We start from the raw sequence: 42,376 nt of genomic DNA on the forward strand, positions 1-42,376 counted from the left end.
CGTCCACCCCACCCGGGGTGGACGGGCCGCGGCCTGTCGGAGGGGCGGATGCCTCAGCTCAGCTGGGTGGGGACGGGGCGCCGGCCGTCGAGGGAGGAGACGCCGATCGGGGTGAGGGCCTCGGGGAAGAGCTGGACGTCGGCGATCTGGCCGGCGGCGTACTCGCCGTAGGCGCCCATGTAGAGGCGGCGGCCGAGCTGCAGCGGACCGGTCGCGTTCCAGACCGTGCCCGCGTACTCGGCGGTGCCCGCGAGCGAGCCGTCGACGTAGAGGCGCAGGTCGGCGGAGTCCGCGTCGTAGACGCCCACCAGGTGGTACCAGGTGTTGGTCTTCGGGGCGAGGGCGCCGGTGGTGGGCCCGTAGGCGCTGGTGAAGGCGCCGGCGGTGTCGTCGGCGTGGGCGTGGCCGAAGGCGAACGCGTGGGCGCCGCTGGAGTAGTAGAGCTGGAGGGCGTTGGCGCTGGTGCCGGACTGCGAGACGAAGGTGGAGTTGGCGGTGAGGCTGGTGAGCCGCACCCAGGCGGACACCGTGTAGCTGCGGCTGGTGTCCACCGCCGGACCGGCGGCCGCCGCGTACGCGGTGGAGCCGTTCAGGTTCAGGACGCCGCCGCGGGCCGGGTCGGTGCCGAGGGCGGCGCCGCCGTTGAGGGTGAGCGCACCGGTCGGGCGGATGCTGTCGGCGGTGCCGTCCAGCTTCCACCAGGCCGAGGGCTGGCGGACGTTGCCGATGCCGACCGGGTTCCCGAACTGGGCCAGGCCGCCGGCCGGTGCCGCGCCGGGGTACTCGGTCAGCCGGCCGGAACGGGAGCCGGCGTAGAGCGCCGGGTACCCGGTGCCCTGCACGTCACCCGGGGAGGCGACGGTCGGGGCGTCCCGGTCGCCGACGCCGAGCGGCAGCACCTTCTGCGCGGCGGGCAGCACGTTGCCGGTGGTGGCGGCCCACTTCTGGTCGGCGATGTTCATGCAGTCGTAGATGATCACCTGGGTGCGCGGGTTGCGGTTGCTCGCCGGGTCGGCCAGGCAGCGGCCGGACTGCGGGTTCTTCAGCGTGCCCGGGTACGGTCCGGGGGCCCACTGCTGGGCGCCGGTGTTGTTGCACTGGTAGAGCTGCACGAGGGTGTTGTTGGCGGTCTCGCCCTTCTGCACGTCCAGGCACTTGCCGAGCGCGTGGATGCTGCCGTCGGCGCCGAGCGCGAACTGCTGCGCGTCGGTGCCGTTGCAGGTGTACATCTGGGCCGCGGTGCCGTTGACGGTCTTGCCGCCGGCGATGTCCAGGCAGAGGTTCTTGTTGGCGGTGTCCAGCACGCCGGAGACCAGCGGGGCGTGGGTCGGCGCGGCGATCTTCGTGGTCGGCAGGCCGGCGTCGAAGGTCAGGGGGAAGCTGCTGACCGCGCCGGTGGCGTTGTCCCGGGCCCACAGGGTCGGCACGCCGCCCACGGTGCCGGGGGCGAGCAGCGTGGTGCCGGACCAGTCGCCGGTGCCGATCCGGACGCCGGCCCCGAGGTTGCAGCCGGCCTGGAACGTCCCCGGGTAGTACCAGAGTTCGCCCTTGTCGACGGTGACCAGGTCGGGGGCGTCGGCGAACTGGGCGAGCTTGCCTGGGGCGAGCAGCTGGGTGACGTTCTTCCAGGTTCCGTCCGAGCCCTTGGCCGGGCAGGAGGAGGAGTTGCGGATCGGGATCACGTTCTGGGTGAGCGTGAAGTGCCCGGTGACGCCGCCGGGGGTCACGGCGTCGTTCTGGTAGAGGTACAGCTCGTGGGTCGCCTTGGAGTAGGCGAACAGGTCGTCGACGTTGGTGCCGGTGGCGGTGCCCCGGTGGGCGACCAGGTAGTTGTCCCACCCCGTGCCGTCCGGGCTCTGGGCCTTGGCGGAGGCGCTGACGGGCGGTCCGGCCGGGTCGGCGTTGCCGCGGACCAGGACGAGGTCGCCGTCGGTGGTCGGGGCGAGCAGGTCGGGCACCGCGTCGCCGTCGGCGTCGCCGGCGGTCACCTTGGTGGCCGGGTTCCAGGGCGCGAAGAAGCTGTACTGGCCGACGGTGCCCTGGGTGTTGCCGGCGTTGTCGACGGCCCGGACGAACAGGGTGTGGGCGCCCCACTGGGCGGCGCTCAGCACGATCGGGACGTCGCCGGTGGCGCTGCCGCCGGTGGTGGGAACGGCGTTGACCGCCGCCGCGCCGTTGGCCGGGATGTTGGCGTCCAGCGAGTACTCGAAGCGGTCGATGCCGCTGCTGACGCAGCTGCCGCGGGTGCAGCCGGTGGGCGTCGGGTCGTTGGAGGTCACCGTGATCTTGATTCCGGTGTCACCGGCGTGGCCGGTGGGCGCCTTGTCGCCGCCGAGCGGCGGGAAGACCGGGGAGTCGGTGAAGGACGGGATGCTCGGCGCGCTCAGGTCGGTCTTGAAGTAGCAGTTGGCGGTCCAGCCGCTCGCCAGGGTGCCGTCCTCGGCCTTGACGTGCCACCCGTACTGGTGGCCGTCCGCGACCTTGAAGCCGATGTTGACCCGGGTGGTGCCGCCGTTGCTGACCCAGCTGCTGACCGGGGCGCCCTTGTCGGTCGAGCCGCCGTCGGCGGCCGCCGTCTTGGTGTCCCAGACCTCGTACCGGGCGCGCAGGTTGACCCCGCTCATGTCGGTGGTGAGGTGGGCGTTGAGGGTGATGTCGGAGGCGTCCCCGGCCAGGCCGGACTGGCCGATCCAGCCGTCGGCCGCGCCGGCGCAGCCGTTGCTCGCGGGGGCGCGGGTGGCCGGGGTGGTGCCCAGGTTGTCCGGCGTCTCCGGGGCGATGTCGAACACCGTGGTCAGGTAGGGGTTGTTGGCGAAGCGGACGAAGTCGTTGTTGCTCGTCGACTTGGACTCGTTGCCCCAGAGCCCGAAGGTCCAGCTGTCCTTGACCCCGGAGAGCTTCCTGATCTGGCCGGTCACGTCGAAGTTGACGTCGTGGTTGCCGCACTTCTGGCTGATGTTGGAGCTCTTGACCTGCTGGGTGCCGCCGATGTAGCCGTCGCCGGTGATGTCCGGCTGGTTGTTCCAGCTGGTGGAGCCGCTGATCGGGGTCACCGTCGCGAGCCGGACACCGGTCTCGTTGTCGCAGTCGAAGGAGGCGCCGTAGGTCGAGGTCAGGTGGACCACCGACTTGGAGATCACCATCTTCTTGTCGAGGCCGGCGATGTTCAGCTCGTAGTAGGCGCGGTTCAGGCCGAAGCAGTCCTGCCAGCGCTGGTAGCCGACGCCCTCGCCGTTGTCCTGCGCGTCGTCGTACGGGCTCTGGCTCGCGCAGCCCTCCTTGACGGTGACGAAGTGGCTCTTCTTGCTGGTGATCGGGCTGGTGTACGGGTCGATGTACAGCGGCCAGACGGTGTCGGCGCCGCGGAGCAGCCCGGCGTCGGGGACCAGCGTCAGGGTGTCGGCCGCATGGGTCACCGCGATCCGTTTGACCTGGGCGGAGCTGCCCGGTTCCTCGGGAGTCGACGCCGTGGCGGGGGCGCCGTCCGCGGGGCCCTCCGCCTGCGGTGCGGCTTGCGGGGCGGTCTTCGGCGCCGCCTTCGCGGCCGGGGCCGGGTCCGCGGCGGCCCCGGCCGGGGCGGTCGTCGCCGAGTCCCACATCAGCGGGGTCGGCGAACGGAAGACCGCGCTGCCGTCGGGCGCGGTGACCGCGACCCGGCCGTCCTGGTCGGTCGTCAGCGACAGGCCTCCGCCGACGGAGGTGGTCAGCTTGAGCGAGGCGAGCGCGGGGTTGGCGGCCGCGGCGGCGTCGCGCACGATCAGGACCTCGTGGAAACCGCCCTGGTCGGTGCTGGTGACCTTGAGGTCGACGCCCGGCAGGACGCCGTCGTAGCGCGCGGTGCTGCCGTTCACCACGGGAGCGGGGAGCGGGAACGGGAGGGTGTAGGAGAGCCGTCGCCCGTCCGGGTCGGTGAGGGTGGCCAGTGGCCCGTCGCCCCCGCCGGAGAGGGCCAGCCCGGAGGGGGTGGCCGCGGGGGAGAGGGTGCCGTCGCCGTTCCTGGTCAGCGTGGCGTCGACGTCCCTCCAGTGGCCGTCCTCGCGCACCCGGGCGGGCTGCAGGTGGGTGGTAGCGGTGAAGGTGCCGTCGGCGTTGGCGACGGTCCGCGAGGTCTCGGTGGTGAGGCTGTCGACGGTCACCGGCCGGCCGGTGCGCGCGGCCTCGGCCTTGGCGGCCGCCAGCGGCGAGTCGGCGGCCGGGCCCGTCGTCGTGCTCGCGGATCCGGCGGCCGGATCGTCCGCGAGCGCCGGTCCGGCACTGCCGAGCAGCAGGCCGGTGACGGCCGCCGACAGCGCCAGACGGCGTGTCAGTGTGCGCGCCGGATTTCTCCGGACGCGGAGGTGCTCCCCCATGGATCGCCCTTTCAGGGACCGGAGGCGGACGAACCCGGGCGCCGTTGTGTTCCTCGTCACAGAACGGACCCCCGTGGCCCCCCGCCACGTGTCGGAATTGCGGTCTTTACTCACCCCTGGCGCCGCCTGTGAAGACTCTTTGGGGTCTGTGTGACGGATGGGGACAGAGTGACTGCTGGGGAAGGGTATTGCTCTGACCCTGCCATGGCAATACGGTTCCGGTCGGCCGAACGTGCCGTCAGCTGGTGATTCGTCAGTTCACCGGCTCTCTGATGTGCTTTCAGGGGGAATACGCATGCGCGCAGGACCGCGCGGAATTCGAGGTGCCCGGAAACGGGCCTGGATGGAACGGGCGACCGTCGCGATAGCGACGGCCGCCGTCTTCTCGTTGGCGACCCCGCTCGCCGTCGCCGACGTCGTCGGCGGCTATCAGTACACGGACAAGCTCTGGGGCGCGGACCCGCTCCCCGACCAGGCGAAGGTCCCGGGCAGCCCGGTGAGCGGCCGGGGGGCGGTCGTCCCGGCCCCCGCGATCCCGCCCGGTGCCCGTGAGTTGGTCCCGCACGTGGTGAAGCCCGTGCAGTGGCCGGCGGCCGCGACCGCCACCGTCGACCTGGGGAACACCCCCGAGGTGCGCAGCCTGGCGGCGCCCGCCGGGAAGGCGAAGGCCGGCAGCCTGCCGGTCTCGGTCTCGCCCGCCGCCCCCGTGGCGCTCGGTGCCCGGGCCAAGTCCCTGGCGCCGTCGGTCGCCCCGCTCAGCGCCGTCTCCGCGGTCCGGGTGGACCTCGCCGACCGGGGCCGGGCCAAGCGGGCCGGCGTGGACGGCCTGCTGGTCGGCCTGGACCGGGCCGACGCCCGCGCGGAGAGCGGCAGCGTCGCGGTCTCCCTCGACTACGGCGGCATCGAGCAGGCGTACGGCGGTGGTTGGGCCTCCCGGCTGCAGCTGGTGGCGATGCCCGCGTGCGCGCTCACCACCCCGCAGCTCGCCGCCTGCCGCACCCGCACGCCGATCGAGGCGGTCAACGACCCGGTCGGCCGGAAGCTGAGCGGTACGGTCGTGCTCGCGGCGGCCGGTGGCATCGCCGGGGCGGCGAAGCCGGGCAGCGCCTTCGCCGCCCCGGCGGCGCTGGCGGCCGCCCGGTCCGGCGGGGTCGCGGTGGCCGCCGTGGCGAGCAGCGGCGGGTCCCAGGGCGACTACGGCGCGACGTCGCTGTCCGCCTCGGGTGCCTGGTCCGCGTCCGCCTCGGGCGCGTTCACGTACCGGTACCCGATCACCGCGCCCCCGTCCCTGGGTGGCGCGGCGCCGACCGTCGGACTCGCCTACGACTCGCAGTCGGTGGACGGCGAGACCTCCGCGCGCAACTCGCAGTCGTCCTGGGTCGGTGACGGCTGGTCCTACAGCCCCGGCTTCATCGAGCGCTCGTACAAGACCTGCAAGGACCAGGGGATCGAGGACTCGGGCGACTCCTGCTGGGCCGGCTGGAACGCCACGATCTCGCTCGGCACCCACAACGGCCAGCTGCTCCGGGACTCGGACGGGACGTACCACCTCCAGACCGACGACGGCACCAGGATCGAGCGGCTGACCGGAGCCACCAACGGCCTCTGGCAGGGCGAGTACTTCAAGGTCACCACGACCGACGGCACCGCCTACTACCTCGGCCTCAACCACGCTCCCGGCGGCAGCACGGACGACGCCACCGGCAGCGCCTGGGGCATCCCGGTCTACCACCCCAAGTCGGACGATCCCTGCCACAGTTCGGACAAGGGCGACGACTCGCAGTGCGACAAGCCGGTCGGCTACCGGTTCAACCTGGACTTCGTGGTCGACCCGCACGGCAACGTGCAGCGCTACGACTGGTCGACCGAGTCGAACTACTACAACATGGGCTTCGGCCAGATCCCGGACGAGGACAAGGACGACAAGGGCGGCACCCTCACCCAGTACACCCGGGGCGGCCACCTCACCCAGATCTCCTACGGCTACCAGCTGGCGGACGCCCGGGCGGGCCGCGAGCCGGCCGCCAAGGTGGTCTTCCGCACGGCGCAGCGCTGCACCACCTCGGACAGCGTCTGCAAGGACGGCAACCTCTCCTCGGACACCGCCGCCAACTGGCCGGACACCCCGTACGACCTGAACTGCCCCTCCGACTGGAAGACCAAGATCGGGGAGGAGGGCGACACCGACGGCGTCTGCCTGCAGAGCGGTCCCACCTTCTGGCAGACGTACCGGCTGAAGGGCATCGACACCAAGGTCCGGACCTCCTCGGGCTGGCAGGACGTCGACAGCTACGAGCTGAAGCAGGTCTTCTCGGACGCCGGCGGCACCTACGACCCGGTCACCGGCAAGACCCAGGACCCGAAGTCCAGCGGCTCGCTGCAGTCGGTGATGTGGCTCTCGGAGATCGTCCACACGGGCAAGGACACCTCCGCCGGGGGTGACGCCCCGATCTCCCTCGACCCGGTCACGTTCGTCGGCATCGAGACGGACAACCGGGTCGACGGCCTCACCCCGGCCGCCCCGCCGCTGTTCCACCCGCGGATCTCCAGCGTGCAGACCGAGACCGGCGAGTCCGTCGCGGTCACCTACCGGGCGCCGGAGTGCTCGCGCGAGAAGAACACCATGCCGGCCTCGGCCGACTCCAACACCATGGCCTGCTACCCGGTGTTCTGGAACACCCCGGGCGGTGTGGAGCCGATCGAGGACTGGTTCCACAAGACCCTGGTCTCCAAGGTCACCTCCAGCGACCGGACCAAGGCCGGCTCGCCCGCCAAGGTGACCGACTACAGCTACTCGGGCGGTGCCGCCTGGCACCGCGACGACTCCGAGCTGACCGACGACAAGCACCGGACGTGGAACGAGTTCCGCGGCTACCGGACCGTCACCACCACCACGGGCGCCGCCCCGGACCCGACCACCCAGAGCACCGTCTCCTACCTCCAGGGCATGGACGGCGACTACCGCAAGGACGGCACCCGGCGCAGCGCGAAGGTGACGAACTCGCTCGGCGAGGAGATCACCGACAGCGCCTGGCTGGCCGGCACCCCGTTCGAGAGCCAGGGCTTCACCAAGGCCGGCGGCACCGTCGTCACCAAGACGCTGACCGACGTGCCGGACTCGGTGGTCGTGGCGACCGCCGGGCGCACCGCGTGGACCTCGGAGGACCCGAAGCCGGACAAGCTCTCGACGCTGCCCGACCTGACGTCGCGCCGGGTGCGCTCCAGCGGCAGCCGTTCGCTCGGCCTGCTCAGTGACGACCGCACCTGGCGGACCTCCCGGAGCGGCACCACCTTCGACGACCTCGGCCGGATCTGGAAGGCCGACGAGCAGGGCGACCTGTCCGTGCCCTCCCAGCGGACCTGTACGGTCACGACCTACGCCGACGCGCCGTCGGCCAACCCGATGATGCTGGTCTACCCGAAGGAGACGCTCAGCCTCGCCGGCTCGTGCGACACGAAGCCGGGGCAGGGCACCACGCTCAGCCACAAGCGGGTCTACTACGACGGCGACGGGACGGTCACGAACCCCGGCACGCTGGGCCGGCTCGGCCAGCGCTCCGGTTCGCTCGGCCTGGTGACCGCCACCGAGTCGGTCACCGGCTACGACAAGGCCGGCAACCCGCAGTTCCAGGTGCTCGGCGCGATGGCGTACGACCGCTACGGGCGCGTCAGCGACAGCACCGACGCGGCCGGCCGGACCACCACGACCACGTACACGCCGGCCACCGGGCTCCTGCCGACCGCGGTGTCGACCGAGAACCCGCTGAAGTGGAAGGCGACCAGCACCGTCTCGCCGGGCCGCGGCTCGATCACCCACGCGGCCGACGTCAACGGCCGGGTCACCGACTCCGCCTACGACGCCCTCGGGCGCCGGGTGAAGGTGTGGATGCCGGGCCGGAACAAGGCGACCCAGTCGCCCGACCGGACCTTCGCGTACGAGGTCCACGGCGCCGGGGACAGCCCGGACCCGTCCACCGTCACGTCCAGGACGCTGCGCGAGGACGGCACCTACAGCACCGAGGTCACCTTCTACGACGGGACGCTGCAGGCGCGGCAGACCCAGACGACCACCGCGGACAACTCGGTGGGCCGGCTGGTCTCCTCGACCTTCTACGACTCCCACGGGTGGACCGTCTCCGCCATCGCGAGCTACTACGACGCGGCCAACGCGCCGGGCACCTCGATGTGGGCGGAGACCAACAAGACCGGCCCGGCGGTGACCCGGACGTCGTACGACGGCCAGGGCCGGCCGGTCACGGTCCAGCAGGTGTCCTTCGCGAGCACGCTCTGGCAGACCGCCACGACCTACCGGGGCGTGGACCGGGTGGACGTCACGCCGCCGCCCGGCGGCAAGGCGACCACGGCGTACACCGACGCGCTCGGCCGGCGGAGCTCGACCGTGGTGCGCGACACCACGCCGGACCGCAAGCTCACCGGCGGCAGCGTGATCGCCTCCGGGACCTCGGTGGTCTCCCGCAGCGTCCGCCTGGCCATGCAGGCCGACGGCAACCTGGTGCTGACCGCGCTGGTCGACGGGAAGTCCCTGTGGTCCTCCGGGACCGCCGGCCACCCCGGCGCGTACGCGAGCGTCCTCGCCGACGGCAGTCTCGTCGTGCTGGACACCACCGGGAAGACCACGCTCTGGACCAGCGCGAGCGGCGGGCACACCGGCGGCTACCTCAAGGTGCAGGGCGACGGCCGGGCCGTCATGTACGACGGCGCCAACACCCAGCTCTGGTCGGCCGGTACGGCGGGCACCGCGGCCGCGGACATCACCACCACCTTCGGCTACACCCCCCGCGGCCAGGTCGAGACGGTCAAGGACACGGTGGGCAACACCTGGTCCTACACCTACGACGTGCAGGGCCGGGTGGTGGCCCAGACCGACCCCGACAGCGGCAGCTCCAGCAGCACCTACGACCCGCTCGGCCGGGTGCTGACCGTCAAGGACGGCCGCGGCCAGGTGCTGTCGTACAGCTACGACGAACTCGGCCGCAAGACGGCGGAGTACACCGGTGACACGCCGGGCGACCCGGCGAAGGCGCTCGCCGAGTGGACGTACGACTCGCTCGGCAAGGGCATGCCGGTCTCGTCCACCCGCTACGTGGGCGGCAAGAGCGGCAGCGCCTACGTCAAGAAGGTCAACGGCTACAACGCGGTCGGCCAGCCGACCGGCACCACCACGGTGATCCCCGCGGTCGAGGGCAACCTCGCCGGGAGCTACAGCACGACGGCCTCCTACACCGAGACGGTCAGCCTGCTGGCGTCGACCACCTTCGGCACCGAGGCGGGCCTTCCCGCGGAGACGGTCGGCTACGGCTACAACCTCCAGGGCAAGCTGGTCGCGATGGGCACGCCCAGCCGGCCGTACATCGCCACCGTCGCCTACAGCCCGCAGGGCCAGGTCCTGCAGACCACCCTCGGGACACCGAGCAAGCAGCTGCGGACCGCGCAGACCTGGGACCAGGCCACCGGCCGGCTGGCCACCAACCGGGTCACGCTGCAGAGCAACACGGCCAACCCGATCTCGGCGACCACCTACGGGTACAACGCGGCGGGCAGCGTCACCGCGGTCTCCGACGTCCAGTCCAGCGGCGGCACCGACCGGGTCACCGACACGCAGTGCTTCGGCTACGACGCGCAGAACCGGCTGACCACCGCCTGGACGGACACCAAGGGCCTGGGCGCGGTCACGGCCGGGCAGCTCACCAAGTGCGCCACGGCGGCACCGTCGCCGGGCACCATCGGCGGGCCGTCCCCGTACTGGCTGGACTGGCAGTTCAACCAGCTCGGTGACCGGACCCAGCAGGTCGCCCACGATGTGAAGGGGGCGGCCACCAAGGACGTCACCCAGACCATCACCTACCCGGGCGCCGGCGTCGCTCCCGCGAAGAAGCCCAACGCGGCCAGTGCCGTCACCACCACCGGGCCGTCCGGCAGCACCACCGTCGTGCCCGACTACGACAGCGCCGGCAACACCAAGACCCGGACCGGGCCCGGCACCAGCCAGGCCTTCGAGTACAACGAGGAGGGCCGCACCAAGGCGGTCACCACCAACGGCACGGAGGCGGGCTACCTCTACGACGCCGACGGCAGCCTGCTGATCCAGCGCAACCCGGGGACCAACCTCCTCTACCTGTTCGGGGGCGCGGAGCAGCTCAGGCTCGACACCGTCAAGAAGACCGTCACCGGCCTGCGGTACTACCACAGCCCGGACGGCACGGTGATCGTCCGCTCCTCGGCCGGCACCGTCAGCTACCAGCCGACCACCCCGCACGGCACCGCCCAGCTCCAGGTCGACGGCGCGAGCCTGGCCGTCGTCCGGCGGGCGTACGACCCGTACGGGAACGCGCGCGGCGCCGCGCCCGCGGCCTGGGCCGACAACCGGGGCTACCTCGGCAAGCCCACGGACGCCACCAGCGGGCTGGACCTGCTCGGGGTGCGCGTCTACGACCCGATGATCGGACGGTTCCTCACCGTCGACCCGGTCTTCGAGTCGGGCGATCCCAACCAGATGGGCGGCTACGGGTACGCGGCCGGCAACCCCACCTCCGGCAGCGACCCCAACGGCCTCTGGTGGAGCTGGGGCGACGTCGGGAGCTTCTTCACCGGCGTCGGCGACTCGATCGTCGGCGACCCGTATCAGTGGAGCGTCAACACCCTCTCCGACTGCTGGAACTCCTTCGCCGACATCGCCAACGGCGACAACCAGGTGTTCGACGACATGTTCGGGTACTCCAACGAGTCCCCGTTCAGGCTCGGCCACACCGGGTACGTGGACGACACGCCGCTGGCGGACCTGTTCGAGGTGGACACCAGCTCCACCTCGTACTTCGCGGGCCAGGTCACCGGTGTGGTCGGCTCGTTCGCGATCGACGGCTACGGCGCGGTCAAGGCGATCAGCGGCGGCGTCAAGGCCGTCAAGGCGATCAAGACGGCGGTGTCGGAGGGAGAGGACGTCGTCAGCGCGGTCAAGAAGCTGCTCTCCGGCGACCTGCCCACCACCACCAAGGCGGACCCGGCTCCGACCACGCCGAAGACGGAGAAGCCGAGCAGCCCGAAGTCCGGCACCGGCAAGGGCGGCGACGACCCGGGCGCTCCGGCTTCCGAGACGCCGGCCGCCGGCAAGGACGCCGGGCGCCCCAGCGGCGGCGGCTCGCCCGACAGCGGTGGCGGCGGCACCGGTACCAAGGGGCCGAAGCCCGGCAAGGCGGAGGACACCCTGGCGGGGGCGAACCCCGGCGGCTACACCGACAACTGCGGCGCCTGCGCCCAGGCCGGCGACAGCCGTCTCGCGGGCACCCACGACGGTGCCACGGCCTGGGACAGCGGCATCCTCGCCCCGGAGGAACTGGAGTACAAGTACGACTCCCTGTTCCACATGACCGAGGGGGTCGACGACATCAGCCACCAGCTGACCGTGCTCGGCTACGGCACCCGGGGCATCGTGTTCGGCTGGACCGACGGCGTCGACGTCGGCCACTACTTCAACGTGGTGAACGACGCCGGTGTGATCAAGTTCCTCGACTACCAGAGCGAGACGCACGCCGTGACCTCGCAGTGGGAGAATCTCGAAATGATGATCACATGGTGGTGAGCCAGGAGAGGAAGCGGATGGTGAGCATGGACCAGGAGTCGGCCCGGCTGGCGGCGGACGCGTACTGCCGCGAGCGGGTCCGCGGCTGGGACGAGCGCGCGTACCGGCTGCGGATCGACGAGACGGTCGCGGTCGAGGGCGCCTACGCTTTCGGCTACCTGCCGACGGTCCCCGACGCGCGCGGGCGACTGCGGGTCGGCGGGAACCTCCCGGTGATCGTGGACCGGGAGACCGGCGCGTGCCGCTTCGTCGCCGGCGTCACGGAGTACTTCGCACTCCGGGACGCGGCGAAGCCGCAGGCCTGACCCCCCCGAGGCCGGTGCCCGGGTGCGCTACGGCGCACCCGGGCACCGGCCTTTCACGACGGCCCGTGCGGATCACCCGCCGGAGGCGGCGGAGGTGACGGGGAGGCCGGTGACCTGGCCCTGGCTGGAATCTGTCGCGCAATATGACCTGTGACATTGTTCTGTCGCCCATTCGATGGCAGGATCCGTGTCGATTTCCTTCGTTCAGCCTGACCTCACGTCAGGCTGCCCCCACTCGCAGAAGGACTCGGCGTGCAACTGCGCACACGGCTCTCCACCCTCGCGGCCGGCGTCATCGCCTGCTGCGCCACGGCCACCGCCGTGCTCCCGGCCCAGGCGTTCGCGGCACCCGCCGCCGACGGACCGATCCGGATCGCGACGGCCGGCCCGGCCCCGACGGCCACCCCGGCCGCCGCGGCCGCCTCGAAGCCGGCCGGCCCCTCGGGCCCCGGCGTGACGACGGCCCGGTCCGAGGACCTCGCCGCCCCCGCTGTCCCGATATCCCCGGCACTGCTCAGCGAGACCCTCATGGGCGAGCCGGCCCCGGCCCGCCCCGATTCCGTGGCGGCGCGCTCCCGTTCGGCCGCGCTCGCGGGCGCCGCCGAGCAGAGCTGCACCCCGGCCGACTTCGCCGCCCGCTCCGGCGCCGACCTGGTCGCGTTCCTCAAGGGCTCGACCACGGACTGCGTCTCCTCGCTGTTCGGCAACGGCAGCGCCGACCCGGGCATCTTCAAGCAGGCCCGGATGCTGCCCGTCGCCGCCGCGTTCAAGGACCTGGCGGCCGGCTACACCGGCGACAACTCGACCGGCATCCTGCAACTGGTGCTCTTCCTGCGGGTGGGCTACTACATCCAGTCGTACTACCCCGACGCGACCGGCCCGTACGACACCACGCTCACCAGCGGCGTCAAGGCCGGCCTGGACGCCTTCTTCGCCGGCGCCCGCTGGCACGACGTCACCGAGAACAACGGCGAGGTGCTCAGGGAGGTGCTGACGCTCACCGACAGCGCCAACATCCAGGGCGCCTACCTGAGCGTCTACCAGCGGGTGCTGGACGACTTCGACAACTCCTACAACGCCCTGCCGAAGATGGTCGGCGCGGTCAACTCCGTGCTGCGGTTCCCGCTCTGGCGGGGCAACACGAACCCGGCCTTCGTCAGCGCGCTGGGCGCCGACCCGCGCCTCGTCACCTCCCTCGCGAACTTCGCGATCAACCACAAGGACCTGCTCAGCGGCCCCAACGCCGTCCTCGACACCAACGCGGGCAACGACCTGGCGCGGATGGCCGGGACGAGCGCCACCGTCGAGGCGGTGGCCAAGCCGCTGGTCAAGCGGGTGCTGGACGCCGCGCCGCTCCTCACCGCCGACGCGCCGCTGTACGTCCACACGGCCTTCCAGGCCACCGTCTACGACAACGGCCAGTGCTCCTACTACGGCATCTGCGACCTGCCCGCCAAGCTCACCGCGGTGGTCCTGCCGCACCAACTGGTCTGCGACAACCGCACCATCCAGACCCAGGCGCTGTCGGCCGCCGAGCTGGCCACCGTCTGCGCCAGCCTGCGCAACGAGGACGCGTTCTTCCACAACGTGGTCAAGGACAACGGCCCGATCCCGAACCAGTACGACAAGACCGTCACCCTCGGGGTCTTCGCCAACAAGGCCGACTACACCACCTACTCGTGGGCGATCTTCGGCAACTCGACCGACAACGGCGGCCAGACGGTCATGGACCCGACCGACCCGAACAACCGGGCCGCGAACGTCATGTACCAGAAGGCGTGGAACAACGGCGACCCCGCCCGGGTGTGGAACCTCAACCACGAGTACACCCACTACCTCGACGGCATCTACGACATGAAGGGCAGCTTCGCCACCCAGACGTCCGTCCCGGACATCTGGTGGGTCGAGGGCCTCGCCGAGTACATGTCCTACAGCTACCGCGCCACCACCGACACCGACGCGATGGCCCAGGCCGCCGCGCACACCTACAAGCTCAGCACGGTCTTCCAGAACACCTACGGCAACTCGGACTCGACCCGCGTCTACGCCTGGGGCTACCTGGCGGTCCGGTACATGCTGGAGAAGCACCCCGCCGACGTCCAGGCCATGCTGGCCCGCTTCCGGGTCGGCGACTACACCGGCGGCTACGCGGTCTACAACGGCCTCGGCACCTCCTACGACGCCGACTTCGACGCCTGGCTCACCGCCTGCGCCGCCGGGGCCTGCTACGCGGCGGGCCCGACCGCGCTGTTCGACACGTCGGTGAACGGCGCGACCGTCAGCGCGACCGAGCGGTCCGTCCAGACCGGCCCGGGCCGGATCACCGCCTGGCACTGGACCTTCGGCGACGGCACCTCCTCGGACGAGCGCAACCCGAGCCACACCTACGCGGCCGCCGGCACCTACACGGTCGCCCTGACCGCGACCGACACCACCGGCAAAACCGCCACCACCCCGGCCTCGGTCACCGTGACCGCCGCCCCGGTCACCCTGCCGACCTGCACCGAGCAGCGCGCCGACGCGATGGGCCGGAACTGCTCGCGCACCGGCCGCGCCGCGACCGCCGGCAGCACCGACTACCTGTACGTCTACCTGCCGGCCGGCACCTCCACGCTCAAGGTCACCACCTCCGGCGGCACCGGCACCGCGCACCTGTACTACAACCCGGGCACCTGGGCCTCGCCCAGCGCCTTCACCGCCTCCTCCACCGGCACCGGGACCACCCAGTCCCTCACCGTCACCAACCCGACCGCCGGCTACCGCTACCTCAGCCTGTACGCCGTCACCGACTTCAGTGGCGTCACCGTCAGCACCCAGTTCTGAGCGCTCCCGCCGTCCTGACGGACCTCGGACGGCGGGGCGGGGGCGGTCCGTGCCACACGGACCGCCCCCGCCGTCACGGCCGGTCCGTCACACGTAGATCTCGTTGGTGCAGTAGGTCTTCCAGGTCGGGGGAGCCCAGCTGAGGTACTTGGTGCCGCAGAGGTGGAAGCTGTGGACCTCCTCGAACTTCTTCGCGGTGGACTTGCCCCGGTCGACGGCCAGTTCCGGCTGCACGTGTCCGAACGAGTCGGTCACGACCACGGTGGCCTTGAAGTAGGTGCCGGGGTCGGCGGCGTACAGCCACACCCAGCCGGACGAGCAGTTGTCGACCTGGACCTGGATGTTCTCGTTCGAGTAGTACTTGGTGCAGCCGGCCGCGGCCGCGGTACTCGCCGAGGCCGGGGCGGCCGACAGGCCGGTCAGCGCGGCGACGGTGAGGCCCAGGGCGCCGGCCGTCCTGGCGAGCCCGTTCGACAGTTTCCTCATGGTGATGACTCCTCGGGTGTGCTTCGAGAGGGATGTGTGCGGAACACCTCCACTGTCCCGGTGCAGTCACCCGGGCGGCATCCGTCAGATGACTGCAGGGCGCGCACGTGCCTGACTGACGGCACCGAGGCCGGACAGCCGTGCACGGTCCTCGCCCGACACCGGCCGTGGCGCGTCGAAGAGTCGCCGCGAGTCCCTCCGGACCGCCTCCACGCAAGCCCGCCGCACCTGCTCGGCCGCGGCCGTCGGCGTGGGAATGCGGGACGGCGCGGGCGTGGCGCCGCCGGGCCGGTCCCGGTCGCGTGCCCGGTCCGGCCTGCGGGCGGCGCTCCCGTTATCCCCTGACGGACCGCGGTTCGGACGTGCCGCACCGCCGACCGGCCGGCCGGCGGTGCGGCGCGTGGTGAACCTACGGGTGGGGGCTGGAGAGCCAGGGCGGCCGCCAGGTGGTGCGGCCGAGGCCCGGGGCGGGTCCCCACGTCCCGCGCGCGTACGGTACGGGCGCCGGCGGGTGGTCGACCAGGGGCTGGATCACCCGCCAGGTCTCCTCCACGACGTCCTGCCGGGTGAACAGCGAACGGTCGCCGGTCAGCGCGTCGTTGAGGAGCCGCTCGTAGGGCTCGGGCGGCCTGCCGAGTTCGGCGGCGAAGGACAGGCTGAGGTGGACGCTCCGGGCCGAGCGGCCGGATGCCTCCTTCGAGAGCATGCCCAGCCGCAGCGCCGGGTCCGGGTCGATCCGCAGGACGAGTTCGTTGGCGTCGGGGTGCGCGGGCTGGTCCAGGAAGGCGAGCCGTGGCGGGCGCTTGAAGACCACCCGTACCTCGGTGGCCCTGGCGGCCAGGGCCTTGCCGGCCCTGATGGAGAAGGGCACTCCGCTCCACCGCCAGTTGTCGACCTCCAGGCCGAGTTCGACGTAGGTCTCGGTCACCGAGCCGGACTTGACGCCGGGTACGTCGAGGTAGCCCTCGTACTGGCCGCGCAGGCAGTGCGCCGGATCGACGTCCGCCGTCGCGCGGAAGACATCGACCCTCCGGTCCCACAGCGCGTCCGGGCCGGGGCCGACCGGCGCCTCCATCGCGACCAGGGCGAGCACCTGGAGGAGGTGGTTCTGGACCACGTCGCGCAGCGCGCCGACCGGGTCGTAGAACGCTCCCCGGTCCTCCACACCGAAGTCCTCGGCCATGGTGATCTGCACGGCCGCCACGTGGTCGCGGTTCCAGACCGGTTCGAGCAGCGAGTTGGCGAACCGCAGGAACTGGATGTCCAGCACGGGCTGCTTGCCGAGGAAGTGGTCGATGCGCAGGATGCGGTCCTCGGGCAGCACCCGGTGCAGCCGTGCGTTGAGGGCCCTGGCGGAGGCCAGGTCATGGCCGAAGGGCTTCTCCAGCATCACCGTGGCGTGCGCGGTGAGGCCCGCCGCGGCCAGCGCCTCCACGACCGGGCCGAACAGCGAGGGCGGGATCTCCAGGTAGCAGAGCGGCCTGGCGGCGCCCTCCAGCAGCGCGCTCAGCGCCTGGTAGGTGGCCGGGTCGGTGAAGTCGCCCCGCAGGTAGGAGAGCCGTCGGGCCAGCCGTTCGAGCGGCCCGGACGCCACCTCCTCACCGGCTGTCCGCAGGGCCTCGCGCAGGGAGGCGACCAGGTGGTCGTGCGACCAGTCCTCCAGGGCCACGCCGATGATCGGGCAGTCCAGGAGGCCGGCCGCCTCCAGGCGGTAGAGCGATCGGAAGGTCATCTTGTGCGCGAGGTCGCCGGTGATGCCGAAGATCACCAGCGCGTCGGCGGTCACCGCCGGGCTCCCGGTCGCACGGATCCACGCCCGCCCGGCCGGCCGGGGTGGGCCGCCCGGGCGCCGGTCGCTCCACCCGGCCCGGCCCCTGACCACGCGGAACCGTCGGACGGCCCCCGCCGCTGCGGCACTCGCACCGGGGCCGTTTCCGTGAGAACACCGCCGGGACCCCTCAGGTGCGCCCGGCCCGGCCCCGACTGACGATCACTCATGGAGGGACGATATAACCCCACGTGTCGACTCGCTCGCACTGCGGAGCGGCGTCGCGCCTCGGGTCGCCGGTCACCGGTCCCGGTGCCCACCGGACGGCCCCCGGCTGCCGCGAGCCGCCCGGGCGGTGCCCACGAGGATCATGACGGGTGCCGGTGGGGCCACAGCTGGAGCAGCCAGTGCTCGGCCCGGTGGGGGAGGAGGGACGGGGTGGGGTGGAGGGCGCCGCGGTGGGCGGCGAGCGTGTAGTGGCCGGGTGGGAGCGGCAGCGCGGCGGCTGCCGGGAGGTGGGAGACACCGGAGGTGAGGGCGAGGCGGCCGCCTTCGAGGTCGACGGTGAGCCGGATGTGCTGGGGCCAGTGGCCGGGCGGGGCCGGGGGCCGGGCCGTCCAGTACTGGAGGGTGACGTGGGGGTAGTGGTCGGACAGGGCGCTGTTGAAGGTGACGGTGCCGCCCGCGGTGGTCGCGAGCCGGCCGGGGCCCGGGGTGGGCGGCCGGTCGTCGGCGTCGCCGCTGGGCGGGGCGGCGGTGTCGACGAGGTGGAAGAGGTGGTTCTCCGCGCGCACCTCGATGGCGAGTTCGGCGGCGAGTTCGGCGGCGAGTTCGGCGGCGGGTTCGCCGACGGGTGCGGCCGGGGGCCGGTCGGCGCGGGGGTCCACGAGCGGCTCAGGGGTCGATCTGGACGTGGAACGGGTCATTGGTGAAGTCGCTGCCGAGGATGCGCCGGTTCTGGTAGAAGCCGCTGAGCCGGCCGCCGGAGCCGCGGTTGTCCCAGTCGTGGATGGGCTCGACGCTGTAGTTCTTGAGGTTGTCGTCGGCGCCTTCGAGGGTCGACGCGAAGGGGTACTCGTCACAGTCCAGGCCTTCGTGGGCGTAGTCGGGGAAGTACTTCAGGCAGGCGGCGACGGCGACGACGCGGTGCGCGTCGATGGCGCTCTGGTCGGCGACGCGGTGCAGCGGGGCCGCGCCGGGGGCGCCGGGGATCTGCTTGTTCGGCGCGTCGGGGACGGTCTGGTCGGGGTGGTACTGGGCGGTGACGATGTGGTCGGCGGACTCGGGGTGGTCGGCGCGGTGGAGGTGCAGGGTCTCGGTGACCCAGGGGAAGACGCAGCCCTCACCGGAGGCGGTGCTGACGAGGTAGGAGGCGGAGTCGCAGCGGATGCCGCTGTTGGGGCCGTCGTAGGGGTTGGCCGCGCCCTCGCCGATGACGGAGACGTGCGCGGCGAGGTCGGCGTAGCTGATGAGGGCGCTGCCGATGCCGCCGGCGGAGTCCTGGCGGAAGGAGTAGTAGCGGCTGGTGATCGAGCCCTCGGCGGCCCACAGCCCGATCGGCTGGACGTAGGGGCCGCCGAAGCCGCTGTCGACGACGCAGGGGCCGAACCCGGGCCGGGCGGTGCAGGTGACGTCGACGCTGAGCGGTACCTCGGCGATGTCGCCTTCGAGCCGCCAGTTGTCGAGGACCTGGACGACGTCGACCTCGCGGCGGACGTTGTGGCCGTACTGGACGTCGGTCATCTCGGCGTCCGCGCTGCCGGTGACGGAGCAGAAGATCCACCAGCAGGTGACGTGGGTGGGGTGGAGGTGGAAGGCCTGGCAGGTGACGAACCGCGACTTGCCGTACCCCTGGTCGTGGAAGGCGGCGTCCTGCTCGCGGCACTCGTAGGCGGGCAGGTCGTCCTGTCCGGAGCGCTTGGCGGTGCGGGGGGCGTGGTTCTCGTGGGGACCGGGCTCCATGGCGCGGATGCGCCCGAGGAGCTGGTCGAGGGGCTGTTCGTGGCCGGGTTCGGTCAGGGGGACGTGGGCGGGGGCCAGCAGGACGTAGTCCCGGCGTGCGGCGGCGTCGCCGGCGCCCGCCGCGCGGGCGGGGGTGACGGCGACGGCGGTGGCCAGCGTCAGCAGCGCCGTGACGAGGGCGGTCACGGCGCCGCGTCGGCGGGGCCGGCGGTGGGTGGGGCGGTCCGAGCGCATCGTTGCCTCGATTCCTGTTCGGGGAGTCCGGGGCTCAGGAGCGGGGGTCGATGCGCCACCCGCGGGGGTCGCCGATCACCTCGGTGGAGGTGTCGGTGATGACCTGCCGGGTGTAGGAGTCGCGGAAGAGCCGGTGCTTCACGTCGAACGCGGCGAGGTCGTTCGCGCACGTGCCGCTGGGGTAGCAGTGGTCGACGCGGATCTTCAGGACGACGGTGCGGTAGTCGGGCGTCTGGTCCTGGTTCTGGAACCAGGCGCGGATCCTCCAGCCGGCCAGACCGTAGCCGCGGTTCGGTGCGGCCTGGGCGACGTCGAACGTCCACTCGTTGGCGGGCGTGAAGGCGCACGCGTTGATCGAGGCGTCCACCTCCGCGGCGCGCTCCCAGTCGCCGTAGCGGTTGAGCGCTTGCAGGTGGTAGGTGGGGGAGGGGGCGCACGCGGTGGCGGCCTGGTCGGCCCGCGCGGTGGTGCTGGGCGTGAAGGCGGTCGCGGCGGCGATCGTCAGGGCGGCGGCCGCGAGGCGGAGCGCCGTGCGGGGGGTCGTGCTGTTCATCCGGGACGTGCCCTTCATCCGGCTTCTCCTCGCTTGACTGTTCGTGGACTACCCATTGAACGTGACATCCAGTCATCGCGCGGACACATGCTGTCATCCGAGTGGATCGCCTTCGCCCGCGTGCGCCCTGGTTCGCGCCGTCCCCGGCCGGGCCGGGCCCGGGTCCCGCCGAGGGGGCGGGGCGGGGACCGGCCGGTCCGCTCGGCGCCGGAGTGCGGGGGCGAGGCGGCCGGACGTGCCCGCGCCGGCCGGCCGCAGTAGCGTGGGCGGTCGGCTTCCGAACAAGGCAACGAGGAGGTAGCAGTGTCAGCCGTGAATCGTGACCTCTCCACACTCGGCGGCTCGCTCGAACGGGTGGCCCGGCCCCCGGACGGGACGGTCGCGGACCGGGCCCGCGAGGTCATCTCCGCCTACGCCCGCGACCTGGAGGACGAGCAGCTGCTCCTGGCCGTGCTCGGTCTGGAGGAACCGGCCGAGCGGACGGCCCCCTGAGGCACGGCCCTCGGCAGGGGCAGCTCGCCCACCGGCCCCTCGCATCGCGCCGGAGGGCTCGGCTGTCGGTCGCCCCCGGTGGTCGGTGGCGCTACGTAGTCGGGGGCGATGCGGCGGTCGGCACGCACAGTGGTGTCCGAACTGTTACGTCCGGAGTGTGACGCGCGGGACGGCGACAGCGCTGAGGGGCATGAGACGACCGTGACCGGTCCGGTCGGACCGGTCGGCGTCCCCTCTGCGACCACCTCTGACAGCGAATGGTGACCAATCTCCGCGTCGCCCACCGGCAAGGCCTCCTCCAGCCCCACCGCGACGGTCACCCCCTCGACGGGTTCGACCATCGGCGTGACCGCGGGCGAGTCGGCCTCGCCCTCGCTCTCGGCTTCGCCCTCGGAGTCGGTGGCGGCGAGTGGTTCGGACCGCCTGGCCTCGACCGGCGCGAACGTCGGCCTGACCCTGCTCGCCGCCGTCGTGCTGGTCGGGGCGGGCTCCGTCCTGGTCATGCGCCGCCGCAAGGCTGGCCGGCACTGACCTGACCGTCGTCCGACACGGTGCGGGCGGGGCGGGCCACCGGCCGGTCCCGCCCGCACCGTCCCGAGCCGGTCGGGCGGCGGACGCGCCCCGCTCCGGCGCCCCCGACCGGGCCCTGGCGGCCGTGCTACGGCAGGCGGGTGAGGGACGGATGACGGGCGCCCCCGGCGGCCGGAGCCCACGACGGCAGGCCGGAGGGCGGTGGCGGGAGGGCGGTGGCGGGAGGTGCCGCTGCTCCCGCCACCGCCCTCCGCCGTGGCGGCCCGCTGCTCCGGGCCGACGTGTCCCGGGCGGGTGGTGCGTCAGGAGGTGACGGAGACCTGGTCGACCGTCCAGAACGCGCTGTTGGTGCCGGTGTAGCGGAACTGGAGCTGTGCCGTGGTCGCGCCGGCCGGGACGGTGACCTGGAGCTTCTCGAAGGTGTTGAGGTCACTGCGGTAGGACTTCACCAACTGCGGGGCGCCGGTGCCGAAGACGACGTACAGGTCGCCGGTCTGCGGGCCGTCGACCTTGTAGTCGGTGGCGAAGGAGACGGTGGCCTGGGTGCCGCTGACCGGGAACGCCGGGCTGATCAGCGTGGAGTCGAACTGCCCGGTGCCGTGCGACTTGTCGTCCCACTCGTCGGAGTCGGCGACCGCGAAGACGTTGCGGGCCCGGACGTTGGTCTCCCGGGACTGGCCGAGCTGGGCCGCCGTCCAGAACTCGTCCGTGGCGAAGGCCCAGCCCCGCCACTCGGTGACGCCGCCGCTGGGCATCCGGGAGTTGTCGATGGTCCAGCCGGACGGCGGGGTGCGGGTCCAGCCCTTGGTGGTGGCGGGGATGCCGGTCTCGTCCACCCGGGTCTGCAGGCCGGGGCGCAGGGCGTCGAAGGCGTCGGGGACGATCTCGTCGATCGGCTTGCCGTCCAGCTGCCAGGCCGGCTGGAGGGCGACACCCTCGTGCTTGAGGACGGTGGGCGCGATGTCGACCGGTTTGACGTCGAAGCGGGTCGAACCGGCGGCGTAGCCGGTTCCGTTGACGATCTGGAAGGTCTGGCGCTCGACGGCGCTGTTCCCGCCGTGGCCGCCGGCGTCGGTGTGGCCGTGGTCGGTGGTGACGATGATCAGCCAGTCCTCGGAGGCGTAGGTCGCGCGGCTGCGCACCGCCTGGACGACCTGCCCGACCAGCGCGTCGACCGAGTGGATCGCGGCGGCGTACTGGGAGCTGGTGCCGCCGTAGCTGTGGCCCGCCTCGTCGACCTCGTCGAAGTGGAGGAAGGTGGTGTCCGGGTTCCCGTTGGTGAGGTAGTCGGCGGCGTCCGAGGCGGTCTTGACGTCGTTCTCGCTCTCGTCGATCCGCAGGTCCGCCGTGCCGTGGAAGACGTTGTCGGCGATCGGGTTCCAGGAGGCGGCGACCAGGGTGGAGGCGCTGGGCGAGGCCGTCTCCAGCCGGGTGGCGAAGTCCGGGTAGAGGTCGAAGCGGGAGCCGGCGAAGGTGTTGTCCTTGACGCTGTGCCTGTCCGGCCAGACGCCGGTGGCGATGGTGGACCAGCCCGGCCCGGAGAGGGTCGGCGCCAACGGGTTGGCGTAGAGGTTGCCGGTCGCGGTGAGGCCCGAGGCCATCAACGCCTTGATGGTGGGCGCGTCGGCGGTCAGCAGCTTGTCGTACCGGGTGCCGTCGACGCCGATCACCAGGGTCTTGGCCGTCCTGGTGCCGTTCGGCAGGCCCTTGTACGGGCCGGTGGCGGCCGAGGCCTGGACGCCGGTGAGCGGTAGCAGTGCCGCGGTGAGCGTGACCGTGGCGAGGGCGGCCCGGACGGAACGGGACATGTGCACAGGAACTCCCGTGGGGAGATGGGGGGAGGTGCGGGACGGGACGGCCGGGGGGAACACGTGCTCGGGGTGGCCGCCCGCCGAAGAGTGTGGAGCCGCACGGCGATGCCCCGGCCTCACACAACGCACGGCTGCGTGAACAACTCCCGAACGTGGGTTCAGACCGGTTATCTTTTCGTGATCATCCGTGCGCGGCCGACGAGGCGCGCGCCGGAGCGCCGGCCCGGCGCCGGACGTGCCGCCCGCACCCCGTACCGCTCCGGCACGACGCGGTAACAAGATGTTAACCGGACCGGCGCACTTTCCTCCCAGATGCGGGCTTTACCTTCTTCATGGCCGTGCTTTACTAGCGCTTGACGATGCATCAGGTCATCGGGGGATCACCGAAGGTCACCGGCCGGGCGGCTCCGCCGCGCCCGACGGCCGGTCCGGGCCCGGGGCCTGGGCCGAACGTCCCCTGCCCGATCCCGATCGCCCGCCCGCCGTCCGTGGCGGGAGGCAGAAGGAGGCATGCCCTCATGGAACCGTTGATCGACCGTGCCCGCGCCTTCCCCGAGCGCGCCGGCCGGGCCGGCCGCGAACTCGACGGCCTCGCCACCGGTCAGTCGCCGCAGGCGCTCTTCATCACCTGCTCGGACTCCCGGGTGGTGCCGGCCCTGATCACCGGGGCCGCGCCCGGCGACCTCTTCGAACTCCGCACCGCGGGCAACATCGTCCCGCCCTACCGTGCGGACTCCGCCTCCGGTGAGACCGCCACCATCGAATACGCCGTGGACGTCCTCGGCGTGCGCGACATCGTGGTGTGCGGCCACTCGCACTGCGGGGCCGTCGGCGCGGTGGTGCGCGGCGACGACCTCAGCCTGGCGCCCGCCGTCCGCTCCTGGCTGGGCAACGCCGACCGCGGCGTTCTGCGGGCCGACGGGACGGACGTCTTCGACCCGACCGTGGCCGGGCCCGTGCAACGGCACGTCCTCGCCCAGCTGGAACAGCTGCGCGGCTACCCGGGCATCGCGACGCGACTGGTCGACGGCCGGGTCCGGATCCACGGCTGGTTCTACGAGGTCCACACCGGGCTGGTGCTCGCGCACCGGGCCGACTCCGGACTCTTCCTCCCGCTGTGACCGGCCGCCTGCCCTCCGTCCACTCCATCGAACCGAGGACCTGATGATCCGTCGTCCCGCCCTCCGGCCCGCCGACCTGCGGGCAGACCTGGCCGCCTCCCTCGTCGTCTTCCTGGTCGCGCTGCCGCTCTGCGTCGGTGTGGCCGTCGCCTCCGGCGTCCCGGCCGAACTCGGCCTGCTCACCGGCATCGTCGGCGGGCTTCTCACCGGGCTGCTGCCGGGCAGCAGCCTCCAGGTGTCCGGCCCCGCCGCGGGCCTCACCGTCCTGGTGTTCGCGGCCGTGCAGGAACACGGGCTCGCCACCCTCGGCGTGATCACCGCGGCCGCCGGACTGCTCCAGATCGGCATGGGCGCGCTGCGGCTCGGGCGCCTGTTCCGCGCCATCTCGGTCTCGGTCGTCCAGGGCATGCTGGCGGGCATCGGCCTGGTGCTGATCTCCGGCCAGCTCTACGCGCTGGCCGACGCGAAAGCGCCCAGGAGCGGACTCGACAAGCTGGCGGGCCTTCCCGGCCTGGTCCTCGACACCGTGACCTCGACGCGGGCGCTCACCGCCGCCGCGATCGGCATCGGCACCATAGCCGTTCTGGTGCTCTGGCCCCGGCTGCCCGCCCGGGTCCGGACGGTGCCCGCGCCGCTGGCCGCCGTCGCCGCGGCCACCGCCGCCACCGCGCTGTTCGACCTCTCCGTCGGCAAGGTCGAGGTCGCCGGCCTGGCCGGGGTGATCGACCTCCCCGGCGGCGCGGACCTGGCGGCGCTCGGCGATGTCGGCGTCCTCGGCACCGTGCTCGCGTTCGCCCTGATCGCCTCGGCGGAGAGCCTGTTCAGCGCCGCGGCGGTGGACCGCCTGCACGGCGGCCCGCGCACCCACTACGACCGGGAGTTGATCGCCCAGGGGGTCGGCAACACGGTCTGCGGCGCCCTCGGCGCGCTCCCGATGACCGCCGTCATCGTGCGCAGCGCCGCCAACGTCCAGGCCGGGGCGCGGACCAAGGCCTCCCGCGTGCTGCACGGCCTCTGGCTGCTGCTGTTCGCCGCGCTGTTCCCCGCCGCACTGTCGGTCATCCCGCTCGCCGCGCTGGCCGGGGTCCTGGTGCACGCCGGGGCCAAGCTCGTGCCGGCGAAGGCGCTCGTTCCGCTGTGGCGGACGCACCGCGGGGAGGCCTTGATCCTGATGGCCACGGCGGTCGCCGTCGTGGTGACCAACCTCTTCGAGGGGGTGCTGCTCGGCCTGCTGCTCTCCGTGCTGAAGAGCGCCTGGGACACCTCGCACCTGCACGTGGAGGTCGACGAGCGCGGGGACGGAACGGTCGGGGTGACACTGGCCGGCAACGCGACCTTCCTCCGCCTGCCCCGGCTCCTGGACACGCTGGAGCGACTGCCCGCCGGCCGGACCGTCCACCTGGACCTGACCGGCCTGCGCCACCTCGACCACGCCTGCCGGACGGCGCTGGAGACCTGGGAGGAGCGCCACAACCGGGTGGGTGAGGCGCTCGTGGTGCGCGTCCCGGTCGGCGTCTGACCGCCGCTGCCAGGGTCTGCTGCTTCCGAGGAGGCGACGGCGCGGTAGCGGCGGATCGGCCGTCGCTGCCGTGCCCGCTCCGCCGCCCGCGCCGTGCCGCCCCGCCGAACCCGCGGATCCGGCGGTACTCAGGAACGGCCGCGGCGTCACCCGGCGGCGGTGGCGCCGACCGCGCTGCGGGAGGCGGCCCCGGTACCCCGCTGTTCGGTGGCCGCCGCCAGGGCGCGTCCGGTGAGGGAGTCCGCCCGGCGCAGCAGTTCGGCGGGCGGGCCGGCGAAGAGCAGGCGGCCGCCGTCCGTCCCGGCTCCGGGGCCGATGTCGATGACATGGTCGGCCTGGGCGACGACGCGCAGGTTGTGCTCCACGACCACCAGCGTCGCACCGGCGTCCACGAGGTCGGCGAACAGCAGGTCGAGCCGTTCGACGTCGCTGGGGTGCAGACCGGTCGTCGGTTCGTCCAGGACGATCCGCTCCTCGGCGAAGCCGGGCGAGCTGCTGAGGTGCCGGGCCAGCAGGAGGCGTTGCTTCTCGCCGCCGGAGAGGGTGTCGAGCGACTGTCCGACGGCGGCGTAGCCGAGTCCGACGCGTTCGAGCCAGCCCATCGTCCGCACGATGTCGGAGCGGTCCGCGAAGAGGTCCGCCACGGGGCCCGCCGGCATTCTCAGGACGTCGGCGATCGTCCGGCCGTCGAGCCGGACCTTCATGGCGGCGGGGTTGAAGCGTTCGCCCCCGCAGACGTCGCAGGGTGTCGCGACGTCGTCGAGGAAGGCGAGTTCGGTGGTGATGTAGCCCCTGCCCCGGCAAGTGTGGCAGGCGCCTTTGGAGTTGAAGCTGAACCAGGCCGGTTCGAGCCCGGAGGCGGCACTGAACGCCTCGCGCACGCTGTCCGCGACGCCGAGGATGCTGAGCGGCATCGACCGTACCCCGCCGCGCAGCGGGTCCTGCCCGACGACCGTGAACTCGGGGTGCTGCCGGGGGAGTTCGTTGGTGGCGAACGAGCTCTTGCCGGAACCCGCCACGCCCGTGACCGCGGTGAGGACGCCGAGCGGAATGTCGACGTCGAAGCCGGCGAGGTTGTGCGCGGAGGCGTTCTCCACGCGGACGAAGGCTCGCGGCCCGCGGTTGGCGCGTGCGAGCGGCAGGGGCGTCGAGAGCAGCCGTCCGGTGACGGTGTCGCTGCCGGCCAGAGCCTTCGGCGTACCTTCGAACTGCACCAGCCCGCCCCGTGAACCCGCCCCCGGTCCCATGTCGATCACATGGTCGGCGATTCGGATCACCTGGGGGTGGTGCTCCACGACCACCACGGTGTTGCCGGCGTCGCGCAGCCGCAGCAGGAGGTGGTTGAGACGTTGCACATCGGCGGGGTGCAGGCCCGTCGAGGGCTCGTCGAAGACGTAGGTGATGTCGGTGAGGGCGCTGCCCAGGTGTCGGACGATCTTGACCCGTTGTGCCTCGCCACCGGACAGCGTCGACGACTCGCGGTCGAGCGAGAGGTATCCGAGCCCGACGGAGAGCAGTGCGTCCAAGGTCCGCCGGATCCCGTCGAGGGCCGGTTCCACCCGAGGATCCTCCAGCGCCGCCAGGAGTTCGCGGAGCTCGGCCACCGGCATCGCCGACCAGTCGACGATCGAGCGCCCCTCGATCAGGCTGGCGCGGGCCGCGGCGTTCAGGCGCGCTCCGCCGCACTCATGGCAGACGCGGTGCGTCGTCAGACGGTCCAGCTCCTCCCGCACCTGCGGTGAGATCTTGGTCGGACGGTTCTTGACGTACACGTCCCGCATCCGGGTGACGACGCCGTCGAAGCGGGCGGTCTTGGGGAAGCGCGGATCCGGATTAGGCAGCTTCAGCTGATCCGCGTAGAGGAACAGCCGCATCTCGTCCCGCGTGTAGTCCTTCAGCGGCTTCTCCCGGTCGAACAGCCCGCAGTAGGCGAAGCGCTTCCAGCGGTAGACACCGGGACGGAACTGGCTGAATCGAACAGGTCCCTCGTCGATGTTCTTCTCCGGATCGATCAACTCCTCGACATCGATGTCGACGACAGTGCCGAGGCCTTCGCACGCGGGGCACATGCCCGTCGGATCGTTGAAGGAGTAGGCCGGCGAGTATCCGGCGGAGGGCACGCCGATCCGCGAGAACACGAGTCTGAGCAGGGGAGCGAGGTCGGAAGCCGTCGACACCGTCGACCGGGCGTTTCCGGTGAAGCGGCGCTGATCGATGATGACCGTGAACGTCAGACCGCTCATCGACTGCACCTCGGGCGCCGGCATGTGGGGAAGGCGGTTCCTCACGAACGACGGGTACGAGTCGTTCACCAGGCGTTGTGCCTCGGCGGCGATCGTGTCCAGCACGAGTGAGGACTTGCCGGACCCGGAAACCCCGGTGACCACGGTCAACGCCTTCTTCGGCAGGTCGACGCTCACCTGGGCGAGATTGTTGGCGGCCGCTCCGACGATACGGATGACGGACTCGCCTGCTGCAGCGTGATCGGCCATGGCCGCCATCGTAGGCGCGGCCCACGGGGACGGGGTGCTGCGCGCGACGCGCCGCACTCGGCGAGCCCCCGGCGGGGAGCCCTCGCGCCGCCGCCGTCCGCGCGCTCTGACAGCACGGCGCCCTTCACCGGCCACCACCATCGGGACGGCGGGGATGACCTACGGCTCGGTGCGGGTCGTTCGTCCCCGCGCTCGACGAATGCGGATCGGGCCATGGACCTCGGCGGGCGTGACGGGGCGCCCGGCCTGCGTGACCTCGACCTCACCCGCCGAAGCCAGCCGCCACGCGGCCCGGCGAGTCGGCTCCATCAACGCGCGCCATCCCTCGCCCTCTCCCGCGTACGCCGCCCGGGCGGCGTCGGAGGGGCAGATCGAGGAGGTCGGCCCACGACGCTCCAGCAGAGTCAGAATGGTCCGCTCGACGAGCCGGTCGACCTTCTGCGGATCCTTCGCCACCACCCGAGTATCGCACTGGGCCGGTCGGGCCGGCCCGACCAGGCGCGCGTGGGAGCGGTGCTCGGAGAGTCCGGTGCGGGTGGCCGTGGCCGTCACCGCTCGCTCCTGGCGTCCAGGTCCGCGAGGCCCCGCTCCCATCGCTCGCGGCGCTCCCGGGCGGACTGCTCCCACCACGGCGTCCCCCGTTCCCCGAGGGCCGTCTTCGCCGCATGCACGCGGGACCGGGCCTCGCGCTCCGCCTCCGAGTCCCCCGCCGCCAGGGCGGCGCGCACCGCGCGGCGGGCCGCCATCAGGTGGTGTCGCAGACGAGCGGCCGTGGATTCGGGCAGGGACGGGTCCGTCGCCCGCCACCGGCGGCCGTCGATCACGACGAAGTGCCCGTCGGCCGTCTTCTCAGGTCCCTGCCGCTGGGTGCCCACAGGCATGATCCTCGGAGACCGGGGCCATCGGCGCGAGCCGAGGAGCTGATCGCCGAGCCGTCTGCCTCCGCCGGCCCGGCGGGGGAGGAGAAGGGACGTCACGGCAGTCCTGACCCGGTGCGGGGCCGAGGATGTGCGAGCGGGAGAAGGCCACCTCGGCCGGGGCGTGCATCGGACGCCGGCCCCCGGGCCGGGTCACCCTGCTTTCGCCTCCGCACCGGCCAGGAACGGACGCAGCAGCCCGAGGATGCCGGCGGCACCCCTGCCGTCGGCCTTCCGGTTCACTTCTGGTTCACTTCTCGACGAACACGATGTCCTCGATGCCGGGGCGCAGCTTGACCGTGCCGTCGTTGATGTCGATCACGCGGTGCAGGCCTCTGGTGGAGGTCGTCTGCTCGGAGAGGAAGAACTCGTCGTCCGCGCCGGCCAGGTAGGCGGGGAGCGAGTCGAGGGAGGGGCCGAACAGGCGCAGGTAGTCGGCCAGGCGCCGGAACAGCTTGGGCAGGATGACCAGCCGGTCGGTGATCGAGCTCAGGTCCTCGATCTCGGCGCCGCTGTGGGTGACGTCCGTGGCCCAGACGCTGCCGGGTGCCTTCGCGGCCTGCGCCTGCCGGGCGGTCGCCGCCATGTCGAGGCGAAGTTCCCGGGGCAGGTTCGAGTAGAACGTCGGGTAGACCAGGCCGCGCGAGAGCAGTTCGTGGTTGGCGCTCTGGCGGAGGAGCGGTACGTCGACCCTGATCATCGTCCCGCTCCTGGCGTCCGGCGCCGGAGTGCCCCGGCCGACCAGGGCGATGCAGCGGCCGTAGGTGTCGGCGCCGCTGGCGAGGACGAAGCCGGGGACGGTGTCCGGGGTGGCGGAGGTGACCTTCTCGTCCGCCCCGCGCGTGACGCCGGTGAAGCCCAGCCAGGTCAGCAGGGCGTCCCGGGCCGCGTGGGCGCCCAGATCGAGCGGCTGGTGCACGAAGTCGGGGCCGACTCCCTGGTAGTGGGTCTCCAGTGCGTCGATCCCGTCCAGCCGGAGGCCGGCGCCGCCGTGGGCGTTCCGCTTGACCTTGTGCTCACCGGGCAGCTCGGGCCAGAAGCCGGGGTCGTCGGGGAGGAAGTGGACGGTGTCGCCGTCCGGTTCGAAGTTCTTGATCTCGTAGCGGCCCTTGACGAGCATCATGGTCATGAGTACCTCCGGTGACTGGACTGTGACTCATTGTGATGCCCTTCGTGGACGGACGGTGGGACCGTGCCGTCGGCGCGTTTGGCGGGGCGCGCCGGGGCCGGCGCCCGTGCGGAGCCGTGCGCGACACATCCCCCGTGACGGCACGGCCCCGGCGCGCGGGGGGAACTCTCAGTTCGGCGGCGGGTCGATGACCTCGCGGACCGAGACGAGTTGGCTCAGGCCCGAGACGGTGAGCAGCGGGGTCAGGAGCGGGCTCGTGATCAGCCGGATCCGGTGGGCACGCGCGAAGAGGACGGTGAGGCCGGCGCTGTCGAGGTACTCGACGGCGCTGACGTCGACGGTCAGGGGCGTGTCGGACTCGGGGATCCGGTCGATGGCCGCGGCGAGTTCGTGGGCGTTGGCCAGGTCGATCTCGCCGGCCGCCCGCAGCACGGGCGAGCCGCCCGGCCCGTGGCCGGGGGTGAGGACGAGCGCGGTGGTCATCAGGCGATCCTTAGCTGCATGTCGACGGTGGTGCCGCCGCTGCCGGGGGTGATGGTGACCTGCTGCATGAGGGCGTTCATCAGGGCGACGCCGCGACCGCGGTCGGTGTCGGCCCGGTGTCCGGGGATCTTCCAGTGGCCGGTGTCCGCGACGGTCAGGCGCAGCTCGGCGGCCGTGGCGACGGCGGACAGGCGGATCCGGGCGCCCGGCGCGTCACGGTGACCGTGTTCGATGGCGTTGGCGCACGCTTCGCCGGCCGCGACCAGGACGCCCTGCACGGTGGGCGCGGGCAGCCCGCACCGGTTCAACCAGCCGCGGAGGCTGTTCCGGACGGGGGCGAGCTGCCCGGACTCCGCGGGGAAGGTCACCTCCAGCGGGGCGGGGTGGCGGTGGAGCAGGATGGCCACGTCGTCGTCGTACCCGTCGTCGGGGGCGAGCGCGGCCATGAGGCGGGCGGCGAGGTCGTCGACCGGCAGCGCGCGCCCTTCCCGCAGGATGGTTCCGGCCCGGTCGACGCCTTCGCTCAGGGAACGGCGGCGGCGCTCCACCAGACCGTCGGTGTAGAGCAGCAGGGTGGAGCGCGGCGGCATGGTGCACCGGACTTCGGGCCGGTCCGCACCGGTCCGGACGGCGAGGGGCAGCGCGTTGCCGTCCTGGAGGAGGACGGTGGTCCCGTCCGGGTGGGTGAGGACGCCGGGAGGGTGGCCGGCACTGGAGTAGACGAGGTGGCCGTCGGCGGGGTCGAGCACTCCGCAGAAGACGGTGGTGCACATCGCCCCGGGGATGTCGGCCGCGAAGCGGTCCAGGGCCGCGAGGGTGCGGGCGGGTGAGGGGTCCTGGAGGAGCAGGGCGCGGCAGGCGCTCCGGAGTTGGCCCATGACGGTGGCCGCGGTGAGCCCGCGCCCGACGCAGTCCCCGACCACGATGCCGGTGCGGCCGTCGGGGAGGGCCACGATGTCGTACCAGTCGCCGCCGACCTCCAGGGGGCGGGTGGCGGGCTCGTAGCGTACGGCGAAGCCGCCGGGCAGGTGGGAGGGGCCGAGGATGGCGCGTTGCAGGGTTATCGCGGTCTCGCGCTGCTGGTCGATCTGGTGCACCCGGGCCAGTCCCTGGGCCAGGCGGCCGGCCAGTTGGGAGAGCAGGAGCCGGTCCTGCTCGGTGAAGGGTCGCGGCCCTTGGCGGTCGATCCACAGGAGGAGCGTGCCGCGCGGGTGTTCGAGGACGATGCCGGAGCCGTCGGCCCGGTCGGTGACCGGGGTGAGGGCGGGGCGCGTGCGCAGGGCGGTGAGGGTCTCGCGCCGCTCGGCCGGCAGGTCGTCCCAGCGCTGTTCCGGGTCGGTGGCGGTCAGCACCGGGGCCCCGTCGGGCGGGAACAGCACGGCGAGGACGGTGTCGGCCCGCCAGACCCGTCGCAGCTCGGCCAGGGCCGCGGCCATGGCGTCGGGCAGGGTGGCGGCTTCCGCGAGGCGCGTGCCGAGCGAGGCCAGGGCCGTCGCCCGTTGGGCCGCGTGGTGCTCCGAGGTGACGTCACGGACGGTGCCGACGATGACGCGGCGCCCGCTCTCCGGCTCCTGGACGCGGTTGAAGGCGGCTGCCACCCACACCTGACGGCCGTCACGGTGGGTGGCCGGGATGGTGCAGGTGCCGTACTCCCGGCCGGTCAGTTCGGCGAGGGCGTCGGCCACCAGCCGGTGGGCGTCGGGGTCGGCGTCGCGCTCGGGCCACCACGGCTGGGGGTACCGGTAGGGCAGGCCTTCGGGCCCGTGGCCGAGGATGGCGGTGAACGCGGCGTTGACCTCGATGACGTCGCCGTGCTCGTCGCAGACGAAGAACCCCTCCTGGAGGGAGTCGACCAGGGCTGTGCGCCAGCGCGCGTGGCGGTTGCGCAGCCGTGTCATGTCGATGGTGGCGCGGACCCGGGCGAGCAGTTCCGCCGCGGCGAAGGGTTTGACCAGGTAGTCGTCGGCGCCGGCGTCGAGGCCCTCGATGGAGGCCTCCTGTCCGGCGCGGGCCGAGAGCAGGATGACGGGGACGGCGGCGGTCCGCGGGTCGGCGCGCAGCGCGGCCACGAGCCGCACACCGTCGAGGCCGGGCATCATGACGTCGCTGACGACGAGGTCGGGGGTCTCGGCACGGACCGCCTCCAGCGCCGCCAGGCCGTCGGCGACGGCCCGGACCAGGTAGCCGGGGCCGGTGAGGAGCCGGCTGAGGTACTCGCGCATGTCGGCGTTGTCGTCGGCGATCAGCACCCGGGCGCGGGGCTGGGCCGACCGCCCGCCGAGGGGTGCGGCGCGGTCCGGCACTTCGGTGGACCGGGAGGGGTCGGCCCGTTCGCTCCCGGGGAGCCAGCGCAGCGCCTCCTCCAGGTAGGGGTCGGCCGCGGCCGACGCGCGGGCGGGCGCCGCGGGCGCGGGGGCCAGGGCGTCCTGGGGGAGGTGGGCGTGGCCGAACGGCAGGCGGACGGTGAAGGCCGTGCCCTCGCCCTCGCGACTGCGGGCGGTGATGGTGCCACCGTGGGCCTGGACGAGTTCCTGGACGAGGGCGAGTCCGATGCCGCTGCCCTCGTGGGAGCGCGCGCGGGTGTTCTCGATCCGGTGGAACCGTTGGAAGAGGCGCGGCAGCTCGGCGGCGGGCACCCCGACGCCGGTGTCGGTGATCGTGACGACCGCGTGGTCGTCCTCCCGGTGCACGGCGACGCCGATCGAGCCCTCGAAGGTGAACTTGAGGGCGTTGCTGAGCAGGTTGAGGACGACCTTCTCCCACATGTCCCGGTCGATGTGGACGGGCTCCGCCAGCGGTGGGCAGTCCATCGTGAAGGCCAGGCCGGCCTTGTCGACGGCGGAGCGGAAGACGCTGGCCAGCTCCGCGGTGGTCGCGGCCAGCTCGACCGGTTCGTAGCTGGCCCGCAGGTGGCCGGCCTCGATCCGGGAGAAGTCGAGCAGGGTGTTGACGAGCCTGCCCAGCCGCAGCCCGTTGCGGTGGATGACGTCCAGTTCCTCCCTCGTGCGCGGATCGGCGTCGGCCAGCCTGGTCCGAAGCTCTTCGAGCGGGCCCATGATCAAGGTCAGGGGGGTGCGGAACTCGTGGCTGACGTTGGAGAAGAAGGCGGTCTTGGCCCGGTCGAGTGCCGCGAGTTCGTCGGCGCGCTGCTGCTGGGCCTGGTACTCGCGGGCGCCGGCGACCCCTGCCGCGACGTGGCCGGCGGCCAGCTCGACGAATCCCCGGTAGCCCTCGTCCGCTGCCCGGTAGCGGTTGAGCGCCGCCACCAGGAAGCCGTAGGGCGCGTCGCCCCGCCGCAGCAGCGGGACGACCAGGGCATGGGTGGGCGGAGCCGGCCGGCCGAAGGTGGGAAGGTCCGCGAACGCGGGACCGTCGAGGGCGACGACCACCGGTTCGGCCTGCGCCGCCAGCGGGGACGGCCACACCCCGGGTGTGCCGCCCGGGGGCAGGAGCGCCGGGGCGGCGGGGTGCCCGGCGGGCAGGCCGGTCGCGGCGGCCAGACGGGCGGATCCGTCGGGCAGCGCCAGGTAGGTCAGGACGAACGGCAGGTCATGAGGGTTGGCGGCGAGCTGGCGGGTACTGAAGGCCAGGGTCTCCTCCTCGGTGCGCACCACGCTGAGGTCCGAGCCGAGGTCCCGCAGGGTCGCCATCCGCCGCTCGCCGATGACCCGGTCGGTCTCCTCGCTGACCACGCACAACAGGCCGCTCACGAGGCCGTCGTCGTCACGCAGGGGACTGTAGGAGAAGGTGTGGTAGCTCTCCTCGGGATATCCGGAACGCTCCACGAACAGCAGCAGCGCCTCGTCCCAGGTCGCCCGGCCCGTGGTCAGCACGGTCCCGATCCGCGGGCCGATGTCGTCCCAGATCTCCGCCCACACCTCGCTCGCCGGCCGGCCCAGTGCCCAGGGGTACTTCCGGCCGAGGGTGTCGCGCCGGTAGGCGGCGTTGCAGAAGAACGTCAGGTCCTCGCCCCAGGCCATCCACATCGGGAACCGGGAGGAGAGCAGGATGCTCACGGCCGTGCGCAGGCTCTGCGGCCAGCCGGTCGGCGCGCCCAGCGGCGTCGCCGTCCAGTCCACCGCCGCGAGATCGCGCCCGACCTCGCGGTCGCCTTCGAAGATGTCGACACCGGCACCCGCCGTCGCCCCGTACTCGACTCCTTCGGGCTGGCCCATCCGACGCGTCCTCTCCTTCCGTACGGTTCGCACCGGCGACCATCCGCACCTCTCGCCACCGGCTCCGACCGTCGCCCCGTCCGTGTCGAGGCACCTGGCCCCATCGTAGAAGCCACGACGCCCCCGTCTGCCCCGGACGGGCGTTTCGAATCGTCCGATGACAGCGCCGCGGGCGCCGCCCCCGCCGCGCGGGAGGGAGCCGGACCCGTGCGCGAAGACGCAGGTTTGGCCCGCCGCGTCCGTGGCATACGGGTGCCGGAGAGCCCGTGAGGTCGGGCATGATCGATGGAGAGTGCCCAAGTGGCGGATAAGGCAATGTCGGTGCGTTTGGTGGAGCTCTTGACGGAGCAGCGGAAGGCGCTGGGTTCGGCCTGGGTGGACGCGGTGTCGCGGACGCTGCGGGGCCGGATCAGTGAGGCCGAACTCGACCGCGAGTTGCAGGAGCTGTTCACGGCCCTGGTGGAGGGCCTGCGCCAGGGGGGTTTCGACTGGCAGGGCGAGGACTTCGCGGAGGTGCGCGCGCTGCTCACCGAGCTGTCGCGTAACCGGGCCCGTCAGGGTTTCACCACCACCGAGACCGCGACCAGCGTTCTCGCCTTCAAGGCGATCCTGGCGCCGACGACGGACAGTTCGGCGGAGGACATCACTGTCTACCTGCAACTGTCACAGTTGATGGACGCGTTGGCGTTGTTCACGATGGAGGTGTACGCGCGGACCCGTGAGGAGCTCATCAGCGCGCAGTCGGAGCAGCTCCTGGAGCTCTCCACCCCTGTGGTGAAGCTGTGGGACGGTGTGGTGGCGGTGCCGCTGGTCGGCACGCTCGACTCGATCCGCACCCAGGTGGTGATGGAGAAGCTGCTCCAGACGCTCGTGGACACGGGTTCGGAGCAGGCGATCATCGACATCACCGGGGTGCCGGCGGTGGACACCGAGGTCGCCCAGCACCTGCTCAAGACGGTGGTGGCCGCGCGGCTGATGGGCGCCGAGTGCACCATCTCGGGCATCCGCCCGCAGATCGCGCAGACGATCGTGGCTCTGGGTATCCAGTTCGGGGACATCGTCACGAAGGCGACGCTCGCCGACGCGCTCAAGCACGCGCTGCGCCGTGGTGGTGTCGACCCGATGACGGCTGGTGGCCGGCCGTGACCGAGCGCGTACCTGTTCTGAAGATCGGCGATGTGCTGCTGGTGTCCATCCAGGTGGATCTGGAGGACCAGACCGTCCTGGACCTCCAGGACGACTTGGCCGCACGGATCGTGGCGACCGGTGCGAGCGGGGTGGTGATCGACATCACCGCGGTGGAGATCGTCGACTCGTTCGTCGGCCGGATGCTCGCCACCACCGCCGCGATCTCCCGCATGCTGGACGCCGAGACCGTGGTGGTGGGTATGCGGCCCGCCGTCGCGATCACCCTGGTCGAGCTCGGGCTCTCGCTGGGGGGCGTGCGTACCGCGCTCAGTCTGGAGAAGGGCCTGGCGATGCTGGGCCGGTCGGCGGGCGGCCGTGGTTCGGTCCGGTCGTGAGCGGTCTCGTGCCTACGCCCGAGGGTGAGCAGGAGTGCATTCCGGTCCGGTCGAATGACGACGTGGTGCGGGCCCGGCAGTTGGTCCGTTCGCTGGCCCAGCGTTGCAAGCTCTCCCTGGTCGACCAGACGAAGCTGGTGACGGCGGCGAGTGAGTTGGCCCGAAACACCCTGGTCTACGGCGGGGGCGGGGTGATGCGGACCGGGCTGGTCCGGCGGGACATGCGTCTGGGTGTGGCGGCGGTCTTCGAGGACAACGGGCCGGGCATCGCCGACGTGGACCTCGCGCTGACCGACGGCTGGACCTCGGGCAGCGGGCTGGGTCTGGGTCTGAGCGGCGCGCGGCGTCTGGTCGACGACTTCGTCCTGGACACCGAGGTCGGCCGCGGCACGCTGGTGTCGGTGATCAAGTGGGCCCGGTGAGCGCGGTGTTGCTGGGGAGCGAGGATGTCGCCTGGTTCCGGGACGAGCGTTCCATGCCGGCGGCGGCGCGTGGTGCCGCGGCGGCGCTGGCGCGTCGGATCGGGCTGGGTGACCAGCGGGCGGCCGAGGTCGCGCTCGCGGTGAGCGAGGCGGCGACCAACCTGTGCCGCCATGCCGTGGACGGTGCTCTGCTGCTGAGGGTGGTCCGTACCGCGACGGACGCCGGTCTGGAGTTCGTGACCGTCGACGCGGGTCCTGGGATGGCGGACGTCTCGCGTGCGCTGACCGACGGGGTGTCGTCCGCGAGCACGCTGGGGATCGGGCTGGGTGCGATCTCCCGGTTGGCCGATACCTTCGACGTGCATTCGTTGCCCGGGCGGGGGACCGTGCTGGCGGCGCGGTTCTGGACGCGGAAGGCCGCGGCGGCGGCCCGGGTGGCGGGTGAGCCGGTGGTGGCGGGGTTGACGAGGGCGATCAGTGGTGAGGAGGTCTGTGGGGACGCGTGGGCCGCGCGGTCTGTCGCGGCGCCGGGTGGCGGCCCGGGGGTGGCGGGTGGCGGTGGGGTCGCTCGTGGTTCGCTGAGTTGGGCGGCGCTTGCTGGTGTCGACGCGCCCGCGGCGCCGCGTGCGGCGTCGGTGCGGGAGGAGCGGGGCGCGGTCGAGGATTGCGACGCGTTGCTGTTGATGTTCTGCGACGGTCTCGGGCACGGGCCGTTGGCGGCCCGGGCCTCCCGGGCGGCGGTCGACGCGTTCCATGCTTCGAGGGCGACTCGGCCGGACGCTGTTCTGATGGATATCCATCGTGCGTTGAGCGCGGGTCGTGGCGGCGCGGTCGCGGTGGTGTCGATCGGGTTGTCGGCGGGTCGGGTGTTGTTCTGCGGTGTCGGGAATGTCAGTACGTTCGTCCTGGATCCGGCGACGGGCGGCCGGCGTTCGCTGCCTTCGGCGCCGGGTATCGTCGGTCACCATCTGCCGTCGCTGCGGACGGTCGAGCAGGACCTGCCGGCGGGTAGTGCGGTGGTGATGCATTCGGACGGGCTGACCGAACGGTGGCGGCCGGCGGATCTGCCGGGGCTGCTCGGACATATCCCGCTGGTGGCGGCGGGCCAGTTGCTGCGTGAGGCGGGGGTGCGTCGGGACGACGCGGGTGTGCTCGTGGCGAGGGGTGCGTGGTGAGTGTGCCGCGCGGTACGGGTACCGTCCATCTGATGACCATCTCGGTCGCCACCGAGCAGGACACCTTCGCGTTGCGGCGCTGTGGCCGGGCGGTCGCCGGGGTGTTCGGTGTCGAGAACCAGGACCAGGTCAGGCTGGCCACCGCGCTCAGTGAGCTGGGGCGTGACCTGCTGACCGCGACCGCGTTGACGGTGGAGTTCGCGGTGGTGGGCGGGGTGTCGGCGGTGTTGCGGGTGGCGATGTGTTGGCAGGGTGGTCCGGGGCCGAGTCCGGAGGCGCTGGGTGCTGTGGCTCGTCTGGTGCAGGTGCGGCGGGTGGAGGGGCCGGCGGCGCACTGTCTGGTCGTGGAGCAGCCGCTTCTGGGGTCCGGTGAGTGGCCGGCCGGTTTGATGGATCGGGCGCGTGAGGTGCTCGGGGCGCATGGCGGGTCGTCGGCGTCGGAGGACGCGCGGGCGCAGACCCGGGACCTGATCGCGGCGTTGGGGGAGTCGCGTGCTCAGCGTGAGGAGTTGCAGCGGCTGAATGAGGAGTTGGGGGAGACGAATCGGGGGGTGGTGGCGCTGTATTCCGAGTTGTCGCAGGAGTTGGAGGAGACGAACCGCGGGGTGGTGGCCCTGTACGGGGAGTTGGAGGAGAAGTCGCGTCAGCTCCGGGCGGCCAGTGAGGCGAAGACCAGGTTCTGGGCGAACGTCAGCCATGAGCTGCGTACTCCGGTGAACTCCGTGGTCGGGTTGGCCGGGTTGTTGCTGGCGAGCGGGGCGGGGCGTCTGGAGGAGGACCAGCGGGAGCAGATCGGGCTCATCTCGGCGTCGGGGAGCACCCTGCTGACGCTGGTGGACGAACTGCTGGACGTCGCGAAGGCGGAGTCGGGGCGGTTGGAGCCGGTCTGGGCGCGGGTGGACCTGCGGGCGTTGCTCGCGGAACTGCGGGGCACGCTGGGTGTGCGCGCGGGTGAGGGTGTGACGCTGGGCATCGCCGACCCGACGTCGGTGCCGGTGTTCGTCAGTGACGAGGTGATGCTCAGCCGGGTCCTTCGCAACCTGCTGTCCAACGCGCTGAAGTTCACCGAGCGGGGCAGCGTCACGCTGGACGTGGCGCTGGGGGAGGGCCCGGACGGCGCGGAGCTGGTCCTCACGGTCGCGGACACCGGTGTCGGGATCCCGCGGGAGCAACAGGAACGCGTCTTCGAGGAGTTCTACCAGGTGCGCGGGCCGCATCAGCGGGGCCGTTCCGGTACCGGTCTCGGTCTGCCCTACGCCCGCCGTCTGACCGGGCTCCTCGGCGGCAGTCTGACGCTCACCAGCGGCCCGGGCGAGGGGACGCGTGTCGTGGTGCGGCTGCCGGTGCCGGGGCCGCCGGTCGAGGAGCCGCCGCGGCGCGTGGCGGTGCTGGTGAGCGTCGACGACGACGAGGCGTACCGGGCGAGTGTGCGCCCGTTGCTCGGCGAGCTGGCGGAGCGGATCGTCGAGGTCTGCGAGGGGGGCCGGGCGGTGGAGACGATCCGGCGTGAGCGCCCGGACGCCGTCCTGCTCGATCTGCACATGCCGGACCTGGACGGGTACCAGGTCCTGGCCCAGCTGGCGGCGGACGCGGAGCTGCGTGCCGTGCCCGTCGTCGTGATCACTTCCGCGACCACGGCCGGTCTGGAGCACGACCGGCTGGTCCACGCCCGCGCCGTCCTGGAGAAGGCCACTTTGAGGTCCCACCAGCTGGCCGCCGCCTTCGCGGCGCCCGCCCGAGGCAACGATCCCGGCGACCTCGCCGGTGGCCTTCCCGGCAACCTCCCCGGTGGCCTGTCCGGCGGCGACCTTCCCGGCAACCTCGCCGGTGGCCATCGCGGTGATCTTCCCGGTGGCCATCGCGGTGGCTACCCCGGCGACCTTCCCGGTGGCCTCCTCGGCAACCTTCCCCGCAGCCTTCCTGGTGGTTTCCTCGGTGGGCCGGCGGTCGGTGGACGGAGTGTCGGTTGAGTGCCGGGGCGTCCGGTGACGGTGCGGCGGCCACCATCCTGGTCCTGGACGACAACGACATCAACCGGTACCTCGTCCGGAGCTGGTTGGTGCGCGGGGGCCACACGGTGGTGGAGGCCGCAGACGGTACGGAGGGCCTCGCTCTGCTCGCCGCGGCCGGTGACGATGAGTTGCCCGAACTCGCGGTGGTCGATGTCCGGTTGCCGGACATGAGCGGGTTCGAGGTCTGTGAGCGGATCAAGGCGGATCCCAGGACGGCGTCGGTCCCGGTGATCCATATCTCGGCCACCGCTGTCGAGGTCGACGACCGGGCCCAGGGTCTGCATCGTGGCGCGGACGCGTATCTCACCGAGCCGATAGCCCCATCGGAGTTGCTGGCGACGGTCACGGCGGCGCTGCGTTACGCCCGTGCCCGTCGTCGCGCCGAGCGGCTGGCGGCTCGGGTGGCGATCCTGAACCGGACCACGCTGGCCGTGTACGGGGTGAGCGGCGCGGAGGCCTTCACGTCGAGAGCGGCGGCCGGTACGGCCACCCTGATGTCCTCCCCGGCCGTCGCTCTGGCCCTGAGCCCGGACGAGCGGGCCCTGCAGGTGGCGGTCGTCGACCGGCCCGCCCCGGACGGCGTCACCGCCGCCCCCCGCCTGAGCACGGCGGACGCGGGCCTTCTGGACCGGTTGACGGACCACGCGCTCGGCGACGCGACGGGCGCCGAGACCGCGGTCCTGTCCCGCGCGGACTGGCATGCCCTGGCCGCGCGTCTGGACGCCGGGCTCACCGAGCTCCTGCCCGGGGAGGTCGCGGTGCTCCTGGCCCGGACCAAGCACGGCCGACCGCCGGTCGCGCTCGTGGTGGACGCGCCCGCGACCACCGGCCCCGACGACCGCGGGCTCTTCTCCCAGCTCGGCCAGGCCTGCGCGCTGGCGCTGGAGGCGATGCGCGCCCGTAGTGAGGAGCACGCGCTCGTCCTCACCCTGCAGCGCACCTTCCTGCCCGACCGGCTGCCCGAGGTCGCCGGGGTGGACCTCGCCGTCCGCTACAAGCCCGCCGCCGACCACACGGAGATCGGCGGCGACTTCTACGAGGCGATCGAGACCCCGGCCGGCCTGCTGCTGGCGATCGGCGACGTGGCCGGGCACTCACTCAAGGCCGCGATGGTCATGGGCGAGCTGCGCCACGCGCTGCGGGCCTACGCGATCGAGGGGCACGACCCGCGGACCCTGCTGGAGCGGCTGGACGCGCTGCTCGTGCGCCTGCGGCCGACGATGACCGCCACCGTCTGCCTGGTGCTGGTGGAACCCGGCGGACGGCTCGTCCACGTCGCCAACGCGGGCCACCTGCCGCCGCTGCTGCGCCTTCCCGACGGTTCCACCCGCTACCTCACCGAGCACGGGATCCTGCTGGGCCTGAACCTGCCGCACCCGCCGGCCGTCTCCCACGCCGTTCCGGCCGGATCCACGTTGCTGCTGCTCACCGACGGTCTCGTGGAGGTGCCCGGGGAGGATCTCGACGAGAGTCTCGCCGCCCTCGGGAGTGCGGTGTCCGCTGCCGGGAAGGGGCTCGATGAGCTGTGCGACCAGTTGTTGGACGACTTCGGCAAGGCGAAGACGGACGACATCGCCCTTCTCGCAGCGAGAATCCACTGACCGTCCCGCACGAGCCGATCCGAGCCGGTGCGCACCGCACGGGCGTCCCCGGTTCCCGTTCCAGTCCTTCCAGGAGTTACGGTGCCCGACTTCGCGTTGGCCATGGCCGTTCACACCCATCCGTCGGGGGCGACGGTCCTCACCGTCACCGGGGAGCTCGATTACCACACGGCCCCGCGGCTGAGCCGGATGGTGGAGGGGTTGCCGCTGGCCGCGGCCGTTCCGCTCGTCCTGGATGTCGGGGGCCTGTCGTTCTGTGACTCGATCGGGGTCTCGGCGCTGATCTCCGGTTACCAGCGGGCCACCGCGGCCGCTGCGCCGTTCGCCGTGGCGGGCGCGGGCCGGGATCTGGCGCAGATCCTCCAGATCACCGGCATCGACCGGATCTTCGGCCTCTACGAGAGCGTGGACCAGGCCATCGCGGCCTGCGGCTGACCGGCGCGGCCGCGGGGCCGGCGGCTGGGGCGCGGCCGTGGTCGGGGCCGTGAGCGAGGTGGGCGTGGTCGGTGTCCGCGCCGAGACCCGAAGGTCGTGACGGTGGAGGCTGTCCGGGTCTCGGGTGTGGTGCTCGCCGTGGGCCGTGGCGGCGTCTGTTCCCGTTCCCCCGGCGGGCGGTACCTGGACGGGGAGCGGCAGGAGTCGGCCGGCCGGGGCGTGGACGCCGTCCGTCCGATCCGCGACCGGGTCGAGCGGCGGGCCGCGGCCTGTTCACCGGGTTCGGTGTGGGGGCCGGCGCGTGAGCACACCGGGGCGGTGAGCGTCGCCGGGGCGCTGCCCGTCCTCGCCGGCCGGGTGTTGACGGTCCACCAGGCCGGGCTCGACGGCGGCGGCGCCTCGGAGGCCGCCGTGTCGAGGTGGTCCGGGTGGTCCGGCCGCGCCGGTCCTCGTGCCTGACG

Annotated in this window: 28 protein-coding genes; 15 read left to right on the top strand and 13 right to left on the bottom strand. The window is 72.5% G+C overall.

Features of this window, described 5'->3' with window-relative positions:
• Positions 1–53: 53 nt before the first annotated feature.
• Positions 54–4,349: a LamG-like jellyroll fold domain-containing protein gene (locus tag ACFWA9_RS11240; protein ID WP_380385662.1), complete on the bottom strand. Its 4,296-nt coding sequence runs from the start codon at positions 4,347–4,349 to the stop codon at positions 54–56.
• Between the two features lie 343 nt (positions 4,350–4,692).
• Here ACFWA9_RS11240 and ACFWA9_RS11245 point away from each other — a divergent pair, with 343 nt between their 5' ends.
• From ACFWA9_RS11245 to ACFWA9_RS11255, 3 genes are all read left to right on the top strand, one after another.
• The gene (locus tag ACFWA9_RS11245; protein ID WP_380385665.1) at positions 4,693–11,946 is read left to right on the top strand and encodes an RHS repeat-associated core domain-containing protein; all 7,254 of its coding nucleotides are present in this window, start codon (positions 4,693–4,695) and stop codon (positions 11,944–11,946) included.
• Positions 11,937–12,251 (top strand): hypothetical protein, encoded by a 315-nt coding sequence (locus ACFWA9_RS11250; protein ID WP_380385668.1) that lies wholly within the window; start codon positions 11,937–11,939, stop codon positions 12,249–12,251. The genes ACFWA9_RS11245 and ACFWA9_RS11250 overlap by 10 nt, the downstream gene beginning before the upstream one ends.
• Positions 12,252–12,503: 252 nt before the next feature.
• Positions 12,504–15,074, top strand: a complete 2,571-nt coding sequence (locus ACFWA9_RS11255; RefSeq protein ID WP_380385670.1) for a collagenase — start codon at positions 12,504–12,506, stop codon at positions 15,072–15,074.
• A gap of 87 nt (positions 15,075–15,161) precedes the next feature.
• On the opposite strand, the gene ACFWA9_RS11260 is transcribed toward ACFWA9_RS11255, so the two are convergent.
• The 5 genes from ACFWA9_RS11260 to ACFWA9_RS11280 all read right to left on the bottom strand — a co-directional run bounded on the left by ACFWA9_RS11260 (position 15,162) and on the right by ACFWA9_RS11280 (position 20,095).
• On the bottom strand, positions 15,162–15,560 hold the full coding sequence (locus tag ACFWA9_RS11260) for a hypothetical protein (protein WP_380385673.1): 399 nt from the start codon (positions 15,558–15,560) through the stop codon (positions 15,162–15,164).
• 409 nt (positions 15,561–15,969) lie between these two features.
• Complete coding sequence (locus ACFWA9_RS11265) at positions 15,970–17,346, bottom strand: glucose-6-phosphate dehydrogenase (RefSeq protein WP_380385676.1); 1,377 nt, start codon at positions 17,344–17,346, stop codon at positions 15,970–15,972.
• A 350-nt stretch (positions 17,347–17,696) separates the two neighbouring features.
• Positions 17,697–18,215 carry a hypothetical protein gene (locus tag ACFWA9_RS11270; RefSeq protein ID WP_380385679.1) on the bottom strand — a complete coding sequence of 173 codons (519 nt, stop codon included), beginning with the start codon at positions 18,213–18,215 and terminating at the stop codon, positions 17,697–17,699.
• A gap of 7 nt (positions 18,216–18,222) precedes the next feature.
• Positions 18,223–19,524, bottom strand: a complete 1,302-nt coding sequence (locus ACFWA9_RS11275) for a NucA/NucB deoxyribonuclease domain-containing protein (RefSeq protein ID WP_380385681.1) — start codon at positions 19,522–19,524, stop codon at positions 18,223–18,225.
• A 34-nt stretch (positions 19,525–19,558) separates the two neighbouring features.
• The gene (locus tag ACFWA9_RS11280; RefSeq protein WP_380385684.1) at positions 19,559–20,095 is read right to left on the bottom strand and encodes a hypothetical protein; all 537 of its coding nucleotides are present in this window, start codon (positions 20,093–20,095) and stop codon (positions 19,559–19,561) included.
• Between the two features lie 285 nt (positions 20,096–20,380).
• Here ACFWA9_RS11280 and ACFWA9_RS11285 point away from each other — a divergent pair, with 285 nt between their 5' ends.
• Together ACFWA9_RS11285 and ACFWA9_RS11290 are read left to right on the top strand one after the other, a co-directional pair.
• On the top strand, positions 20,381–20,569 hold the full coding sequence (locus tag ACFWA9_RS11285; RefSeq protein ID WP_352292899.1) for a hypothetical protein: 189 nt from the start codon (positions 20,381–20,383) through the stop codon (positions 20,567–20,569).
• Positions 20,570–20,914: 345 nt separating this feature from the next.
• A complete protein-coding gene (locus ACFWA9_RS11290) occupies positions 20,915–21,100 on the top strand; it encodes an LPXTG cell wall anchor domain-containing protein (RefSeq protein WP_380385687.1) in 186 nt (61 codons plus the stop codon).
• Between the two features lie 302 nt (positions 21,101–21,402).
• Here ACFWA9_RS11290 and ACFWA9_RS11295 read toward each other — a convergent pair whose 3' ends face one another.
• On the bottom strand, positions 21,403–22,908 hold the full coding sequence (locus tag ACFWA9_RS11295) for an alkaline phosphatase family protein (protein ID WP_380385690.1): 1,506 nt from the start codon (positions 22,906–22,908) through the stop codon (positions 21,403–21,405).
• 521 nt (positions 22,909–23,429) lie between these two features.
• Here ACFWA9_RS11295 and ACFWA9_RS11300 point away from each other — a divergent pair.
• Together ACFWA9_RS11300 and ACFWA9_RS11305 are read left to right on the top strand one after the other, a co-directional pair.
• Entirely contained in the window at positions 23,430–24,032 is a 603-nt protein-coding gene (locus tag ACFWA9_RS11300; RefSeq protein WP_380385693.1) for a carbonic anhydrase, read from the top strand.
• 43 nt (positions 24,033–24,075) lie between these two features.
• Positions 24,076–25,551, top strand: a complete 1,476-nt coding sequence (locus ACFWA9_RS11305; protein ID WP_329485179.1) for a SulP family inorganic anion transporter — start codon at positions 24,076–24,078, stop codon at positions 25,549–25,551.
• A 146-nt stretch (positions 25,552–25,697) separates the two neighbouring features.
• Here the strand turns inward: ACFWA9_RS11305 and ACFWA9_RS11310 are convergent, their stop codons facing one another.
• The 6 genes from ACFWA9_RS11310 to ACFWA9_RS11335 form a co-directional block, all read right to left on the bottom strand.
• The gene (locus ACFWA9_RS11310; RefSeq protein WP_380385697.1) at positions 25,698–28,043 is read right to left on the bottom strand and encodes an excinuclease ABC subunit UvrA; all 2,346 of its coding nucleotides are present in this window, start codon (positions 28,041–28,043) and stop codon (positions 25,698–25,700) included.
• A 159-nt stretch (positions 28,044–28,202) separates the two neighbouring features.
• Entirely contained in the window at positions 28,203–28,499 is a 297-nt protein-coding gene (locus ACFWA9_RS11315) for a DUF3253 domain-containing protein (protein ID WP_352292887.1), read from the bottom strand.
• Positions 28,500–28,591: 92 nt separating this feature from the next.
• A complete protein-coding gene (locus ACFWA9_RS11320) occupies positions 28,592–28,918 on the bottom strand; it encodes a hypothetical protein (protein ID WP_380385700.1) in 327 nt (108 codons plus the stop codon).
• A gap of 292 nt (positions 28,919–29,210) precedes the next feature.
• Positions 29,211–30,089 carry a nuclease gene (locus ACFWA9_RS11325; protein ID WP_380385703.1) on the bottom strand — a complete coding sequence of 293 codons (879 nt, stop codon included), beginning with the start codon at positions 30,087–30,089 and terminating at the stop codon, positions 29,211–29,213.
• Positions 30,090–30,257: 168 nt separating this feature from the next.
• Complete coding sequence (locus ACFWA9_RS11330; RefSeq protein ID WP_352292881.1) at positions 30,258–30,572, bottom strand: STAS domain-containing protein; 315 nt, start codon at positions 30,570–30,572, stop codon at positions 30,258–30,260.
• Entirely contained in the window at positions 30,572–34,747 is a 4,176-nt protein-coding gene (locus ACFWA9_RS11335) for a SpoIIE family protein phosphatase (protein ID WP_380385706.1), read from the bottom strand. The genes ACFWA9_RS11330 and ACFWA9_RS11335 overlap by 1 nt, the downstream gene beginning before the upstream one ends.
• Before the next feature lie 300 nt (positions 34,748–35,047).
• Here ACFWA9_RS11335 and ACFWA9_RS11340 point away from each other — a divergent pair, with 300 nt between their 5' ends.
• From ACFWA9_RS11340 to ACFWA9_RS11375, 8 genes are all read left to right on the top strand, one after another.
• Positions 35,048–35,893: an STAS domain-containing protein gene (locus ACFWA9_RS11340; RefSeq protein ID WP_380385709.1), complete on the top strand. Its 846-nt coding sequence runs from the start codon at positions 35,048–35,050 to the stop codon at positions 35,891–35,893.
• Positions 35,890–36,270, top strand: coding sequence for an STAS domain-containing protein (locus tag ACFWA9_RS11345; protein ID WP_380385712.1), 381 nt, complete (start codon positions 35,890–35,892; stop codon positions 36,268–36,270). Before ACFWA9_RS11340 ends, ACFWA9_RS11345 begins: the two co-directional genes overlap by 4 nt.
• Positions 36,271–36,278: 8 nt before the next feature.
• Positions 36,279–36,692, top strand: a complete 414-nt coding sequence (locus tag ACFWA9_RS11350) for an anti-sigma regulatory factor (RefSeq protein ID WP_380385775.1) — start codon at positions 36,279–36,281, stop codon at positions 36,690–36,692.
• Positions 36,680–37,867, top strand: coding sequence for an ATP-binding SpoIIE family protein phosphatase (locus ACFWA9_RS11355; protein WP_380385715.1), 1,188 nt, complete (start codon positions 36,680–36,682; stop codon positions 37,865–37,867). Before ACFWA9_RS11350 ends, ACFWA9_RS11355 begins: the two co-directional genes overlap by 13 nt.
• 32 nt (positions 37,868–37,899) lie before the next feature.
• Entirely contained in the window at positions 37,900–39,837 is a 1,938-nt protein-coding gene (locus tag ACFWA9_RS11360; protein ID WP_380385718.1) for an ATP-binding protein, read from the top strand.
• The gene (locus ACFWA9_RS11365; protein ID WP_380385721.1) at positions 39,834–41,480 is read left to right on the top strand and encodes a SpoIIE family protein phosphatase; all 1,647 of its coding nucleotides are present in this window, start codon (positions 39,834–39,836) and stop codon (positions 41,478–41,480) included. The genes ACFWA9_RS11360 and ACFWA9_RS11365 overlap by 4 nt, the downstream gene beginning before the upstream one ends.
• 81 nt (positions 41,481–41,561) lie before the next feature.
• The gene (locus tag ACFWA9_RS11370) at positions 41,562–41,915 is read left to right on the top strand and encodes an STAS domain-containing protein (RefSeq protein ID WP_380385724.1); all 354 of its coding nucleotides are present in this window, start codon (positions 41,562–41,564) and stop codon (positions 41,913–41,915) included.
• 102 nt (positions 41,916–42,017) lie between these two features.
• Positions 42,018–42,374 (top strand): hypothetical protein, encoded by a 357-nt coding sequence (locus ACFWA9_RS11375; protein ID WP_380385727.1) that lies wholly within the window; start codon positions 42,018–42,020, stop codon positions 42,372–42,374.
• The last annotated feature ends 2 nt before the right edge of the window (positions 42,375–42,376 follow it).

This window comes from Kitasatospora sp. NPDC059973 (assembly GCF_042737525.1).
Classification (GTDB): Bacteria; Actinomycetota; Actinomycetes; order Streptomycetales; family Streptomycetaceae; genus Kitasatospora.

Bases quoted from the DNA above. Each gene is read 5' to 3' on its own strand.
- ACFWA9_RS11240 (WP_380385662.1), bottom strand. From the start codon at position 4,349: ATGGGGGAGCACCTCCGCGTCCGGAGAAATCCGGCGCGCACACTGACA.
- ACFWA9_RS11245 (WP_380385665.1), top strand. From the start codon at position 4,693: ATGGAACGGGCGACCGTCGCGATAGCGACGGCCGCCGTCTTCTCGTTG.
- ACFWA9_RS11250 (WP_380385668.1), top strand. From the start codon at position 11,937: ATGGTGGTGAGCCAGGAGAGGAAGCGGATGGTGAGCATGGACCAGGAG.
- ACFWA9_RS11260 (WP_380385673.1), bottom strand. From the start codon at position 15,560: ATGAGGAAACTGTCGAACGGGCTCGCCAGGACGGCCGGCGCCCTGGGC.
- ACFWA9_RS11275 (WP_380385681.1), bottom strand. From the start codon at position 19,524: ATGCGCTCGGACCGCCCCACCCACCGCCGGCCCCGCCGACGCGGCGCC.
- ACFWA9_RS11280 (WP_380385684.1), bottom strand. From the start codon at position 20,095: ATGAAGGGCACGTCCCGGATGAACAGCACGACCCCCCGCACGGCGCTC.
- ACFWA9_RS11295 (WP_380385690.1), bottom strand. From the start codon at position 22,908: ATGTCCCGTTCCGTCCGGGCCGCCCTCGCCACGGTCACGCTCACCGCG.
- ACFWA9_RS11300 (WP_380385693.1), top strand. From the start codon at position 23,430: ATGGAACCGTTGATCGACCGTGCCCGCGCCTTCCCCGAGCGCGCCGGC.
- ACFWA9_RS11305 (WP_329485179.1), top strand. From the start codon at position 24,076: ATGATCCGTCGTCCCGCCCTCCGGCCCGCCGACCTGCGGGCAGACCTG.
- ACFWA9_RS11310 (WP_380385697.1), bottom strand. From the start codon at position 28,043: ATGGCCGATCACGCTGCAGCAGGCGAGTCCGTCATCCGTATCGTCGGA.
- ACFWA9_RS11325 (WP_380385703.1), bottom strand. From the start codon at position 30,089: ATGACCATGATGCTCGTCAAGGGCCGCTACGAGATCAAGAACTTCGAA.
- ACFWA9_RS11330 (WP_352292881.1), bottom strand. From the start codon at position 30,572: ATGACCACCGCGCTCGTCCTCACCCCCGGCCACGGGCCGGGCGGCTCG.
- ACFWA9_RS11335 (WP_380385706.1), bottom strand. From the start codon at position 34,747: ATGGGCCAGCCCGAAGGAGTCGAGTACGGGGCGACGGCGGGTGCCGGT.
- ACFWA9_RS11360 (WP_380385718.1), top strand. From the start codon at position 37,900: ATGACCATCTCGGTCGCCACCGAGCAGGACACCTTCGCGTTGCGGCGC.